The sequence below is a fragment of the Kribbella sp. DT2 genome, from assembly GCF_049844575.1.
GTDB lineage: Bacteria > Actinomycetota > Actinomycetes > Propionibacteriales > Kribbellaceae > Kribbella.
In genome coordinates this window covers 203,165-260,603 of the sequence record NZ_JBNCLH010000007.1, presented here as the reverse complement: position 1 = coordinate 260,603, position 57,439 = coordinate 203,165, and the positions used below count along the sequence as shown (strand labels likewise).

Here is a 57,439-nt window from a genome sequence, read left to right as displayed (position 1 = left end):
GGCGGCCGGCAGCTACAACTGGCCGAACCTGAAGATGGACGGCAACCCGGTCTTCCGCTGGGCGGCGTTCGAGATGGCCAAGGCCGCGCAGCAGGCGCTCGACGTGGCCGGCGTGACCGCCGACGACCTCGACCTGTTCGTGCCGCACCAGGCGAACATGCGGATCACCGACGCGATGCACCGCACCCTCAAGCTGCCCGACCACGTCAAGGTCGCCCGCGACATCGAGCGGCAGGGCAACACGTCGGCCGCGTCGATCCCGCTCGCGATCAGTGCGATGCGGGAGAGTGGCGAGGCCAAGAGCGGCGACCTCGCGCTCGTGATCGGGTTCGGGGCCGGACTGGTGTACGCCGGTCAGGTCATCCGCATCCCGTAGTACCAACCCCTCAGATGTCCGGGGCCCTGCCCCGGCGTACCAGAGCAGTAGAACTCCGAAAGGGAAACCACACAGATGGCCAGCACCGAAGAGATCCGCAGCAACCTCGCCGAGATCGTCAACGAGATCGCGGGGATCCCGGTCGAGGACGTCCAGCTGGACAAGTCCTTCACCGACGACCTCGACGTCGACTCGCTCTCCATGGTGGAGGTCGTGGTGGCCGCCGAGGAGAAGTTCAGCGTGAAGATCCCCGACGACGAGGTCAAGAACCTGAAGACCGTCGGCGACGCGGTCGCGTTCATCGAGCGCGCCCAGAACGGCTGACCGAGCCGATCGTGCTGGCAGCGGTTGCTCACCGGGCCTGAGGGCCCGGTGAGCACGCCGCCGGTACGCCGTACCAGCAGTACCCCCATCGCACCAGTTCTCTCGCCGAAGGATGAGGTAACCATGTCGAAGACCCGAGTCGTGATCACCGGGCTCGGAGCGACGACCCCGGTCGGGGGCGACGTCGCCAGTACCTGGGAAGGCCTGCTGGCCGGCCGGTCCGGCGCCAAGCTGCTGACCGCCGACTGGGTCGAGGAACTGCCGGTGAAGATCGCGGCGCCCGCCGCGGTCGAGCCGACCGAGATCATCGAGCGGGTCAAGGCCCGCCGCCTGGACCGCAACGCGCAGTTCGCCGTGGTCGCCGCCCGCGAGGCCTGGGCCGACTCCGGCCTGGCCGACGTCGAGCTGGACAAGACCCGCCTGGGCGTCGCGATCGCCACCGGCATCGGCGGCCTGCTCACCACGCTGACCAACTACGACGCGCTGCGCAACGGCCCGCGCCGGGTCTCGCCGCTGGCGATCCCGATGCTGATGCCGAACTCCGCGGCCGCGAACGTCGGCCTCGAGCTCGGCGCGCTGGCCGGTGTCCAGACCCCGGTCTCGGCGTGCGCCTCCAGCAACGAGGCGATCTCGCTGGCCGCCGACCAGATCCGGCTCGGCCGTGCCGACATCGTCGTCGCCGGTGGCGCCGAGGGGTCGATCGCCGGGCTGCCGCTGGCCGCGTTCGGCCAGATGATGGCGCTCAGCAAGCGCAACGACGACCCGGAGCGCGCGTCGCGTCCGTGGGACGTCGACCGCGACGGCTTCCTGCTCGGTGAGGGCGCGGGCGTCCTGGTCCTGGAGACCTACGAGCACGCGGTCGCCCGTGGCGCGAAGATCTACGCCGAGTTCGCGGGCGCCGGCATCACCGCCGACGGCCACGACATCGTGCAGCCCGACCCGACCGGTTCCGGTGCCGAGCGCGCGATGCTGCAGGCGCTGCGCGAGGGCGACCTGGCCGCCGGCGACATCGTGCACATCAACGCACACGCCACCTCCACGCCGACTGGTGACGTCGCCGAGGCGATCGCGATCCGCAAGGCCCTGGGCAGCGCCGCCGACCACGCGATCGCCACCGCGCCGAAGTCGATGGTCGGTCACCTGCTGGGTGCGGCCGGAGCGGTCGAGTCGATCGCCACGGTGCTCGCCCTGCACCACCGCGTCGTCCCGCCGACGATCAACGTGGACAAGGTGGACGACGGCGTCGACCTCGACATCGCCACCGAGCAGCGCAAGCTGCCCGACGGTGACATCGCGGCGCTGAACAACTCGTTCGGCTTCGGCGGGCACAACGTCGCCTTGGCGTTCAAGTCGGTCTGACTGTGCTTTTTGCCGCGCCTCCGGCACGGCGGGTCATGGGGCTTGATCTCCCGGTCTTCCCTCGTCGTTCAGTCGCTTCGCTCCTTCTCTCCTCAGTCCAGACCGGGAGGCCCCATGACCTTTGTGGTGCTCCTCAATTAGGCCGGGAGGCCCCATGACCACCAGCGCTCCGAATCGGCCGGCCAAGCTCCCGCGTGAGCAGGACCCCCGCAACCCCTTCACCCGGTTGACGAACCTGCTCGACGACGGCTCGCTGGAGCTGATCACGCCCGACGACCTGTCCGGCATGCTCGCCGTCCGCGGCACGATCGCCGGCGCACCCGTCGTCGCCTTCTGCTCCGACGCGACCGTGATGGGCGGGGCGATGGGCGACGAGGGCTGCGAGGTCGTCTGTACGGCGTACGAGGTGGCCCGCCGCGAGGAGCTGCCGATCATCGGCCTGTGGCACTCCGGCGGCGCCCGGCTGGCCGAGGGCGTGCTCAGCCTGCACGCGGTCGGCAAGATCTTCTACGCGATGACGCAGGCCTCGGGCAAGATCCCGCAGATCTCCGTCGTGCTCGGCCCGGCCGCGGGCGGTGCGGCGTACGGGCCGGCCCTGACCGACGTGGTGATCCTCGGGCCGGAGGGGCGGATCTTCGTCACCGGTCCGGACGTCGTCCGCTCGGTCACCGGCGAGGACGTCGACATGCTGCGCCTCGGTGGTCCCGAGCCGCACGGCCGGCGCTCCGGCGTCGTCCACATCACCACCGACACCGAGGCCGACGCGCTCGACAAGGCGCGTCAGCTGGCCGACCTGTTCGCGAACCAGGGCGAGGTTTCCGGCGACGTCTCCGACACCGACCTGTCCGGCCTGCTGCCGGAGTCGGCCAAGCGCGCCTACGACGTGCACCCGTTGGTCGGCGGCGTGCTCGACGACGAGTCGGGCGTCGAGCTGCACCAGCGCTGGGCGCCGAACATCGTCACCACGCTCGGCCGCCTCGGCGGGCGCACGGTCGGCGTGATCGCGAACAACCCGCTGCGCCTCGGCGGCTGCCTGGACGCGCTGTCGGCGGAGAAGGCGTCGCGGTTCGTGCGGATGTGCGACGCGTTCGGCGTGCCGATGGTGGTGCTGGTCGACGTACCGGGCTATCTGCCGGGTGTCGGGCAGGAGTGGGACGGTGTCGTACGACGGGGAGCCAAGCTGCTGCACGCCTTCGCCGAGGCGGTCGTGCCACGGGTCACGCTGGTGACGCGCAAGACGTACGGCGGCGCGTACATCGCGATGAACGCGCGCTCGCTCGGGGCGACCCGGGTGTTCGCGTGGCCGCGGGCCGAGGTCGCGGTGATGGGCGCGGTGGCCGCGATCCGGATCCTGCACCGGCGCAAGCTCGCCGACGTGGCGCCGGAGCTGCGCGCGCAGGTCGAGGCCGAGCTGGCCGCGGAGCACGAGAAGATCGCCGGCGGGATCGAGCGGGCGCGGGAGATCGGGGTCGTGGACGAGGTCGTCGAGCCGGCCAAGACGCGGTCGGCGCTGGCGGCCGCGATCGCGACGGCCGAGGAGAGCGGCAAGGTCCGCGGACGGCACGGAAACATTCCTCTGTAGTCCTTGTGGACAAGGAAAAGGGCGCGAACCCGGCGGGGGTTCGCGCCCTTTCCACGTGGTGCGGCCGCTGTTGGTGACAACCGGGGGTGTCCCGACACCCGGTGGCCCAGCGGCCACGGCCTGGTCCCCGGATGATCCGGGGAAGCTGTGGGTTTCCAGCATCCTCGACAATCGGCCGAAAAGCTCCTGCCTTCACTGCTTTCTTCAGAACTTCTCAGGTTTGCTGTCGAGCGGTTGATTCAATGCCTACACAACCTGGTGCAGCCAGCGAACGGGAGCACCGTCACCCGCGTAGCGAAACGGTTCGAGCTCGTCGTCCCACGGCCTTCCCAGCAACCGTTCGACTTCCTCCGTCAGGTCGGCCTCACCGCTGGCGGCCTTGAGCATCGCTGCCTTCAGCCGGTCCTCGGGCACCATGATGTCGCCGTGCACCCCGGTGGTCGCGTGGAACACCCCGAGCGCCGGGGTGAACGAGTACCGCTCGCCTTCGACGCCGTTGCTGGGCTCCTCGGTGACCTCGAAGCGCAGCTTCTGCCATCCGCGCAACGCGGACGCCAGCTTGGCCGCCGTACCGGCTTCCGCCTGCCACGACAGCTCGGCCCGGTACTGACCCTGGGCCGCAGGCTGCGGGGTCCAGTCCAGTTTCACGGGCACGCCAAGGATGCCGCCCGCTGCCCACTCGACATGCGGGCACAGCGCTGACGGCACCGTGTGGACGTACAGAACGCCACGAGTCGTCGCCACCAGGGCCTCCTTATGTGCTCGAGCTGCGCCTTCCCCAGCGTTCTCGATCACGGCCAGACGGTCCTGACGGCGAGACCCATCTTGCACCACAGATCCCTTTGACACCAGCTACCTCGCCGTGTCAACTACATCACCGTCGTGTCGCGATCCGGCACCGGCCAGTCCGAAAGGCTCAGCTCGACGCGCGCACCACCAGTCGCGTCGGCAGGATCAGTGGACTAGGTTGCTCCCCCGCCAGCAGCGCGAGCAGCATCCGGGCCATCTCCCGGCCGAGCGCCTGGATCGGCTGGTGCACGGTGGTCAGCGGCGGAACCGTGTGCCGGGCGCCGGAGATGTCGTTGAAGCCCACCACCCCGACGTCGTCCGGTACCGACTTCCCAGCCTCGCGCAGGACCCGCAGCGCACCGACCGCCATCTGGTCCGAGGCGACGAACACCCCGTCCAGGTCCGGCCAGCGACTCAGCAGCTCGACCATCGCCTTCGCCCCACCGTCCTCGGCGAACTCGCCGTGCGCGGCCCGGCTCGCCTCCAGCCCGGCGATCGCCAGCGCGTCCTGGAACCCCTGGTGCCGCGCCGTACCGGCTCCTTCGTCGAGGCGTCCGGTGATCGTCGCGATCCTCGTGCGGCCCCCAGCGATCAGGTGCTCGGTCGCGGCGCGCGCACCACCACGGTTGTCCGCATCCACGTAGTACGACGGCTCGAAGCCGAGCGGCCGCCCACCGAACACCACCGGTACGTCGGCCTGCTGCGCGAGCGCGGCCAGCGGGTCGTTCTCGTGCAAGGACATCAGCATCACGCCGTCCGCCTGACGGGTCCGCAGCAGCTGCTCCAGCCGGGCCTGGCCGCGCCGGGACGTCGCCAGCGACAGGACCAGCTCGAGATCGGTCTCCTCCAGCACCGACGAGATCCCGACCACCACCTCGGCGAAGAACGGGTCGGCGAACAGCGCCGGGTCCTCCCCCGAGATCGCCAGCACGACCGAACCGGCCTGTTGCGTGGCCAAGGCGCGCGCTGTTGCGTTCGGCACGTATCCGAGCGCGTCGACGGCCCGCTGCACCGCCTCCCGCTTGGCCCGGCTGACGTGCGGGGCGTTGTTGATCACCCGCGACGCGGCCGACCGCGAGACTCCCGCCCGCTCGGCCACCTCGTCGAGCGTCACCTGCCGCTTCGGCATCCCGCTCCTTCTGTGGTGAATGAATAGAGGTTAGTTCAGGAACGGACGGCGCCGTCCATGATCCCGCTGACGATCTGCCGGCCGAACAGGACGAACACGACGGCCAGCGGCACGGTCGCGATCAACGTGCCGGAGAACATCAGCGTGTAGTCGGTGTAGTACTGCGTGGCCAACTGGCTGAGCGAGAACTGGACGGTCGGGTTGTCGGCCTCGAGGATCGCCAGCGGCCAGAGGAACTCGTTCCAGGTGCTCATGAACGTGAACAGTCCCAGTACGGCGGCGCCCGGCCGCAGCGCGGGTGACACCACGCGGACGAACAGGCCGAACGTGCTGCACCCGTCGAGCCGCGCGGCCTCGATCAGCTCGTCGGGAACCGCGCGTTCGGCGTACTGGCGCATCAGGAAGACACCGAAGGCCGACACCAGGAACGGCACGATGACGGCCTGCAGCTGGTTCTGCCAGCCGAGCTTCACCATCACCATGTAGAGCGGTACGATGCCCATCTGGACCGGGACCATCATGGTCGCCAGGACGACGAGCAGCAGGGCGTTGCGGCCGCGGAAGCGCAGCTTGGCGAAGGCGAAGCCGGCCAGCGACGAGAAGAACACCACCGACACCGTGACCGCGATGGATGCAACCATCGAGTTCACCAGACCGAGCGCGAAGTGCGCGTCCTCGGCGCCGAACAGGCGAGCGACGTTGGCGCCGAGATTGCCGCCGGGGACCAGCGGTGGTGGCAGCTGGCCGATCACGTCGTTCGACCGGGTGGCGACGACGAACAGCCAGTACAGCGGGAAGACCGACAGCACGAGACTGACCAGCAGGGTCAGGTAGACCAGGGTATTGCCGCGGGTTCTCATCAGGTGCCACCTTTCAGCCGGCGGGCGATCAGGGCGTTGGCGACGCCGGCCAACACGGTGAGCAGGAAGATCATCCAGGCGATCGCCGACCCGTAGCCGTAGTCGAAGTTCTGGAAGCTCTGCTCGAACATGTACATCGCAACGGTCTGGAACTGGCGCAGGCTGCCGCCGGAGATGTCGCCCTGGCCGAACAGCAGCGGCTCGGTGAACAACTGCATGCCGCCGATCGTCGACATCACCACGGTGAAGATCAGCGCCGGCCGGATCAGCGGCACGGTGATCGAGCGGAACTGCCGGACCGCGCCGGCACCGTCCAGCTGCGCCGCCTCGTACAGGTCGCGGGAAATCGCCTGGATCGCGGCGAGGTAGATCAGTGCGTTGTAGCCGGTCCACCGCCAGTTGACCATGCTGGCCACCGCGATCCACGACGCTCCCTTGCTCGCCTGCCAGTCGATCGGGCCGATGTCGATCAGCCCGAGCACCCCGTTGACCAGGCCGGCGTCGCGTCCGTACAGCTGTCCGAACACGATGGCCACGGCCGCCACCGACGTGACGATCGGGGCCAGGACGCCGAGCCGGAACAGCATCAGCGCGCGGATCGGGCGGTTCAGCAGCCCGGCGATGATCAGCGCGAAGCACAGCTGCGGGACCGTCGACAGGAGGAACAGTCCGAGCGTGTTCAGCATCGAGTTCCAGAAGTCGGGATCGGTGAGCAGGCGCTGGTAGTTCGCCGTACCGACGAAGCCCGCGTCGCCGGTCAGGTCCCAGGAGCGCAACGAGACCCACGCGGTGTAGACGAGCGGGAAGAACCCGAAGACGGTGAAGAGCAGGAAGAACGGCGCGATGAAGAAGTACGGCGCGCCGTGCAGGTCCAGGCGGCTGCGGTTCACTTGCCGACGGCCCGCTCTGCGTCGTTCATCGCCTTCGTCCACGCCTGGTCGGGACCGAGCTTGCCCTGCTCGATCGCGGTCAGCGCGTCACCGATGCCGTCGCCGACGACCTGGTTGTCCGGGCCGAGGTAGACCGGCTTCAGGCTCTTGGCGGACTGGCCGAAGATCTTGCCGACCGGCGCGTTGCTGAAGTACTCGTTCACCGCGCTCGCCACGGCCGGGTCGTCGATCGCCTGCGGGGAGGACGGGAAGTTGTTCTTCGCCGTGAACGCCGCGGTCTGCCCCTGCGGGCTGGTCAGGAACTTCGCCAGCTCGGCGGCCTCCTTCGGGTGCTTGCTCTGCGCCGGTACGGCGAGGAACGACCCACCGCGGACCGCGCCCTGACCCGGCACCCGCGCCACGTCCCACTTGCCGGCGTTCTCCGGGCCGGCCTGGTCCTTGATCTGGCCGAGCATCCAGGCCGGGCACGGGATGGTCGCGAAGCTGCCCTGCTTGAAGCCGGCGTTCCACTGCGGGCTCCACATCTGCAGCTTGCCCGACAGGCCGGCGCCGATCATCGCGACGGTCTGGTCCCAAGCCGAGCGGACGCCGGGGTTGGTGGCGGCGATCAGCTTGTTCTCGCGGTCGAAGTAGGTCTGGTCGCCCTGCTGCATCAGGATGTTCTGGTAGACCGTGCCCGCGGTGTCGAAGAAGGTCGCGCCGGTGTTCGCCTGGGCGAACTTCTTGCCGGTGGCAAGGTAACCGTCCCAGGTCGGCCAGAGCGCGCCGACCTTCGCGCGGTCGGTCGGCAGTCCGGCCTTGGCGAACAGGTCCGTGCGGTAACACATGCCCTGGGCCCCGATGTCGGTGCCGAGGCCGATCAGCGTGCCGCCGTCGGGCGTGAGGGCCTGCTGCCACTTCCAGTCCAGGAAGTTGCCCTTCAACGAGGCGGCGCCGTGGTCGAGCAGGTTGACGAACTGGTCGGGCTTGGCCATCAGCTTGATCAGGATGCCCTCCTCCAGCGCGACGACGTCGCCGGCACCGCTGCCCGCGGTCAGCCACTGCTGCAGCTTGGGCGTGTAGTCGGCCAGTTTGGCGATGTTGTCCTGCTTGACCTTGACGCCCGGGTGGGACGCCTCGTACTGCGCGACCAGGTCGTCGTAGCCGAACTGACCGAAGGTCTTCACGGTCAGCGTGATCGTGCCGTCGGCCGCTTGGTCGTCGCCTCCACCTCCGCCACAGCCGGCCAGGAGCAGGGTGGTCGCCGCCGCTACGGCAAGCGCTTTCCTCGTCGTCGTACGCATCGGGCTCTCCTTCGGGGGATTTTGGGAGAAACTGGTAGCGCTCCCAGCCGGACCTTAGAGCAGTTTGCGCCGAAGGTGAAGTCTTGACAGCCAACCAGCGGCTGGGCACCATGCAGGAAATTGAAAGCGCTCCCAGCCCCAAAACCCCCGGAGGCAGCGCCATGTCCACGCTCCGATGGCGGTCCGGCCTTGTGCTGACCGCTCTGGTCTTCTCCTTCGTCAGTCCACCCGTCGCGCAGGCCGCGGACCCCGAGTACGAGCGGATTCTGAACGGGACCTTCGACACCGACAGCAAGAGTCCGTGGTGGAGCAGCGGCAGTACGCCGTCCGCCGTCGAGGGCGGCCGGCTGTGTGCGCAGGTCCCGGCCGGAACGGTCAACGTGTGGGACTCGATGATCGGGCAGGACGACATCCCGGTGGAGGCGGGGCAGCCGTACCGGCTGCGGGTGACCGCCTCCGCCAGTCGTGCGGTCGAGATCCGTGCGGTGGTGCAGCTGGCGGGAGCGCCGCGGACGACGGTGCTCAACAAACCGGTGGCCGTGGGAACCACACCGAAGACCTTCGAGTTCACCGCGACGTCGACGGTGACCAACGACCACGCGCAGGTCAGCTTCCAGGCCGGCGGTGCCGGTGCGGCGTTCACGCTGTGCCTGGACGAGATCTCACTGGTCGGAGGTGTCGTGCCACCTGGTGGGGTACGGGACTTCGGCTCGCCGGTGCGCGTCAACCAGCTGGGCTACCTGGGCAACGGTCCGCGGCGGGCGACGTACGTGACGGATGCCCTGGACCCGCAAGAGTGGCGGTTGCTCGACGCCGCGCAGCGCGTGGTCAGCTCGGGGCGGACGACGCCGTACGGGCTGGACGCGGCGGCCGGGACTCGGGTGCAGACGATCGACTTCGACCGGTATCGCGGTTCGGGACAGGGCTATCGGCTTGCCGTTGGCAACGAGTTGAGCGAGCCCTTCGACATCGGCAACGGTCTCTACCAGCCGCTGCGCCGGGACTCGCTCGCGTACTTCTACAACAACCGCAGCGGGATCCCGATCGAGGCCCAGTACGTCGGTGAGGACTACGCGCGCCCGGCCGGCCACGTCGGTGTCCTGCCCAACCGCGGCGACACCTCGGTGCCTTGTCTGCCGGGGACATGCGGCTACATTCTCGACGTACGAGGTGGTTGGTACGACGCGGGTGATCATGGCAAGTACGTCGTGAACGGCGCCCTGGCGGCGTGGCAACTGCTGGACCTGTACGAGCGGTCGGCGCAGCATCTCGATCGTGGAGTCGCGGACAGGACGCTGCGGATCCCGGAGGCGGGCAACGGGGATCCCGACGTACTGGACGAGGCGCGGTGGGAGATCGACTTCCTGCTGCGGATGCAGGTGCCGGCCGGGCAGCCGTTGGCCGGGATGGTGCATCACAAGATCCACGACGTCGCGTGGACGGGACTGCCGTTGCTGCCGTCGGCGGATCCGCAGCAGCGGTATCTCTACCCGCCGTCGACCGCCGCGACGCTGAACGTGGCGGCTGTCGGGGCTCGGTGCGCTCGGATCTATGCCGTGTGGGACAAGGCGCTCGCGACTCGGTGTCTGAGCGCGGCGGAGAAGGCGTGGAAGGCGGCTTCTGCGCATCCATCGATCTATGCGCCCGACGGTGGGGTCGGGGGTGGGGCGTACGACGACACGAAGGTGAGCGACGAGTTCTCCTGGGCCGCGGCCGAGCTGTTCGTCACCACCGGCAAGGCGTCGTACCGGCGTTCCATCACCACCCAGCTCAAGGCCGCCGACGGGTTCTCGTGGCAGGAGACCGGTGGGCTGGCCGATCTCGCGCTCGCACGGGCGCCGTGGCGGTTGCCGCTGCTCGACCAGTGGAAGCTGCGGCAGCGGATCGCTTCGGTGGCCGACACGTACGTCGCTGCTACTCGCGGGCAGGGCTATGCAAACCCCTATCTCCCAGCGGACGGCAAGTACGTCTGGGGGTCGAACAGCGCCGTCGCCAACAGCGCGATGATTCTGGCCGTCGCGTACGACCTGACCTGGAAGAGTTCCTACCGCTCGGCGGCGCTCGAGTCGCTCGACTACCTGCTGGGGCGGAACGCGATCAACCAGTCGTACGTCACCGGGTACGGCGAACGCGCCAGCCGGAACCAGCACCACCGCTTCTGGGCCAAGTCCCTCGATCCGGCGCTGCCGTCGCCGTACCCCGGTTCCCTTGCCGGCGGCCCCAACTCGGGTCTCCAGGACCCGGTGGCCCAACGCAACCTCCAGGGCTGCGCTCCGGCGACCTGCTACACCGACAACATCGGCTCGTACTCCACCAACGAGGTGGCGGTGAACTGGAACTCGGCGCTGGCGTGGATCACGGCGTTCGCCGATTCAGAGAGCAGGTCTCTGGGGAGCTCCAAGGTTCTTGCCAGTCCCGTCGATCTCACCAGTGGGTTCTACGTCGATCCGAACTCCACGCCCAAGACCTGGGTGAACTCGCACGGGTCGGACTCCCGGGCGGCGTCGATCAACAGCGGCATCGCGAGCAAGCCGATGGCTCGGTGGTTCGGGAATCCGCCGTCCGGCACCACCATCGGCGCGATGGTCGGTAGCTTCGTCGGAGCGGCGGACAACGCGGACAAGTTGCCGGTGCTCGTCGCCTACAACCTGCCGGGGCGCGACGCCTGCGGCGGGCACTCGGGCGGCGGCGCGGGCTCGCCTGCGGCGTACCGGACCTGGGTCTCGGCGTTCGCCGACTCGATCGGCACCCGGCCCGCGGTGGTGATCGTCGAGCCGGACGCGCTCGGTGACTTCGAGTGCATGACCGCCGCGCAGATCACCGAGCGGAACGGGATGCTGTCGTTCGCGCTGCAGCAGTTCCGCGACAAGGCGCCGAACACGTGGGCCTACCTGGACGCCGGCAACGCCGGGTGGGTGCCCGCGGCAACCATGGCCCAGCGCCTGGCGGGCGCCGGGGTCGGCGCCGCGCGAGGTTTCGCCGTCAACGTCTCGAACTACTACACGACGTCGGCGTCCACGACGTACGCGAACAACGTCCGCGCCGCCATGCCGGCCCCGAAGCCGTTCGTCGTCGACACCAGCCGCAACGGCAACGGCTCCAACGGCAACTGGTGCAACCCCGCCGGCCGCAAGCTCGGCACGCCGACCCAGCTGGGCGGCGGCGCCGAGATGCTGCTCTGGATCAAGGTCCCCGGCAACTCCGACGGCCCCTGCGGAACAGCACCCAGCACCCCGGCAGGCCAGTTCAACCCCGACCTCGCCACCCGCCTGATCAACGGCACCTGATCGCCGAGCGGGGACCTCGGACAGGAAACGGGGACCTCGGACAGATTATTTCCTGTCCGGGGTCCCCGTTTGGTGTTCAAGGCACCCGTACGAAGCCGCCCGGCGTGCGGGGTGCGGCTACGGGAAGCGGGTCGCCATCGCGATACAGGCTCCCGCGGCGGCCAGCGTGAAGAGCATCGCGATCCCGGCGAACCGTGAGGTGACTTCCTTGTCGACCTTGTCGTAGCCGACCGAGGAGCCGATGTCCTTGTAGACGTCCTCCAGCTCGCCCGCGGACTCCGCCGTGTACGCCTCGCCGCCGGTGATCTCGGCGACGCTGCGCAGCTCGGCGCGGTCCGGGGGAACGCGCTGCCGGATCCCGTCCATCTCGATGAAGCCGGAGTCGGTGCCGAAGGTGATCGTGTAGACGGGCGTGTTCTTCGCCTTCGCCGCCTGCGCGCCTTCCTGCGCCGTCCGGCCGACCGTGCGCTTGCCGTCGGACAGCAGCACGATCCGCGCCGGGGCCGGGTCGTTCGGGTGCTCGGGGTCCGGCGGGACCTGGGTCAGCGACTGCAGCGAGGTGAAGATCCCCTCACCGGTCGCCGTCGACTCGGCCAGCTCGAGGCCGTCGATCGACCGCTGCACGGTCGCCCGGTCGGTCGTCGGCGGCACGATGATGGACGCCGTACCGGCGAAGTTGACCAGCGACACGTTGAACTTCGACGGCAGCTGGTTGACGAAGTTCTTCGCCGACTTCTTCGCCGCCTCGAGCCGGTTCGGGTCGACGTCGGTGGCCATCATCGACAGCGAGACGTCGATCGCGACCACGATCGTGGCCCGCTCGCGCGGCACCTTGACCTCGTCCTTGGGCTGGGCGAACGCGACCACGCAGGTCGCGGCGGCCAGCAGCGCCAGCCCGACGGCGAGGTGCCGGCGCCACTGCGGACGGCGCGGCGCGACCCGGTCGAGCAGGGCGATGTTGGTGAAGCGCAGCGCGTACTGGGCGCGCCGGTGCTGCAGGTAGATGTACGCCGCGATCACCAGCGGGATCAGCAGCAGGAACCAGAGTCGGGCCGGAGACAGGAACTCCATCAGCGAGCCACTCCCTTCGGCGGTTGGTGCAGGCGCGGCGCGACTCGCTTGTAGGCGAGCACGAACCGCACGGTGTCGGCGACCCAGTCCCGGTCGGTCCGCAGAACCAGGTGCCCGGCTCCTACCCTACGCAGGGCGGTCCTGGTTCGTTCCCGCTGCGCGAGCGCCGCGGCGGCGTACTCGTCGCGAACCCGGCGCTTGCGGGTGTCGATCTCGCGCACCGCGCCGGTCTCGGGGTCACCGATCATCACGACCCCGATGTTCGGCAGCTCGAGCTCGCGCGGGTCGACGATCTCGACCGCGAGCACCTGGTGCTGCGCGGTCAGCTTGCGCATCGCGCGCTCCCAGGACGGCTCCATCCGGCTGTCGATCTCGCCGTCCTCAGGCGTCAGGAAGTCGGACACGACCACCCGCAGGCCGCGCTTGCGCTGCGTCCGGGCCATCGAGTCGAGCGCACCGGCCAGGTCGCTGCGCGCCTTGTGCTCGCCGTGGTCCTTCTCGGCGAGCAGTGCGCGGAGCAGCCCGTACAGCGCGAGGCGGCCGGAGCGCGCCGGCCAGCGGCGCAGCGTCGCGTCGCGCAGCATCAGCCCGCCGAACCGGTCGCCGAGGCGGTGGGTGAGGAAGCCGACGGTGGCCACGGCGGCGACCGCGAGCTCACGCTTCTCCAGCTGCGACGTCCCGAAGTCCATCGAGGCGGACAGGTCGACCAGCGCCCAGGTCTCCAGCTCGCGGTCCGCGATCAGGTCGCGGACGTGCGGCATCGTCGTCCGGGCCGTGACGGCCCAGTCCATCCGGCGGACGTCGTCGCCGACCTGGTACTCGCGGGCCTCGGCCAGCTCGGTCCCCGGCCCCGGCAGCAGCCCGAGGTGCTCGCCGTGCAGGTAGCCCTCGAGCCGCCGTACGACGGTCAGCTCGAGCCGCCGGAGCGCGCGCTCGGGTGCGAGCTGCGAGATCGTCATCGCAACCCTCGGGTCGGGTCGGTTGGCCATCCTCTAGACGAACTCGGGGCGGCCGGACTGGTCGTTGCCGTCGCGCCAAACCGGCTGCGGCGGCGGGACGGTGGCCAGGATCCGCTCGATCACGGCGCGGGCGTCGATGTTGTCCGCGATCGCGTCGAAGGTCAGGCCGAGCCGGTGGCCCATCACGTCGAGCGCGACGGTCTGCACGTCGCTCGGCAGCAGGTAGTCGCGGCCGTGGATCAGGGCCAGCGCCCGGCCGGCCGAGATCAGGCCGAGCGTCGCGCGGGGGCTGACGCCGAGCTCGATGATCGGCTCCAGGTCGGGCAGGTGGAAGTCGGTCGGCGTCCGGGTCGCCATCACCAGGCGGACGGCGTACTCGGCGACCAGGTTGTGCACGAAGACCTGCTCGGCGGAACGCTGCAGCTCCATGATCGTCTCCGGCTGCAGCACCTGACGCGGCTGCGGCGGGTCGACGCTCATCCGGCGGAGGATCTCGAACTCCTCGTGACCGCGCGGGTGGGGGACGTCGATCTTGACCAGGAACCGGTCGCGCTGCGCCTCGGGCAGCGGGTACACGCCCTCGGACTCGATCGGGTTCTGGGTGGCGATCACGATGAACGGTTTCGGCATCGGGAAGGTCTGCCCGCCGATCGACACCTGCCGCTCGGCCATCAGCTCCAGCATCGCCGACTGCACCTTCGCCGGCGCCCGGTTGACCTCGTCGGCGAGCACGAAGTTCACGAACGTCGGGCCGAGCTCGATGTCGAACGCCTCGCGGGTCTGCCGGTAGATCCGGGTCCCGACGATGTCGGAGGGCACCAGGTCGGGGGTGAACTGGATCCGCGCGAACGACCCGCCGACCACGGACGCGAAGGTCCGTACGGCGAGCGTCTTGGCCACGCCCGGCACGCCTTCGAGCAGGCAGTGGCCCTTCGCCAGCAGCGACACCATCAGCGTCTCGACCATGTGCTCCTGGCCGACGATCACGCGTTTGACCTCGGTGATCGCCTCGCCCACCAGACGAGACTGCTGGGCCACTGACCCTGCCGGGACGGTGGTTTCGGTCATGCCTGTCCTTCCGGGGCCCGCACGGGCCTGGTGCTCGGGAACAACGGCCATTCCATCAGATCCAGGGGCAAACCCACACCACGCCCCACCCCGGCCACTCACCATCCTCCCCACCCACTCAAATCGGTACTCCCTCTGACGGCCTGTACCCAGCGTCGTTGGTCCCCCACCGACGCCCTCCAGCAGCACGCAACGAGACACCGTCACCACCGATATGGTGGGATTGACCCCAACATGACCGCGACCGAGTCCCGAACCGCTGCACCGCCGGACGCTCCCCGAGCGAGCGTCCCCGCGCAGCCGGGCCCGGACGCGCTCCCGCTGCTTCCCGAGGACCCGCCCCGCGTCGGCGAGTTCTGGCTCCGCGGCCGCCTCGGCGCGAACGCCGCCGGCTACCTGTACGCCGCCGCCGACGAGACCGGGCGCGGCGCCGTCGTCGCGATGATGACCGAAGGCTCCGCCGACGACGCCTCCGCGCGGGACCGCTTCGTACGCGCCGTCGACGAGCTCCCCGAGGAGTCCGTCCTCGCCCACAACGACTCGGACGACGACGACCTGGCCCTCTGGGTCGCGCTGGGCCCGCTCCGCGAGGACGACGGGTCCAGCTCCGCCGCCGACGAGCGCCAGATCGCCGAGCGCCGCGGCGAGGACGTGCTGTCCGCCGTACTGATGGACCGTGTGCCCCAGATCGGCCGGGTCCGCGGGCCCGACTTCCGGCACTACTGGGAGAACCGCCGCCGCCCGGGCCTGTTCCGCATCTGGCCGCTCCCCTGGCCCGCGGTCCTGCGTCCCGCGTCGAGGCTCGCGCTGATCCTCTCGCTGCTGACGATGGCCATCATCATGGCACTGGCCGTACTGATCGCCTGGCTGCTGTTCCGCAACGCCCCCGAGGTCGACCCCGGCCCGATCATCCCCGACCCGAGCGGCACCGCCACGGTCACGATCACCCCGACCACCCCGCCCCCCGGCAGCACCGGCCCCGGCAGCCCGGCCCCGAGCGGCAGCCCCACCTCGGGCACCCCCACGACAACGGGCCCGGGCCCCGGCCCCGGCACGCCGAACTCCCCCGGCACCCCGGTGGACCCCGCCGACCGCTTCTAGCAGCCCGCGGGAGCCCGATGCCCCGGCGCCACCTTGTAGCTCACACCCGGCCGCCGCCAACCTCAGCCCGCGCCGACCTACCCGGCCGCATTACCGCCAACCCCCGCCGTACGCCTGGATCTCAACAACGCGATCAGCCCGATCAGGCTGACCACTGCCCAGGTCCCCTCCAGCAGCAGGAAGCCCCAGGACCGCTCGACCCCCGCGATCACCGCGAGGATCCCCGAGCCCACCAGGTTCAGCACCTGGTAGCGAAGGGTCTTCTGCTCCAACCGTCCCGCCTGGGACGCCGCGAAGGCGATCAAGATCGTGATCGCGCCGGCAATTTCGAGGACGTCGACTGCATGCATGACACTGCCCCTCCCAGGGGCTGGCGTCGTCTTTGCGTCGACCGGGTACGGCGCCGTCTCGTCCGGGGGCCCGCGGCAACGGGTCCTCCCGCCAGACTACCGGCGGGAGGACCCGAGCAGCGTCACAGCGAGTTCTTGACCGCCGTCGCCTTCGCCACCAGCTGCCCGGCGGCCGCCGCCGGCACGACCTTCTTCGCCGCGAGCACCTTCACCTCGATCACGAACGCCGTCAGCGCCGCCTTCGCGACCAGGTTCTGGCCCTTCTGCACCGCCGACCGGGCCGTCCCCAGCTTGAGCACCAGGCTCGCCTCGACCGCCTTCGGCAGGTGCAGTCCCTTCACGTCCGCGGTCAACGTCGTCAGCGCCGCGTCCGCGCCCGGCGCCTCCACGATCTCGACCGACCCGGCCTCGCAGTTCGCCCCCGAGGGCCGGAACGTCATCCGCTGATCGTCCTCGACCAGGCAGTTCGCGACCGGGACCCGCCCACCCAGCGGACTAGTCGCCGCCGGCACCCGGACCCGGGCGAATCCGAGCCCACCCAGCGCCCCGAGCTGCGGGTCGGCCGCCGTCACCAGGTCGGACGCGATGCTGCCGCAGCTGGCGTCCCGCCGTACCGAGAAGCCGAGCGACGTCCCGGCGAACGCCCCGCCGATCCCCGCGCACGACGTACCGACCTTCGGCAGCACGATCGCGCTCTTCTCGCTCCGCACCTGAGCAGCCGGTACGGCGGCGATGTGCGCGCCGGTCGTCGCCTGGTCGTCGGCCATCGTCACGTGGGTCAGTGTGGTCACCGCGGCGTTGGTCACGGCGAGCCCACCACCGGTCGCGGCCGTGTTGCCGTTGAACGTGCTGTTGAGGAAGCTCGCCGAGACGGCCGCCATCCGCGCGCCACCACCGGTCCCGGTCGCGACGTTCCCGGCGAAGGTCAGCTTCTCGCCGGTGAGGCCCTCGGTCGCCACGTCCAGACCGGCGCCGTTGACCGCCTTGTTGTTGTCGACCGCCATGTCGGAGAGGTAGACGGACATGCTGTTGTCGACCTTCGCGCCTCCGCCGTTGCCACCGGCGGTGTTGTCGCTCAGCCCGGTCCGGTCCACGAACAGCTGGGTGATCTGCTGGGCGTACAGGCCTCCGCCGTCGCCGGTCGCGCTGTTGTGGTCGATCGGCGTCTCGTCGAACGACATGTCGAACGGCCCCGTCGTGTCGACCGTGCCCGCACCACCGCCGTTGCCGCCGGTCGTGCTGTTGCCGATCAGGGAGCCCTTGTACATGTGCAGCGCGCCGAACCCGAGCCAGACGCCACCACCGCCGCCGACGGACTGGTTGTCCTCCACCAGAACGCGGTCGAGGCCGACGTCCGGCGTCACGCCCTGGTCCTCGATCAGCACCGGCGTCAGCGAGATCCCGCCGCCGGGCTGGGTGCTCCTGTTCCCGGTGACGCTGGACAGCAGGCCGTAGATCCCGGTCGACCCGTTGCCGCGCTTGAACGCGGTGAACGAGATACCGCCGCGCGCGTCGGCCGCCGTCAGCCCGTTGCCGCTGACGCCGGTGGAGTACATCCGCAGGTCGCCGCAGTTGCTGCACAGGATGCCCGCCCGGCCGTTGCCGGAGATGTTGCTCTGGTCGATCTCCATCGTGTTCGCCGCGAAGCCCTGGCCGGAGTTGCTGATCCCGGTCCGGGTGTTGTTCGTGATCGTCGTGCTCTCCAGCGAGACCGGGTACCCGTCGACGAGCGACAGTCCGGAGCCGGTGTTGTCCGAGATGCTCGTGCCGTTGATCGACAGCGAGCAGTTGTCGCAACTGATCACGCTGCCGGTGTTGTCGTGCAGGCTGCCGGCGAGCAACGTCATCCGGTACGGCGTGGTGCCGTGCCCGAAGCTGCTCCAGACGACGCTGCCGCCGGGCGACAGCACGTTGCGGACCTCGACGTAGTTGAGCATCAGCTCACTGTCGGAACGGACCGCGGCGCCTTCCAGCGCGGTGTTCGTGGTGTTCGGGCCACCGTCGATGACCAGGTCCCGCAGCTCGAGCCGGCCGTCGTGACTGGTGCTGTTGACCACACCCTTCGCGTCACAGGTCTGCTCGATCGTCGAGTTGTTGCCCTGGACAACCAGTTCGTGGTTGTCGGCGTGCGTCAACGGACCGGAGCAGACCGACAACGGGTAGGTCAGGCCGGCGCCGAGCGTGATCACGTCGTCGGCGCCGTTGCCGGAGGCGGTGGTGAAGGCCTCCCGCAACGAGGTCAGGCCGTCACCGCCGTCGACCACGTCGGCGGTCGTGGTGACCGTGATGGCGGCGGCCGAGGCCGGTGCGGTCGTGACGACGACCAGGCACGATCCGAGTAGTCCGGCCAGCGCGGCGGCGCGCAGGCAGGACACAGTGATTCTGGACATGACATCCCCCCACAGGAAGCGAAGGCACCAGAATTCACCAGCGATCCGTCACTGACAAGACCTCACCAGGACTTCTGCAGGAACTGTCAATCGTTTTCCGACCGCTCAGTCGGTGAGCAGCCGCGCCAGCTCCGGATCGCGCCAGAACCGCTCGGGAACAGGCTGCCGGACCAACGTCGCGTCGGCCCTGATCTCGGCCGGCGTCGCCGCACCGATCAGCACCGACGTCACCGCCGGATGCCTGCCAGGGAAGGCCAAAGCGGCCTGCGGAAGCGAGACGCCGTACGGTTCGCAGACCGCGGAGATCCGGCGCGCGCGGATCGTCAGTGGGTCAGTCGTTTGCTTGGACCGATCGGTCAGCAGGACCTCTTGGGTGAGTACGCCGGAAACGATCGCGGCGACTCCCCTTGCCTGGCAGCGATCCAGCAGCGGCTCGCTCGACCGGTCGAGCAACGAGTACTGCCCGGCCAGCAGCACCACGTCCAGCTCGACGTCCCGAACGAGCCGGTCGAGCTGCTCCCACTCCCGCCCCGCGACACCGATCGCGCCGATCACACCCCGCTCCCTCAGTTCGGCCAGTACGGCGTACGCGGCATCGATCGGCTCGCCGCCCGGATCCTGCACGAAGACCAGGTCGAGCGACGTCACGCCGAGCCGTTCGAGGCTGCCGGCGACCGACTCGCGGACCCCGTCGAGGCCGACCTTCGTGGACAGCAGGAACCCCGAGCGCGGGTGTGCGGCCAGCGCCGTACCGAGGCGTCGTTCGGAGTCGCCGTACGCCGGTGAGGTGTCGAAGAAGCGGATCCCCGCCGTGTACGCCGCCTCGATCGTGGCCGCCGCCACGTCGGCTCCGGCGGCGCCGAGCCGCGACCCGCCGAGCCCGAAGCGCGGCGGGCGGAAACGCGGCGTCGTCGACGGAGCGAGCACACGGCTGGGAGCGGTCATCGGCCACACCTCCCTGGTCGGCACTACCAGGATCGGCCCTGTGCGACGGTTTCGCATCTCGAGCCCCGCGCGTACTCCGCGGGGCCCGAGACAACGATCAGCGGCCGGAGTCGTACAGCGCCTTCACCTCCGTCGCCTCGAGCGCGCGGTCGAACACGTGCACCTGGTCGACGACCCCGTCGAGGTAGTCGACCGGGTTGCCGCCGAACTTGCCGCGCCCGATCACCGTGTTGCCGGTCGACGTCGCGTCGAGCGTGCAGGCCGACTTGGTCGCAACCAGTGCGCCGTCGACGTACAGCCGCAGCTCGCCCTTGGCAGCGTCCCGTACGCCGGTCAGGTGGTACCACTGGCCCGGGTTCGGCTTCGTCGGCGCGAGCGCGCGCTGCCCCGGGAAGCTCATCGCGAACCGCTGGTCCTGGCCGGAGTACTGCAGGAAGAACGCGCTGTCCCGGTCGCCGTCCTGGCTGACCACGGTCTGGAACCCGCCGTCGGCCTTGTTCAGCTTCACCCAGGCGGTCGTCGTGTAGTTGCCGTTGGTGTCGATCAACTGGGCGCCGGTGTCGACGAACTGGCTCGTCCCGTTCGTCGCGACGCCCTGGCCGTTCTTGCCGGGGGCAAAGGTCGCACCGCCCTGCAACGTCGCGTCGTTGTCGCCGGCAACGTCCTCGCCCGAACCGTCGAGCGGGTAGAAGTGGATGCCGTCGGCACCCGGCGTACCGGGTGGTGGGGTGGGTCCGCCGCTGCCGGTTCCGTCCGCTCCCGCGATGATCTGCTCGTTCATCGCGCGGACCTGGGCGAAGTCCATCTTCGGGACCTGGCGGTCGTAGGTGAAGAAGCCGTTCACCTCGCCCTCGACGTCGGTGATCTGGGTGTAGACCGACCCGCTGATCCCGCAGGTGTTCGCCGACCGGAGGACGTCACGCTGGTTCTCGACGTACCGGCGGGTGAGCGTCGCCGAGTCCGGCGTCATCTCGTACGCGAAACCGTCGCCGAACCACATGTGGTCCTCGGTCTTGAGCCCGAAGCCGCCGTGCTCGCCGTCGACCGCTACGCGATCGCCGGACGGTGTGGCGGTCGCCGGCCCGAGGTAGGCGTGATGGTCGATCATGTCGCCGCGACCGGAGTCGCCGAGTGAGTCGCAGCAGTTCATTCCGCTGTGCGCGTTGACCAGCCGGGACGGATCCTGCGCCTTGACGCTGTCGGCGATCCGCCCGGTCTCGGCCAGGTCCCACTCGCCCCAGCCCTCGTTGAACGGCACCCAGGTGGTGATCGAGGTGAAGCTCTTGTGCTCCTCGACCATCTCGTGCAGCTCGGCCTTGTACTGCGCCTGCCAGGCCGGCGGGATCGGGTCGGTCTTGGAGGCCGGCATGTCCTGCCAGACCATCAGCCCGAGTTTGTCGGCCCAGTAGTACCAGCGGTCCGGCTCGACCTTGATGTGCTTGCGGACGGTGTTGAAGCCGAGCTCCTTGTGCTGCTCCAGGTCGAACCTGAGCGCCTCGTCGGTCGGTGCGGTGTTCAGCCCGTCCGGCCAGAAGCCCTGGTCCAGCGTCGACAGGTTGAACAGGATCTTGCCGTTCAGCGCGAGCCGAAGCTTGCCGTCGGCCCCTTTCAGCTTGCCGACCTCGCGCAGTCCGGCGTACGAACCGACCTGGTCGACGACCTTGCCGCGATCGATCAGCTTGACCTTCAGCGTGTAGAGGAAGGGGTTGTCGGGCGACCAGAGCTTCGGGTTGGGGATCTTGATCTCGAGTTCTTGGTTGGCTTTGCCTCTGAGGGCTGTGACTTTGCGGCGGCCGTCGTACACGGTCGTCTCGACGTCGAGGTTGGCCGGGCCGGTCGTGTCGGCCGTGACCTTGAGGGCCTTGCCCGGTACGTCAGGCGTCAGCTGGAGGCGCTCGATCGAGGACCGGGCGACCGGCTCCATCCAGACCGTGCGCCAGATGCCGGAGCTGCCCTGGTAGAAGATGCCGTGGTCGCCGACCTCGCGCTGCTTGCCGATCGGCTGGAACGTCTCGTCGGTGAGGTCCTCGGCCCAGACGATGATCTCCTGCGGGCCTTTTTGGTGCAGGGCGTTGGTCACGTCGACCGAGAACCCGTCGTACCCGCCGCGGTGGGTGGCGACCTCGCGGCCGTTGACCCAGACCCTGGCGTCGTAGTCGACCGCGCCGAAGTGCAGCAGGAGCTGCTGGCCCTTCCACGCGCTCGGGACGGTGAAGGTGCGGCGGTACCACATGCGGTCCTCGTGGCGCTGGACGCCGGAGAGAGCGCTTTCGATCGGGTACGGGACGAGGACCTTCTCGGCCAGCGTGCGCCCGAACGGCGGTTGGTCTCCTGGGGCCGCGGCGGCGAACTCCCACAGGCCGTTGAGGTTCTGCCAGCGGTCGCGGGTCAGCTGCGGCCGCGGATACTCCGGAAGCGCGTTGGTGGGTGAGACGTCGTCGGTCCAGGGCGTGCTGAGCGGTGGAGTCCCTGGCTGCCAGGCCGGAGCGGCCTGTGAGGTGGGGACCACGATCGCGGTCGCGGCCAGGAGGCCGGCCACGACCGCGGCGAGGCGTCGTTTCATGCGACTGTTTCCTTCCGGGGCGGGGAAAGGACAGCTCGATGGAAACGCTCCCACGACAGAATTGCAAGAGCTCACTCAGGTTCGAACATCACACCAGCGTGCAGACCGGGCTTGGAGTGCTGAAGCTGCCGGCCGGCGCCAGGGTTCCAGTCTGTTCGTTTCTGTGGAAGGTGGTGATCGTGTTGGAGCGCTGGTTGGAGACCAGGAGCAGGGTGCCGGTCGGGTCGATCGCGCAGTGCCGCGGCCAGTCGCCGCCTGCGGACGGCGTCGCGAGGCGGTTGAGCGCCGCTCCCCCGTCCTCGACGGCGAACACGGCGATGCTGTTGTGGCCGCGGTTGGTAACGTAGACGAAGTTGCCGTCGGGCGAGACGACCACCTCGCCGGGGTAGTTCTGCGGCGTGTTCGTGGGCGCGGCCTGGACCGGCGTCCCTGGCGTCAGCCGACCGTCGGCGTACCCGCACGGGACGACGGTGCTGTCGAGCTCGTTCGCGACGTACGCGTACCGGCCGTTCGGGTGGAAGGCCAGGTGGCGTGGTCCGGCGCCGGCCTTCAGCTTGGCCTGGGCGACTTCGGTCAGCTTGCCGGGCGCGGCGATCGTGTACGTGTAGACCGTGTCGGTGCCGAGATCGACCGACAGGATGTAATCGCCGGTCGGGTCCTCGACGACCTGGTGCGCGTGCGGCGCGGCGCCGACGTGCTTGACCAGATCGGTCCGGGCGTCGAGGCTGCCGTCGGCCTTGACCGGGTGCACGGCGACGTCACCCGAGCCGTAGTTGGCGCTCAGCAGGTACTTGCCGTCCGCAACGAGCGCGAGATGGCACGGGGCAGATCCACCGGTGGACTGGCGGTTCAGGACCCGGAGCTTGCCGGGGGCATCGATCGCGACGGCGGTCACGCCGCCGTCGGTCTGCTCGTTGACGGCGTACAGGAAGTTTTTGGAGGGCGCCATGATCAAGAAGGACGGCTCCTGGACACCGGTCAGCACGCCGGTCGACGTGATCGCGCCGCTCGCTGCGTCGTACGAGGCAAGGCCGATGCCGGGCCCGCCCGCGGACGTGTAGGTGCCGATGTAGAGGGTCTGCTGGTCGCGGCGGCCGGCGAAGGCCGGAGTGATGCCGGTGAGAGCTGCCGCGGCGGTGAGACCGAGGAAGGTGCGTCGGGTCGTAGTCATCTGGGGACCTCCGTGGGGCGGACGAGGACTATCGAAGGGTAGCTTCGAAATCACCTCTCTGTCACTCGCCGCGCACGGTGGGTGGTCAGAACGCGTCGACCCCGGTCGCCTCGACGGACCAGGCCCACAGTCGCTTCGCGAGCTCGGGGTCCCGGGCGGTGCTGGTCGGGGTCGCTGGCTTCGGAGCGCCGCGGTAGCCGAGGAAGCCGGGCCCGACGAACGAGCCGGACCGCAGATCGGGCTGCGTCGCGGCGTACAGGCTGGGCCAGGCGCCGGCAGCGGCCGACTGAGCGACCAACCTGGTGGCGGCGCCGAAGACGCGGGCCTGGAGCTGGCGCCCGGCGAGCTCGGCACCGGCGGCCTGCAGGTGCGTCGAGGCGTACCCGGGGTGCGAGCCCGCGCTGACCAGGGTGTCGCCGGCCCGGCGGCTCAGCTCCAGCATGAAGAGCAGGTTGGCGAGCTTGGACTTCCCGTACGACTCCCACTTGCGGTAGCCGCTCTCGGCGGTGAAGTCGGCCTTGCTGATCCCGCGGACCGTCTTGTGCATGAACGAGCTGACCGTGACGACCCGCGGCTGGTCCGCCTGGCGGAGCAGCGGCATCAGCCGGGCGGTGAGCGCGAAGTGTCCGAGGTGGTTGGTTCCGACCTGCAGCTCGAAGCCCTCCAGGGTCTGCCGGTACGGCGTCGCCATCACGCCGGCGTTGTTGACCAACAGGTCGAGCCGGTCGTACGTCTTGGCGAGCTGCTCGGCGGCGTGCTGAACGCTGGTGAGATCGGCGAGGTCGAGCTCCACCGTCTGCGGCGCCCTGCCCGCTCTGGCGGTCAGCTCGGCAGCGGCCTGGGCGGTCTTGTCCGGGTTGCGTGCCGCGATCACGACGTCGGCGTTGCGCCTGAGCAGCTCCAGGGCGGTGGCGAAGCCGATTCCGCTGGTGGCGCCGGTGACGAGGGCGTGCCGACCGGTCTGGTCAGGGATGTCCGCGGTGCTCCAGCTCATGCGCCCACAGTAGCGGTGGGCGCACGAGCCGGCGTCGTACGGCGTACGTCGTACGTCGTACTAGAGGATCTTGCGGGCCTTGAAGGCCGTGGTGACCTGGTCCGCGGTCGCCTTGCCGTACAGCAGGCGGGCCGCCTGGACCGTGACGCGTGCGGCGTCGGCGAAGCTGGTGTCGGGCGCGTAGAAGAACGTGCCCTGCAGGATCACCTTGTTGGCCTTGGTACGGCCGAGCGCCTTCTGAATGTCCCAGAGCGCGTTCGACCAGATCTCACCGTCGTCGTGCACCTCGCCGACGATGTCGTCGGTGGTCTTGCCGGTGTCGGTGCGCCGCAGGCAGTGCTTGGGACCGTCGGTGTACGACGTCGCGTCCCAGTCCATCACGCACGGGATGTCGTAGTTCTTGCTCACCGGCATCGACTGCTGCACGGCCCAGTAGTCGCCGAAGCCCTCACCGATCGAACCGGCCTGGAGCGACTCACCGAAGCCCGGAACGACGTCGTCCTGGATCGCGTGACCGTACTCGTGCCAGATCACCTCGGCGTCCTCGGCGTCGTCGACGCCCCCCTCGCCCATCGTGATCACGTCGACCGACGGGTCGTAGAAGCTGTTGTCGCCGTCGAAGGTGTTGATCGAGAAGTCCTGCGACTCGTTGTTCACCTCGGTGAAGCCGAGCGAGTGGATGTACTCCTGGGTCTGGTTGACCTGGTAGTACGCCATCACCTGCTCGAACTTGTCGTTGGCGCGCTGGTACACGAACGTGTTGTTCTTGTTCTGCGCCACCCCGCCCTTGGCCTCGGCGATGTTGACGTAGGCACCGTTGAGCTTGCCCGAACCGTCCAGGTTGCGCAGGATCACGTTCTTCTGTGCGAGGAACAGGTCGTTCTGGTTCTTGTCGTTCTGGTCGGTCAGGTTCTCGTTCTTCAGCGTGACCACCGGGTTGGGGTCGAACACCGAACCCTTGCCGTCGACGTTGTCGCTGATCACCTTCGACTCGACGACCGCGCCGTTCTTCGCGTCGACCAGCGACCGCGTCACCCCTTCGGCCGACCGGGACGTCACGTTCCACACCAGACGGGCGTTCGGCCCACCGACCACCGCGAGCTGCGCCGCACCCTGCGTCGCCGCCGGCGTCGGCGCCACACTCTTGTTCGGCTGCGCGATCCGGTTCCGCGCCGCCCGAGCCGTCACCGCGGCGTTCGCCGACTTCGTCGCCGTTGCCGACGGCACCTTCGCACTGACGTCCAGCGACGCCGGTACGGCGTCCCGCCCGTCCGCGACCTGCACCACCTTGCCCGACTTGTCCAGGTGCTTCGCGTAGTACCCGTTCACCACCGGCAACCCCTTGAAGGTCTGCTGGTACCACACGTGCTGCCCGAGCAACGAGTTCTTCGTCTTCACCAACTTCAAGTTCGCCGGCACCGCCTCCGCCGGCGCCGCCCCCGCGGACCCCGTGGCCGACAACCCCAACCCAGCAGCAAGCACCCCCGCAGCCACCGCCGCGACCGCCTTACGCTTCGTCATCTTCTTCCCTCCCATGAACTTACGTGGTGACCCGACTACGATCCGTCGCGACCCTAGTTCGCCCACCACCACCTTGGGAAGCAAAACCTCCGGTCCTCCCACCTCAACAAGGGAAAACCTGGTCCCCTCCCCTGGCCGACCGCCATCCCCTGCCCCTGACGCACATCAGCCCGACCCCCGAAGGGATCGAGCTGGTGTGTCCCGCGCTTACGGCTGACGAACCTGCAACAGCAGAGCCGACAACGTAGCCACGAGCGGCAAAAGCCCCGGTGAGAACACCGCGATCACAGCAACCACAATCAGCACAATCCGAACAGCCTGCCGAAGCAGCCCGGTCAAACTGACCATCAAGGTAGTCAACGCAACCAAGTTGGCATTCCAACGCTCAACCTTCTTGTCGAAAGATGTGCGCTTGGTACGGGTGTTAGCGGCAACCATAGGATCTGACTCCTGAGGACAGGTGAAAGATCGCCAAGGTTGCGCGAACAACCACACGGCGAATCGATCACAAGTGAGCGAAAGCACCATGTGGTACTTCTGTTTAGAAGGTCAGGTTATCAATCTGGCCTTCCTGGCGCCATCGCCCCCGGCCAATCAGAGTATGATTGTCCGCATCAGCCGAGGTGCGCGAACACCGTTGACAGCTGATGAGACCGCGGCGCATTTCTGGATCTGACTCCGTGCGCCGCGGTCTGCTACGTCGGGCGCCGCCCCAGTCTGGATCGTGGCCGGGTGTCAGAAGCGCTGGATGTAGTTCTCCAGCGCTCGGATGCGCTCTGAAACCGATGACTGCCCGCCGAGCCAGTCCGGCTGGGTCATTGCCATCCGCCTGGAAACCTCCTGGTGCTGCCCCTGCCAGCCGTAAAGCACTTCCAGCAGCTTCCTGCCGTGTCCCATGTCCGCCACCGCACGATCAGCCATCCGCTGATTCCAGTGCGCCAGGCCTCCGAACAGGAAAGGAAGCAGCACCGGCGACAGGTAGAGAAGTGGAACCATGAGGCTGTCGTAGAACACCAAGGCGAAGAGCAGGATCCCGATGTACGCCATCAGAAGGAACCCGACAATGGTGCAGCCGATGGCCGGGATGGTCCGGCTCAGCTTCAGAAGCTGTCTGACGCCGAGCGCAACGAGTCTGGCCGGGACTGAATACCAGAGCGCCAATCTGCTGATCCAGGTCCGGCTGTGCAGGTGACTGGCCAGATCAAACGCCAAGACAGCCTCGAGATGACTGGGCGGGAGGGTGTACATGGCCCAGCCTGTCACCGTGACGGTGTTTCCAGCAGCGACGCCTGCCGTGGCGCCGTCTGCGTTCTGGATCCACAAACTGTAGTCGTTCATGTCGAGCCCGGACCGTGTGGCCACCGCATGCCAACTCGGCATCAGCCTTTGCCCCTCGACCATGGTCGGCTGGCGTAGCCCGAACAGGAAGCGCGAGAGCAGAAAGTCCATTCCTCGCCAGAACACGATGATTCCGGACACCAGCCAGACGACGATCAGGATCCAGGTTGCGTCCTCCGCGCCGAACAACTGGCAGAACCAATAGATGATGAAGAAACTGGCCACCGCCCAGATCGCACTGCCGACGATTTCGGACAGCAGTAGTCCACCGCCGCCAGGACCGTGGGAGCGCATCGGCTGCGGTTGCCCCGGTCCCCGGATCGGCAACCGCGGATTGACGCCGCCCGTCCCGTCGACCGGACGCCGTGGCTCACCGCCCATCGGCCCCTCTGGTCGTTCGGCCCCGCCCTCAACACCACTCATTCAAACGCCTCTGCCATCAGTAGAGCGACACATGAACATGGTCGAAGTGCCCACCAGTCGCATTACTCGGATCATAGATTCCGCCGCCGTTGTACGGCTTCCACTGCCCAGTGCGGGCGCTCCAGATTTTGCCGTACCAGATGAGGTACCTGACTCCGGTCGTTCCAGCGGTTTGAATGGTCCAGTTCGCAATCCGGTCGCCCTTCGCGCGCACCGCGGGCGCACGTCTTCCGTCACCGCCGACAAAGACGTCGCATGCTCTGCCCTTGGGGTGGTCGCTCGTCGGGTTCCAGACGTGGGCGTCCCAGCAGCTCATCGACGGGTTTGCCAGATTCGTGCGTGCCGCCGAGATCCATGCTGCCGTCCGGGCGGTCACCATGCCTCCGGTCCCGGTGGGATCCGAAACGGTCGCTTCCTCAGGCGGCCAGACGCCGTTCACGGGCCGTCCGGAGATCAGCCCACCACCGTCGTCACAGTCTTCCAGGGCTGACACGGTCTCATTTCCGGTGGGCGCACCGGGGGTCGCAATCTTGCCGCCGCCGTAGGGATCGCCGGCTCTCTCGAGATCAATGCCGGCCGCGGCCGCGATCCTCCGAGCGGCGTGCTCGTGCCGCGCGTAGGCATTCGGGAATGCCGAGACCTGAACTGCCTGCGCCGCCTCGGTGTAGGACATCGACGGCCAACCATTGATGTCGACCAGTCCGGGCGGACTCGGAGGCTTCGGGCCACCGAAGAATGCCTCGGCGGCGTAGGTCGGGTTGAGGATCTGGGCGACCGTGCCCCATCCCGCAGAAGGACGCTGCTGGAACAGACCCACAGAGTCCCGGTCGCCGTAACCGATGTTCTCCAGCTGCGATTCCTGCAGGGCCGTCATCAGTGCGACCAAGGTCGCCCGTCCGGGCAGACCTCGGCTGACCGCCACGTTGTCGATGATCTTGGCGAAACCCACCTGGCGTTGTTGCGTGGATGCGTCAACCGGTGGATCGTCGGCTCGACCGGTGTCGCCCAAGGGACAGCCGGCCACGAATCGGTCGCCAGCAGCGCCGAACGGCAAAATAGTGATTACGCCCAGCAGCGCCACCAAGGCGACTGCTCCGGCAGCCTTGAGCGCAACCGACCGCGCACCGGCCAGTCCACTGGATCCTCCAGCCATGAACATGGAAATCACCCGTCCCCGTTGCTCATGGCCCGGCGCCGCCGTTTACATCGCTGATGACCCAGGTCGCGCCCTCTGGAATCGTGGTGATCACTAGTGGGAGCTGAATGCGGCTGGGTCGCTTGCCGGTGATGTCGATCGTTATGGTGACCAGCCTGCTGATCCGTGTCGGGGTGTCGACCGGGGCTGAATCAGGCCGTGGAGGAGTCACGACAACGTCTGCGACGGTGGACTTGCCTCCGTCGGTCCTCAATGCCTCGTAGGTGCTGTCACCCGCCTCCGTCAGACTTTCGCCGACCTCATCGGTGATGTACGGCTCGGTCCGCGTCACCAGATCCGCGTATGCCTCAGCGGATGGATCCCGGGTGTAGAACGTTCGGGCCCAGCTCGTGACCACATCGGTCGCAGCAGCGGTCGCGACTGCAGAGGGGCGTTCGGTCAGGACAGGCGGCGTCGAGACCGAGTTAGATGGAGTCAGCACCTCTGATGGAGTGCCCGGGCTCGGACTTCCCGTCGCAGCAGGTCTTTCCGGCTGAGGCGACGGCGCCAGCATGCCGACGTCCTGTCCTTCCTGCGGGTCGTCCCTGCCCAACAACCGGGACAGGCCACCACCGAAGCCCAGCACGATGATGGCAAGGATGACAATGGCAACGACCACAGTGACGGGGCTGGTCGGTTCCGCCCGGCGTTGGTCGCGCAGCCAGGCCATGCGTTGTGCATGGTCATCTCGCCGCCAGGAACGCTTGGCCTTGCGCCGCTCATGCCTCCCGAGGTCGTCGAGCTCGTCCGGGTACGAGTAGTCCGTGCTCATGACGTCCCGCCAACCGGACGGCTCGTCTGGACGCAAGTCGTCCGGCCGGGTGGAATCATCTGCGGCATCCCGGTCGGTGCCGGCCAGCCTCCGGTCGCGATCCCGTTTCGTCATGGTCGATTCACCTACGCGTTGGCACCATGACGGTCACTCCGTCTTTGGTCACGCTCGAGTACTCGCGGAAACGCCGGGGCCCACCGCTCGCCGGCTTGCGCCGTTCGCGAAGGGTCTTCGGTGGCCCATCTCGCAGACTCGCCGAAGGGGTGTGGATCCGAGGCTCGAACCGGCTGCTGGAAGCAGCAGTTGTCTTCGGTTCACGCGAGTGCCGAGCACGCCGACTCTCCGTGGACGCGCTAGTACCCCCGCCTGTGCTCGACGTTGTGGCGCTACCGCCTCCGCCACCGCTGGGCGCCATCCCCACCGCAATGGCCCGACGTCGTCCCGAACCGGAATCCGACTTCATCGGGGTCGCCGAGATCGAGGTGGCCTGGACGACCCGCGGCTGATCCTTCAGCCGTCCCAGCAAGCTCTCCTTCCGGCTTCCTGCACCGGCCCCACCGGACGCACCGCTCCCCTCGATCGCTCGACGATCGTGTGTCGCGCCGAGTTCGTGCGCTTGGCGCTGTCCTGCCACCATCGGCGAGCCACCCGATGCGTTGACGGCAGGTGCCTGGCGGAAGACGCGGACCGCGGTCGCGCGCTCGACGGACGGATCGCCGCCTCCGCCGCTCTTCCCCGCGCCCCTCTCGGCAACAGCAGGGCTTGCCGCCCTGCTGCCTACTGCGCCCATCAGTCTCCGGACCGCTGTCACGGCACCGCGGCGCGCCAATCCGCCCATCAACAGACTGCCCGAACCTGGTCGCATCATCGTGCTCATGCTCTCGAAGAGACGCCGAAGCCGGAATCCCGCGATCAGGACCGCGATCGCCAAACCGCTGACCGGCAACCATCCGATCGTGTCGGTCAGGCCGAAGACGGCGGTCACCAGCGCAAGCGTCGTGGAGAACACCAGCAACGCCAAGATGGACTGTAAGACCAGCCCTAGCAGGGCTTCGAACCAGTTCATTGCCCACTGCCGCGGTCTTCCCGGTATCGCCCACAAACACGCGAAGAGGACGCCCACCACGAGCAGGAGCATGCAGCCGACAAACGCCATCAACGCAGTGAAAGCCAGCGACACCGTCAGGAAGGCGAACAGCGACGCGGCGATTGCTCCAAGGGTCAGGACACCGACCCGGCCGAACGGGTTCTTACCTTTCGCCCACTCGACTGTCGGGGCACTGCCGCCACCTTCGGCCTTGCTGATCTCGTTGTCGATGTACTCGTTGCGAGCGTCGCCATCGGTTCCCTTGTCGAGGATCGCCTTCCCGTAGCGCTCACACGCCGCTAACGATCCGAACTCGGCCACGCACCATGGAGTGGCGGCAAACGCACGCCACGTCGCATCGCCGGACTTCCTCAGCAGGGTGTCCTGCTTGGTCCCGGCGAAGCTGGGCTGAGGCCAGTCGATCGGTGTCTTGATCGTTCCGCCGAGGACCTCGGTGGATGTGCCCACGACAGCGTCGGCGCCGACCTGCCTGGCGCCGTCCACACCGTTGAGCCAGGTGTTCGGAGCGACGGCGAAACTCGTTGCGATGAGACCTGCGGCGAACACCCAAACCAGCTGACCCATTGCGCTACCACTGGCGCGACGTTGGGCGTAAGCGGCGATTGCGCCGAAGGCGAGTGCTGATGGCAGGAGCCAGCCGACCAATTCGGTGTTGACATTGCCGATCGCCGACGAGGCGGTGTCAGTCAGCGACTTGATGTCGGTAAAGGAGAACAGCCACCAACCGACCGAGATCGCGCCTCGGGTGATCGCGATGATGTACATCATCACCATGTGGGCATAGCCGTTGAAGACACCCTGAAACGGGTCACGAAGGCTGGACTCGAAGTCCAACCCGTAGACCATCGGGCTGTACTGCTCGAAGAGGGTTCGGGTGTCGCCGTGGGTGAGGTCTGGGGTGGGGAGGAGGTCGCCGAAGCCGGTGGGGTTGGTGGGGCCGGTGTCCGGGTCGGCTGCCAGGGCTACCTGGGCTGTGACGATGAAGGAGACGGCTGTGACGGTGAGCGCCGTTCGGAGACGGCGCGTCCACCTCATCCGACGTGCTCCTTTTTGGTGGGGGCGTCGTCGGGGGTGTACATGGCCTTGTTGTAGCCGGGGTCGTCGGCTTCTTGGTCGTAGACCTCGTCGGGGCCGATCGGGGAGTCGTGGTGGGTGGGGTGGGGGGTGTGGCCGTTGCCGTTGGGGGAGAGGGGGGCGGGGGCGGACTGCTGGGCTACCGGGGGGTGGGTTGCGGGCTGGGCCACCGGGGTGCCGTTGGGGGTGGGGCTAGGAGCGGTGGCTGCGGGGGGTGCCGCGGAGGGCTGGGGGGCAGGGGTGTCCTGGGGGCCCGCTGGCTGAGCTGGGGGGCTCTGGGGCGGGATGGCTTGGGCAGGGGTGGTTTGGGTGTGGGCGGCCTGGGCTGGGGTGTCCTTGTAGCGGGGCGGCTGGGCCTGGGTCGCCTGGGCTGGGGTGTCCTCGTAGCGGGCGGCCGGGGCTGGGGTTTCCTCGTAGAGAGGGGGCTCCGCGGGGAGGTCCTGTACGGGGGCGTCCTGGAGGGGGTCGGGGTCGACGGTGGTGTGGGCCTCGGCCTGGGCTGTGGCGGTGGCGGCTGGTTCGGGGAGGAGGGCGTCCTCTTCCTCGTCGTCCGCGAAGGGGTCGATGTCTTCGGGGAGGGTGGGGATGGGCTGGGTGGGTTCGAGGGCGTGCTCGGACTCCGGGGTGGTGCGGAGGAGGTCTGCTACGCGCTGGCTGGGGATGTCGATCTGGACGGTGGCGACCTCGTCCCAGCGGTCTCGCATGATGCAGTGGCCGTGGCGGATGGACTTGCCGTTGGCGGCGGTGTTGATGCCTCGGACGAGGGTTTGGTACGGCGCGGTCTGCGGGCGGCCGAGGAGCTCCAGCAGGGAGTCGACCTGTTCGCGGGAGCGCAGCGAGAAGGCGAACAGGGTGGTGATCTGCTCGACCAGGCCGGGGAGCTTGAGGATGGAGGCGGGGTCCTGGGTGTCCAGGACCAGCGAGGCTCCCAGGGCTCGGCCTACTCGGGCGATGTAGTCGAGGAAGCTGGCGCCGTCGGGGGTCTTCGTCAGGAGGTGAACCTCGGGGACGATGACGACCTTGGAGCGGCCGCGGAACTCGCGGCGGCCCGTCGTACGGACCATCCAGGCCAGGCAGCCGCGCAGGCAGGCCATGCCGACGCGTTCGATCGGGGACCAGGACTCGGGGGCCGACTCGGGTGAGGGCAGGGTGAGGCCTGGCATCTGGACGACCCAGAGACCTGGGTTCGTGGTCAGCGACGAGAGGCCGGACGGTGGGCCGGCGACGACGGAGCCGAGGCCCGTCTCGACCAGGTCGCGGAGGGCGAAGCCGACCGTACGGGTGGTCTCGGACTCGGACGCGCAGAGGCGCTGGATGACGCCCCACGACGACGGGTCCGGGGACTGGATCTCGGCGCGGGTGGCCGCCATCACCGGTGCTTCGGCGGCGCCGCGCAGGTGCGGCGGGAGCAGGAGCATCAGCTGGGACGGCGCCTGCAGCAGCGCGTCGTCGACCGGGAGCACGCGGAGCAGGTCCGCGGCGCCGGAGAACTGCGCGGTGATCTCGATGACAGCAGTCGGTACGCCGTACTCGGCGGCGACAGCGGAGACACCCGCCGCGTCACCCTTCAGGTCGAGCAGCGGCACCCACGCCCCGGCGAACGCCGAGTCGAGGCCACCGAGCATCGCGGCCGTCGTCTTGCCTCGGCCGGATCGGCCGAGGAACAGCGTCGTGGTCGCGTCGCCGAGCGCCGAACCGGCGGCCGCGTCGAAGCGGACCAGGCCCGGCGTCGAACCGGTCAGGTAACCGATCGAGGGACCGGTGGCGTCACCGATCGACGCGCCGCCCCAGAACCAGGAACCGAAGAACGCCGTCGACTCCCGGACGTGCCCGAGGTCGGGCACCCGGAGCTGGTCGCCCGGCAACGATTCCAGCCACAGGTCGCGCTGCTCGTCGGCGCCGGCGGCGACGGTGATGCCGCGGTCGGCGTAGTGCGCGACGACGGCGTCGACGTACGCCTCGAGGTCCTCGCGGGTGTCCGCGCTGACCAGCAGGCGCGGGTGGTCCTCGACCAGCGTCAGGCCGGAGCGGTTGATGTCGCGCTTGACCTCGCGCATGATCCGCTCGGTCTCGACGATCTCGTCGGCGGTCTCCTCGGCGGTGCCCTTGGCGGCCGAACGGCGCTGCTCCTTGGCCGACTTGCGGGTCTCGTCGACCAGGTGCCGCGCGGTCTTCTTGGTCAGCACGCGGAAGCGCACCGACGCCTCGACGGTGACATCGATCTCGTCGCCGTCGTCGTCGATCGCCTTGATCTCCGACAGCGTCCGCAGCCACTCCCCCGCGCCCGGGGTCTCGAGCTCCTCGGGGAAGTCGGTCATCGCGAGCACGGTCGTGTACGCCGCGATCTGGCCGCGGGTGTCGTAGATGCGCAGGTGGTCGGTGTACGGGACGACTCGTCCGGCCGTGAGGCGGGCCAGCGAGGCGCCGGTGATCAGACCACGGCGAGGGGCGGCGACGGCGCCACGGTGCATCTCACGGCTGACCAGCCACGAGATCACCTCGGCCGGCGCGGTGTGCGCCCGCCAGACCGTCGAGCCGAGCTGGCGGGCCAGCTTGCGGACCCGCTCGTCCAGGTGCGCGAGCTCGCGCGCGCTCACGCGCCAGGACGTCGTACCGAGGGCGTCGCTGATCGAGCCGCGGACCTGCGCGGTCGCGCGCGGGTCGCGGTCGCTGAGGTGGACGCCGAGCGCGACGTACCGCTCCGGCATCCGCATCTCGTCGATCCGGTCGGCGCGGGTCTGCGCCCAGGCCTCGTGGTCGCCGAGGCGGTAGTGGCCGGAGATGCTGTCGATGTAGTCCTGGCCGGTCGAGCGGCCCCAGACCACCTTGAGGTGGCTGAGCCGGTCGCCGAGGATCGTCGCGGCCGCGCTCACCGCGGCGTCAAGGGCTGCGTCTTGCTCGCCCTCGGTCGCCAGGTCGGTGTTCGCGACGGAGATCAGGAACCACGCCTCCGCGCTGCGCTCGGTGACCAGCAGGCCGTCGGCGATCGCGACCAGGCGTGGCGGCGGGAGACCGCGTTCACGGCCGACGCCGACCAGGTTCAGGAGCTTGTCAGCGATCTTCATGAGTGCCCCTCGCTCTTGTGTCGGCCGAGACCCGACGACGACGTCCTGCGACTGACCCTCTGCACGTGGTCCGCACCGAGGAGGCGGGCCCGCTGGTTCACGGTGATGTCCGCACCGGCGCGGACCTGGGGGTCGAGCTCCTCCACGACCTCGCGCTCCCACTCCGGGGTCACCCTGGCCTTGGCCAGGCCGGCCACCTTCTGGGTCGCGACGCGCTCACGCCATGGCAGGTACTCCGTCTTGTCCGCGGCCCGGGCGCCGAGCCCGATGATCGGACGGTGCGCGCGCAGCGCGTAGCGAACGGCCAGCGCCCACTCGGTCACGCGCCGGCGGCGTTCGTGGTGCTTGCCCGCGCGCCAGCCGAACGCGGTGATCACGAACGGCGGTACGACGTACAGGCTGACGGTCGATTTCATCGGTACGCCGATGATCGGCACGAGCAGAGCGATCCAGACCAGGATGATCACCGCGCCGAAGATGATCATCCTGCGACGGGCGCCCTCTCCTAGGTCGATCCCGAGCAGGTCGTACTGCCGGGTCTCGATCTCGAAGTGGTGGGTCAGGGTCCGGCCGACGCGCATTCAGTTGCCCCCGGAGAGCAGTCCCCAAAAGCCCTTGAGCACGTTGATGGTCTGGTTGTTGGCGTAGATCAGCCCGCCGACCAGCACACCGGCCGCGATGTGCCCGAACAGCTCGCCCCACTCGCGCTTGAAGTAGTGCCCGATCGCCCGCAGCACGAGGATGGCGATGAAGATGTTCCCCGCGACGACCAGGACCCAGTCCTTGAAGTCCGCGCCGGTGGGGACGTTGGGGTCGGCCAGCGGCGCGGCGAGCTCCACGATGCTCGCTACCAGTTGAGTCGTGATCATTGCGGTGTCTCCCTTGGTGCTCCGGTCGTGCGACGGCGGTCAGCTGTGGTCATCCGACGGCAGCCACTTGCCATCGTTGGGCTCCGTCCGCGGCGACCGTGCGCCGGAGCGTGAGCGTGTAGGTCTGGTCGAGGGTGGTGTCCCCCGTACCGTTCCAGGTGACGGAGCCGGTCGCCCGGCGTTCGTCATCGTTTCCGGTGAAGACCTGCCAGTCCTTCAGCTTGCCGAGCTTCACCGCACCGTTCAGGCTGCGGATCGCGGCCCCGGGAGCGGCGACCGCCTCGACCTTCGCGTCGGACTCGGCGTAGGCGCTGAAGAAGGCCTCGGCGTCCCTGAGGGTGGCCGCGGCCAGATCGTCGTCCGGTACGCCGGCCTCCGGCATGTTGTCGGGCAGCGCCACCCGTTCGTCGGCGACGAACGTCGGCGGCCCGCTGGCGATGACCCGCGACGACGTACGAGCGACCGGCACCGAGACGCGCTGCCAGCTGTAGGCACCGCCGACGAAGGAACGCCCCTGCTTGGTGAACGGACGCACCTGCACCCGGACGTCGACGACCGCCGTGACACCGCTGGCGTCGACCTTGACCTCACCCGGGTACGCCGCGTTGGCGGTCTGCTTGCCGCGGCCGTTCCAGCCGGCCCGGGCGTCCAGACCGGCGGCCAGGTCGATGCCGACCTGGGCCGGACGGGCTTCCGGGTTGCCTTCGTCCCAGTTGAGGTAGGACACGGCGTACCGGGTCGCGACCGCGCGGGCCTCGTCGGCCGGGAAGCCGGACTGGTTGACCACGGCCCCGTCGTTGGTACCGGTGGTGGGCCGCACCCAGGAGCGGACGCCGCTGATCGCGGCGAGCAACAGGACGGCGACGACCAGGCCGCGGAAGAACCGCCGGGCCCAGGTCGAGAACGAGGACTCCGGCTCGGTCGCCCACGGTGTCTGGCCCGGCTCCTCGGGCCCACGTGGCGGCTGGGGTGCCGCGTGGGCGCCGTGCGGGGAGCGCTGGCGCAGGCGTTCGGGGGGTCGCTGGCCGGGAGCTGTGGCCTGCTGCGGCGGCTGGTTCGCCGTACGGGGTGTTTCCGGGCCCTGAGGGCGGCGCGGAGGCGCCATCACCCCGCCGGCGGCCGACGGCGGTGCGCTGTACTGCGCGGCGACGCCCTGTGCCTGGCGAGGGGTGGGTGACACCGGGCCGTCGGGGTGCTGCCACCACTCCGGTGCGGTGTTCTGCGGACGGCCCTTGGGCTTCTTCGTCCGCCGCTGGTCCGACCAGTGCTCACCTTTTGGCGGCAGATTCAGGACCGTTCGCCACCAACTCATCTCTCCCCGCCCCTCAGACAGCAGTTACGCGGACAGTAGCCGGGAGGATACGGCAAGCGACTGTCCATCGGGAGTCCTGGGACCAGGATCCGAATGCTCCATCGCTCCCCGCAGCCATACTGTTACCCCACTCGGGGGCAGATGCACACTTCCGATCGAAGCGTGACACCTTCGGTACCGTCGCCATAGCTCCTCTCTCATGCCCGACCGGCTCGATCAGGCAGCGCAAACCATGCCACACGCCGCGGACAGGTTCGAAAGTCCGTGCGAAGGACAGGGTAGAGAATCGATTCAACTGATCACGCAGTGTAGTCGATGCCCGTACCAGCCTGTGGAAAACTCTGTCGTGGCGCAGGGTCAAAGTAATAGGTTCTAAGTGACTTCGCTGACCCTTGTGGCAGCACCCTGAAGGACTGGTGGAAGGACTGGCATGGAGACTCGACGGCTGGGACGGCTGGAGCACCGCAGTTCGGTCCTCATCTACGGCGCCGCGGCGCTCGGAGGGGTCGATCAGGACACCGCCGACGCCTCGATCCAGGAGGCGCTGGAGGCCGGCGTCAACCACTTCGACGTCGCCGCCGACTACGGCGACGCGGAGCTGCGGCTCGGGCCGCGAATGGGCGAGATCCGGGACCGGATCTTCCTCGCGACCAAGACCGGACGACGCACGTACGACGAAGCCTGGGCGGAGATCAACCGTTCGCTGGAGCGGCTGCAGACCGACCGGGTCGACCTGATCCAGATGCACGCGGTCTGCGACTTCGAGAACCTCGACCTGGTGACCGGGAAGGGCGGGTCGCTGGAGGCCGCCGTACGGGCCAAGGAGGAGGGCATGGTCGGTGCGATCGGCATCACCGGGCACACCGCGCAGGCGCCGGCCGTGCACCGGGAGGGGCTGCGGCGGTTCGACTTCGACTCGGTGCTGACGCCGCTGAACTACCGGCTCTCGACCGACCCGCAGTACGCCGACGACTACGCGGCGCTGGTCGAGGCCGTGCAGGCCTCCGACGCGGCCCTGATGACGATCAAGATGATCGCCCGGCGGAACTGGCACGACGGCGAGGAGAAGACGTACGACACCTGGTACCGGCCGTTCGACGAGCAGCGCTACATCACGGCCGCGACGGCCTGGCTGCTCAACGGGCACCCGGAGATCACCGGACTGGCGACAGCCGGCGAGACCCGGCTGCTGCGGCAGATGGTGACCGCCGAGAAGGAACGGGCCGAGCTGACACCGCAAGCGGCTGCGGCGATCCTGGACGAGGTCCACGACTACGCGTCTCCGTTCGTCGACATCCCGATCTGATCCCCCTACCGAACACGGCCCGCGCCGGGCTGGGAAGGGCAGATCCCTCGGTGGGGCAGTGTGCCCCGGGACGATGCGTTCCAGTCCGGCGTCTCGCCGCACGTGAATCAGTTGTTCGGTTGAGGCAACTGATCGGATGGGTCGGTCGTCGTACCGGGCGGTCGGTGCGGAGGGTGTTCGAGGCAGTGCGAGGTGTGAGCGCGCGGTGGGATGTGTGAGGCTGGTACGGCGCTTGCCGGGGTACCGGGCCGGCCGTGGGAACACTGGCGGTGCCGTCGGTGTTGAACAGCGCGTATTCCCTATTCTTCGGAGGTCGAAGTGGCAACGGTCGAGCTGTCCCAGCAGAACTTCGACGAGGTCGTCGGTTCCGACGGGCTCGTCCTGGTGGACTTCTGGGCGGAGTGGTGCGGTCCGTGCAAGATGTTCGGACCGGTGTTCGAGAAGTCGTCGGAGGAGCACTCCGACATCACCTTCGGCAAGGTGGACACCGAGGCCCAGGTCGAGCTGGCGCAGGCGTTCGAGATCCGGTCGATCCCCACGCTTATGGCCGTCCGGGACGGCGTCGTCCTGTACTCGCAGCCGGGTGCGCTCCCGGCGCCGGCGCTGGAGGACCTGATCAGCCAGCTGCGTGCGGTGGACATGGAAGAGGTCCGCGCCCAGATCGCGGCCCACGAGGCCGAGCACGGCACTGAGCCGCACACGCACTAGTTTCTCGCAGCACAAAGGCCCTGGTCCCGTCGAAACCGACGGGACCAGGGCCTTGTTGTCGTACGACGAGAGCGTGGTTCCCAGGTGCTGGTGGGAACCACGCTCTCGGGACCGGTCTCGGGGTTGCCCGGTCGGGTGGTGCTACCGCCACAGGGGGCGGGTGGTGCGCTCCGTCCCGGAAGGGACGGGTTGCCGCTCAGGGTCGAGCGGGTGGTGCCGGGCCGGCTCAGGCGCAGCCGGGGCCCGTTGTTCTGGTCCGCCCCGCATGGCGGACTTGGTGCTGCCCACTCCAGGCGCGAGTGGGGTGGTGCTGCCGCCCGAAGGCGGGTGGTGCGCCGCTCGCAGGGAACGGGTGGTGCTTCCGCTCCAGGCGCGAGCGGTGGTCGTGCCCGTGCAGGGACGGGCTTGGTGCTGCCGCTCGTCAAGGGTGAACGGTGTTGTGACTGTCCACTGTTGAGTTGAGCGGTGGTGCGCCCGCTCGCTGCTGAACGGGTGGTGCCTCCCGCGCAGGGACGGGGAGTGGTGCGCCTCGCCGAGGGTCCGGCGGGGGTGGTGCGTCCCGCCGAGGGTCCGGCGGGTTCCTGCTCCGCCGACGGTCCGGCGGGGTGGTGCGTCCCGTTGAGGTGTTACGGGAGTGGTGCGCTCCGCCCAAGGCATGGCGGAGGTGGTGCGCCCCGTTTTGAGGTGGACGGGGGTCGTGCGCTCCGCCCAAGGCATGGCGGAGGTGGTGCGCCCCGTTTTGAGGTGGACGGGGGTCGTGCGCCGCTCGAGGAGAGAGCGGGTCGGGCGCCCGCGCTGGAGGCGGGTGGGGCCGGGGCAGAGATCTCTGGCCGGCCGGGGTGGGTCGTGGCGGTGAGGTGTCGCCACGGCCCGGGTCAGGGGCGGGTCGCTGGGTGCGATCCGCCGCGAAAGTCAGCGGAGTGGGTCGAAGGGCGCCAGCTCGGCGGGGCGGCGGCCGGTGGTGATGGTCTCGGCCAGGAGCTGACCGGTGACCGGGCCGAGGGTGATGCCCCACATCCCGTGCCCGCCGGCGGCAAAGACCCGCGGGGACGAGGTGGCACCGATCAGCGGCAGGCCGTCCGGCGTACAGGGGCGCGGTCCCACCCACTCGTCGGTGCGGGCGTCCAGGTCGGCGTCACGCAGCAGCGGACGGGCGGCCTCGACGATCGCGTCGATCCGGCGCGGGTCGAGCTTCGCGTCGGGCTTGCGGAACTCCATCATCCCGGCCACCCGGAGGCGGTCACCCAGCGGCGTGCAGGCGATCCGCTGCGCCGGGAAGTACACCGGTCCGGCCGGTACGTGCTCGATCGGGACACTGAACGAGTACCCCCGACCAGCCTGTACGACGGTCCTGACGCCGAACCGCCGCGCCAGGTCGCCGAGCCACGCGCCGGTCGCCATCACGACCGCGTCGTACTGCTCGCTCTCGCCGTCGGCGGTGACCACGCGGGTGTCGCGGATCCCGTCGACGATGTCGGCGACGTTCGCGCCGGTGAGGATCCGGCCGCCGCGGGCGACGACCGAGTCGGCGAGCAGCTTGACGTAGTCGCCGGGGTTGATGAAGCGCTGGCCGTGCAGCCGGATCGCCGCGCCGATCTCGTCCGACAGAGACGGCTCGATCTCCCGGGCGTCGTCGCCGGTGATGGCCTCGAACTCGATGCCCTGCCCGGCGGCGTGGATCTGCTCGATCTCCTCCAGCAGCACCGAACGTTCTTCAGCGGTCCGGTACGCCGCGAGGAACGACTTGGCCTCGTACGTCTCGGCCTCGACACCGGCCTTGGCCAGCAGGTCGAAGGCGCTCAGGGACTGCCGGTTGATCGGGACCAGCGACTCCATCGCCGTCTTCCAGCGCCCGGCGGTGCTGTTGCGAGCGAACCGGGTCAGGAAGGACAGCAGCCGCGGGCTCGCGGTCGGCGGTACGTAGACCGGCGAGGACGGGCTCAGCACGGCGCGTACGCCGTACTTGAGCACCGCGGGCTCCGGCAGCGGGGTCGCGAGACCCGGCGTGAGCCAGCCCGCGTTGCCCCAGGACGCTCCCGCGGCGACACCTTCACGGTCGTACACGGTGACCTCGATGTCGCGCTCCTGGAGGAACCAGGCGGTGGCGAGGCCCACCATGCCGGCGCCGACAACGGCGACCCGGTCGGGGACGATGTGTGTGGTTGAACCAGCAGCGACCATGTTTCGATGGTGCGCCGGTCCCGGAGCGCTGTCATGGTGCGATCGCACCACTGCTGGAGCAAATGACAGTGCGCAGAGCACAATAACCTTATGATCACCGCGCCTGACCTGGTCGTTGCCGTCGGCCCAGCCCTGTTCGAGACCGTCATCGCGGGTCAGGGCGACGGTGAGGTGCGGGACGTTTTCCTCGCCGATCCGCAGGAACCGGCGACCGGTGGCCCCGGTGACCTGGTCCTGGGGCTCGGTCTGCGCAACGCCGAGGAGGCGGTCGAGCTCCTGGAGCGCTGTGCGGCCGGCAACGCGTCCGGCGTCGTACTGCGGACCGGTCTGGCGCGGGAGCCGGAGGTAGTGGCTACGGCGGAGCGCTGGCTGCTCACGCTCATCGCACTCCAGCCGACCGTGACCTGGGCGCACGTGGTCTGGCTGCTCCGCGGAGTGATCGACCGGGCGGCCGCACCGGACTCCCCCGCCGCTGGGGACGCCGGAGTCCACCAGGAGCTGTTTGCCCTGGCTGACGCGGCCGCTGCGATCGTGGACGCGCCGGTGACCATCGAGGACAACCAGTCGCGGGTGCTGGCCTACTCCTCCCAGCAGGACCTGTCCGACACCGACCCGACCCGGGTGTCGACCATCGTCGGGCGCCGGGTGCCCGCTGAGGTCATCGCCCACTTCCGGGCGCGGGGCATCTTCCGGCGGCTGGCCCGGTCGAGTGAACCGTTCCTGGTGCCCGACGGGCCGAACGGTATCCGCCCGCGGCTCGTCGTACCGGTCAGGGCTGGTGGGGAGTGGCTGGGCTCGATCTGGGCGGTAGTAGACGGTCCCGTAAGTAAAGAGGTCACCGAGGAGCTCAGCAACGCCGCATCGGTGCTCGCACTCCACCTGCTGCGGCTGCGGGCACAGGCAGACGTCGCCAGGCGGTCAGCGATCGACCGTCTGCGCACTGTGCTCAGGCAGTTCTCCCCAGAGGCGCCGGTTGAGGTCAGACTCCCGTCGGCGCCCTGGCGGGTGGTCGCACTGAGTTCACCCGACGGGTACGACGTACCGCAGCAGCTGGACCTCTGGGAGTCGCTGGGCCGCCGCCACGGCTGGAGTGAGCCGCTGCTGGCCGACCTGGACAGCACGGTGTTCGCCGTGGTCTCCGACGGTGAGGCAGTCCCCGGCTCCTGGCGCTGGCTGCGCAAGCTGGTCGGCGACCAGGCCAAGGACACCCCCGGTACGGCGGCCGCCGCCGGAGGTCGCGCCCGCTACCCCGCTGACCTCCCGAGCTCGCGGGCCGAGGCGGTGGAGCTTCTCAACCTCGTACGGCGTGGTGTCGCGCGCGGTCCGGCGCTGCGGGTCGAGCAGGCCTGGCACGTGCTGACTGTTCACCGGGCGGTCACCTCGCTCGACACCACCAAGATGGACGGGCCGCTGGCCACGCTGCTGCGGCACGACATCGAGAACGACACCGCGTTCGTCGACACGCTGGAGGCGTGGCTGAACCATCCCGGACAGCCGCAACAGGCCGCGAAGGACCTGCACCTGCACACCAACACCCTGCGGCACCGGATGAAGCGGATCGGGGAGATCGCGCGGCTCGACCTGGCGGACCCGCGCGAACGGCTCGCGCTGCAGCTGCAGATCGCGTCGGTGCGCACCGAGCACTGAGACGTTCGCCACAGCGCTACGTAACAAGGCTTCACATTCCGGCAATCGATGGGCAACATCCGGGTGGAAAAGTACTGATCACGAAGACGTCCCAGCCTTTCACCAGGAGGCTGGGCCGACGGTTCGGACTCTTCACCAGGGAGCCCGAGCCTCTGGGCCCGGCGATTGTCTGAGCGATCGCCGGGCCCCTTCACGTCCGGCGGTTGCCGGGGCCTTTCACGTCAGGCGGTTGACGATCGCGCCGTAGACGCCCGGGAGCGCGGCCGCGGCCGGGACGATACGGGGAGCGAGCAACGACCTGTTGCGGGCCCAGAGCAACGATGCGGTGAGCGCGCGGCACTCCCAGGAGACGCGGCGCCAGGCGGCCTCGTAGTCCTCCGGGCGATCGGCGGCGACGCAGTCGACGAGCTCGGCCGAGGTGCGCAGCGCCACGGCGATCCCCTCGCCGGTGAGTGCGTCGACGTAGCCGGCGGAGTCACCGACCAGCAGGACACGTCCCGCGACGCGGCGTCGGACTCGCTGACGCAGTGGCCCAGCACCCAGTACGCCGGACGCGGGCGCCGCGTCGCCGAGGCGGGCGAGGAGGCGGGGGAAGGCGCGGAGGTGTTCGTCGAAGGAGCCGCGCGCCGAGGTGAGCACGGCGACACCGACGAGGTCGTCGGCGACGGGCGTCACGTAGGCCTCGCCGAGGGAGGACCAGTAGACCTCGACCAGGTCGGACCACGGGCGGACGAAGAAATGTTGCCGGAGGCCCCGCCGGACCAAACCCGGGCCGCCCGCCCCTGCGGGGCGGGCGGCCCGGGGGTAAGAGGAGGGGATACGGGCGGGGTCTGACGCGCCGAAGGCGCGGGCAGTGGCGTCGGCCCTGAGCATAAGCTGCCGGCGGATCGGTGAGTGCAAACCGTCGGCCGCGGCCAGATAGCGGGCGGTGTACCCGCCGGCAGTAACCGAGGACGCCGACTGCACAACCTCGCTGACCCGGGCGCGGACCACCGCAACACCCAGCTCATCCAAGCGGCCTCGCAACCCCCGCTGGAGCTCCGTACGGCGCACCCCAAGGCCCGGTCCCGCGCGGAAGCGGGCGTCGACCGAGTGCGAGGCATCGAGATACCGAATGCCATGGAACGGCCGGCCCTCGACCTCCACCCCCAAGCGCCGCAGGTACTCAGCAGCGCTGTGCGCGATCCCCTCCCCGCATGCCTTGTCGATCGGCCCCTCACGGGGCTCGACCACAACAACCTCGAGCCCGGCCAGCGCCGCCCGGATCGCCGTCGCGGCGCCCGCGGGGCCTGCGCCGGCGACGAGGAGATCGATCACGACGCCGGCGTACCGGCCGGTCCGCTGCGGGTCAGTGCGGTGTCCAGTGCCGTCTCCTCCGCCCGGATCCGGACCGCGAGCAACGGCAGGTTCAGCACAGTGAACACGACCGCCGTCACCCACGCCGTGTGCACCAGCGGCAGCGCGATCCCCTCCAGCACGACCGCCACGTAGTTCGGGTGCCGGATCAGCCGATAGGGGCCGCGAGCAACCAAAGACAACCCCGGTACGACGATCACCCGCGTGTTCCACTGCCGTCCGAGCGTCCCGATGCACCACCACCGCAGCCCCTGCGCCAGCACCACGACCGCGAGCATCGTCCACCCCAGCGCGGGTACGAACGGGCGGTCGGCAACGATCGCCTCGACCAGGCACCCGGCCAGCAGCCCGGTGTGCAGCACCACCATGAACGGGTAGTGCCCCTTCCCGGACTCCACCCCGCCCTGCCCGAAGCTCCACGCGGCGTTCCGCAACGACACGACCAGCTCGGCGACCCGTTCCAGGCCGACCAGGAGCACGAGTACGACGTACCACCACAACGACGTGTCCATCACCACTCCATCAGGACGAGCTCGGAACAGAATCCCGGGCCCATCGCGAGCAACACACCCGGACCTGCAGGATCCAGGCTCATGGTGTCACCGAGCACGTGCAGCACCGAGGACGACGACAGGTTGCCGACCGCATCGAGCGACTTCCACGTCAGGTCGAGCGCCCCTGGCCGCAAGGAAAGCGTCTCCGCGACCGCCTCCAGCACCTTCGGCCCACCCGGATGGCTCACCCACGTCCCGATCTCCGGCACGGTCAGCCCGTACGACGCCAAGAACTCCCGCACATCGCCGCCGAGGTACTGACGCACCACCTCCGGTACGTCGGCCCCGAGCACGATCCGGAACCCGCCCGACCCGACGTCCCACCCCATCACCCGCTCGGAGTCCGGGTAGAGCCGGCTCCGCGTCGCCACCACCGACGGCCCTGCACCCGGCCGCTCGGAACCAGTCATGACGACAGCCGCGGCACCATCACCGAACAGCGCCCCGCCCACCAGATTGGGCAACGACGAGTCGTCCCGCTGCAAGGTCAGCGAGCACAGCTCCACCGACAGCAGTACGGCGACGTGCCCGGGCCACGCGGTCAGGTAATCGTGCATGCGGGCGATCCCCGCCGCTCCCCCGACGCACCCGAGCCCGAACAGCGGCAGCCGCTTCACGTCCTCGCGCAGCCCGAGCCGCATCGCGACCCGCGCGTCGATCGACGGCGCCGCCACCCCGGTCACGGTGGTGAACATCAGCAGATCCACGTCCGACACCGACAACCCCGCCGCCGCCAGCGCCCCGCTCACCGCCTCGGCCCCGAGGTCGACCGCCGCCGCGATCCACGCGTCGTTGGCCGCGCCGAAGTCCTTCAACTCGCCGTACTGCTCGAGCGGGATCGCGAGGTGCCGTGACGAGACCCCCGCGTTCGCGTGCAGCCGGCGCAGCAGCGCGAGCCCCTTGCCGTCGGGCAGGCACAGCTCCGCGAACGCCTCCGTGAGCTCGGCCTGCTGGTACCGGTACGGCGGCAACGCGGCCTGTACCGCGGCGATCCGGCTCATCGTGGCATCGTTGCTTCGGTGAGCCGCGCCGGAACTGTCAAAGGACTGGCGCTGGCCTGCCATCCCGGCCCGACCGTTGCCGTCACCGCCCTGGTCACCGCTGTCGCCTGGTCCGCGGGCCGCGGCCTCGCCGGATCTCTCCTCGTTGCCGCAACCATCCTCACCGGCCACCTCTCGATCGGCTGGAGCAATGACGCGATAGATGCCGCCCGCGACTCCATTGTGAACCGGCGTGACAAGCCTGTCGTCCTGGGACTCGTCGGGCGCCGTACGTTGTGGATCGCCGCGGTCGTCGCGCTGGTCGTCACGATCCCGGTCTCGCTCGCGAACGGCGTCCTGGCCGGGCTGGCCCATCTGCTGTTCGTCGCCTGCGCCTGGGGGTACAACCTCGGGCTCAAGTCGACCCCCGTGTCCTGGCTTCCGTACGCCGTGGCGTTCGGCGCGCTGCCGTCGTTCGTCACGCTCGGCACCAGCGGGGACTGGGCTCCGTGGTGGGCGACAGCGGCGACCGCGTTGCTCGGGGTCGGCGCGCACCTCGCGAACGTCGTACCGGATCTCGCCGACGACCTGGCGACCGGCGTACGAGGATGGCCGCAGCGGCTCGGCCAGGCCGCGCGGCTCCTCGCACCTTTCCCCCTGGCCGTCGCCACCGTCCTGCTCACGGTCGCGCCGGCAGGCCCGGTCGGCGCGACCGGCTGGATCGCGCTCGGCGTCGTCGCCGTCCTGCTGGTCGTGATCGTGGCCTGGAAGCAGGCGCCGTTCCTGGTCACCATCGGCGTGGCGGTGGTCAGCGTCGTCGTCCTCGTCGTCCGCGGCGACGCACTCTGACGGACACGGCCGAAGGTCGTCCGCCGCGAGACGTTGTGAGGCTCACGGCCGGAGCTCCTGGAACTTCGTCTTCACGCCTTCCTTGAGCACGCCCCAGCGGTCCTCGTCGCCCTTCCACAGCGACTCGGTGATCTTGGTGATCTGGTCCCAGCTCGCGTGCGGCGGGATCGGCGGGACGTCCGGGTCGCAGTACACGTCGAGTACCGTCGGCCGGTCGGCGGCGAGCGCGTTGTCCCAGGCGGCGGCCAGCTCGTCAGGTTTCCTGACAGCGATCCCCAGCAGTCCGACCGACTGCGCGAAGCCGGCGTAGTCGACCTCGGGCAGCGTCTGCGAGTCGGGGAACTTCGGTGCGCCCTGCAACGACCGCATCTCCCAGGTGACCTGGTTGAGGTCGTTGTTGTGCAGTACGGCGATCACCAGGCGTGGGTCGGCCCACTCCTGCCAGTAGCGCTTGATCGTGATCAGCTCGGCCAGGCCGTTCATCTGCATCGCACCGTCGCCCGAGAACGCGACGACCGGCTTGCCGGGGTGGGCGAACTTCGCGCCGATACCGTACGGGACGGCCGAGCCCATCGTCGCGAGGGTGCCGGACAGCGAGCCGTGGGTCGTGTCGGTGAAGCGGAGCTGACGCGCGTACCAGTCGGCGGCCGACCCGGAGTCGGCGACGACGATGCAGTCGTCGGGCAGTCGTTCGGAGAACTCGTGGAACAGGCGCTGCGGGTTCACCGGGTCGGCATCCACGTGCGCCGCGCCCGCCATCACCTTCCACCAGCGCTCGACGCCCGCCTCGACGCCTTCCCGCCAGGACCGGTCCTCCTTGCCTTCCAGCAGCGGGATCAGCGCGCGCAGCGTGGTCGCGGCGTCGCCGACCACGTTCACGTCGTACGGGTACCGCATGCCGATCATCGACGCGTCGGCGTCGATCTGGACGGCCTTGGCCTTGCCGAACTCGGGCAGGAACTGGGAGTACGGGAAGCTCGAGCCGATCGTCAGCAGCGTGTCGCAGTTCGTCATCAGCTCGTACGACGGCCGCGTGCCGAGCAGGCCGATCGAGCCGGTCACGTACGGAAGGTGGTCGCTCAGCACGTCCTTGCCGAGCAGCGCCTTCGCGACGCCGGCGCCGAGGATCTCCGCCAGCTCCTCGACCTCGGCGCGTGCTCCACGGGCGCCCTGCCCGACCAGTACGGCGACGCGCTCGCCCGCGTTGATCAGCTCGGCGGCGCGTCGTACGGCGTCCGGGTCCGGCGCCTGGACCCCGGGGTCGAACCCGAGGCTCGACGGCACCATCTTGAAGGCATGCTCGGGCGGGGTGTACTCCAACTCCTGGACGTCGGCCGGGATGATGATCGCCGTCGGCGCGGACCGGCTCAGCGCCGTACGGATGGCGCGGTCGAGCACGTTCGGGAGCTGCTCCGGGACGGTGACCGTCTCCAGGAACTCGCCGGCCACGTCCTTGAAGAGGCTGTGCAGGTCGACTTCCTGCTGGTACGAGCCGCCCATCGCCGACCGGTTCGTCTGGCCGACGATCGCGACGACCGGGACGTGGTCGAGCTTGGCGTCGTACAGGCCGTTCAGGAGGTGAATCGCGCCCGGTCCGGAGGTCGCCACGCAGACGCCCACACGGCCGGTGAACTTCGCGTACCCGACGGCCTGGAACGCGGACATCTCCTCATGGCGCGACTGAATGAACCGCGGGCCCTCGGCCCGGGTCCAGGCGGCGAGCAGCCCGTTGATCCCGTCACCGGGGTAGCCGAAGACGGTGTCGACCTCCCACTCCCGAAGTCGTTCCAACAGGTAGTCGCCCACGGTGGTAGCCATGAGGTCCCTGTGCCCTTGGACGTGCGCAGTATTCAGTTGCTGGACGGCTTCAGCGGGGCGTTGCTGCCGAGGATTGCCGCGGTGAGGGCTTCGGCGGGCTCCTTCGCCGCTCGGGGGTTGGTGATCAGGACCAGGTCGATCGACGGCAGCTCCGGCAGGCCGGCGCTCGGCGGCGGTTCGACCAGGTCGGCGGGCATCAGCGAGTGGGCGAAGATCGCGATCCCCAGGCCCGCACGGACGGCGGCGAGGACTCCGTTGACGCCGCGGACGATGCAGGTCACCCGGTACGGCCGGCCGACGCTCTCCAGGGTCTGTACGCCGAGCATCCGGCTCAGGCTCGGCGCCTGGTAGGCGACCAGCGGGACGGGACCGTCCGGAGCGATGCGGGTCCCGGAGATGCCGGCCCAGACGAGCGGGTCGCGACGTACCAGCCGGCCGTTGGGCTCGGACGCGGCGCCGACCGAGTGCTTCACGTACGCCAGGTCGAGGTGACCCGACTCGACGCGGCGCAGCAGGTTCGGGCTCTGGGCGACGGTCAGCTCCAGGTCGATCCGCGGGTAGAGCTGCCGGAAGTCGCGCAGGATCCGCGGCAGCGGGGTCAGCGCGAGGTCGTCGGTGACGCCGAAGCGCAGCCGGCCGCGCAACTCCGAGCCGGTGAAGTAGCCGACGGCCTCCTCGTGCGCGGCCAGGATCGTCCGCGCGAAGCCGGCCATCGCCTCGCCGTCCGCGGTCAGCGTCACCGTCCGGGTGTCGCGCACGAACAGCGGCCGCCCGACCGCCGCCTCCAGCTTGCGGATGTGCTGACTCACCGTCGGCTGCCGGATGCCCAGCCGTTCGGCGGCCTGGGTGAAGCTCAGCGACTGCGCCACCGCGAGGAACGTGCGCAGCTGGTCCGGATCGTAGGCCATCGATTTCCCTCTCATCACGGGTCGTAATAAGACTAATAGGAGTAATTCGTTATGAGAATCCGGCCCGGACCGGTGAGGATGGGACAGACCTCCCCTGACACGTCCACTTCCAAAGGGTTGACTCTTGACCACCCGGGCCACCGGTTCTGTCCCTGCCCCCGATTTCCACACCCACCGTTCCACTCCGCGGACCACACCGGGCGAACTGCCGCCGACCCAGCGCCGCCCCGGTTTCCGGGAGACCTTCAGCGCTCTCGAGGTCCGCAACTTCCGGCTCCTCGTCAGCGGCCTGTTCGTCAGCTCGACCGGCGGCTGGGTCCAGCGCATCGCGCAGGACTGGCTGGTCCTGACCCTCACCGGCAGCGCCACCGCGGTCGGCATCACCACCGCACTGCAGTTCCTGCCCACCCTCCTGCTCGGCCTGTACGGCGGCGTGATCGCCGACCGTTTCCCCAAGCGCAAGATCCTGCTCGTCACCCAGTCGACGATGGGCGCGCTGGCCGGCGTACTGGCTGTGCTCGCCTTCACCGGCGAGGTGCGGGTCTGGCAGGTCTACACGCTCGCGCTGGTGCTCGGCCTGGCGACCGCCGTCGACAACCCCACCCGCCAGTCGTTCGTCAACGAACTGGTCGGCAAGGCGCGGCTGCGCAACGCGATCAGCATGGTCTCGTCCACGTTCCAGCTCGGCGGCCTGATCGGTCCCGCGCTGGGCGGCGCGATGCTCGGCACGATCGGCGCCGGCTGGGCGTTCGCGCTGAACTCGATCACGTTCTTCGGCTCGATCTCGGCGCTGCTGATGATGCGCGAGAGCGAGATGCCGGGACTCCAGGCCGCCCGGAAGGCCGGTCAGGGTCTGCGGATCCGCGACGGGCTGCGGGACGGTGTGCGGTACGCCTTCCACGAGCCGGCCGTGCGCTGGGCGATCGTGCTGGTCGGCATCTTCGGCATGTTCACGATCAGTCTGCCGGTCACGCTGACGGCGTTCGCTGACGTCGTCTGGCACACCGGCGCCACCGGGTACGGCGTACTGAACTCCGTCGTCGCGGTCGGTTCCCTGGCCGGAGCGCTGCTGTCGGCCCGGCGGATCCGGCCGACCCGGCTGCGCAACCTGGTCGGGATCGCGTCGATCCTGGCGGTGACGGAGATCCTGGCGGCGATCCAGCCGTCGCTCTGGACGTTCCTGCCGCTGCTGTGCGCACTCGGGATGGCGACGCTGATGTTCCTCACCGCGGCGCAGTCGATGGTGCAGCTCACCACTCCGGACGGGCTCCGCGGCCGGGTCGCCGGGATCTACAACCTGGTGTTCATCGGCGGCGGCGCGATCGGCGGACCGACCGTCGGCGCGATCGCCGAGCACTTCGGCGCGCGGACCAGCCTGCTGCTCGCCGGTCTGATCCCCGCGGTGGCGACTGTTGCCATCGGCATCAAGCTGGCGAGGGCGGGCCGCTTCCGGGTGGTCGTTGTCCGCGGCACCCGTTCGCCGTGGCGCCAACCGCCGGTCCGCCTCGGCCTGGAGCAGCTTCCCATCCAACTCATCCGCCCCGAGCCGCCCATCCCGTCCAAACCCCGCCCCTTCACGCTGGCCCGCCGCAGGTACCAGCGGACGGACCGCCACACCACCACCACAAGAACCCGCCGCAAGCCGCTGCACCGCTGAAGACAACCGCCGACCAGTCAGCTGCCGACTGGTCGGCGGTTCAGCGGTAGTAGGCCTCCAGCTCGGCAACCGACGTGAACGTCTGGGGCCCACCCGGCACGCCGATCAGCCGGACGCCGTCGCCCGAGGTCGGGGCGAAGCTGAAGGTGTAGGTCCGGTTGGTCCCCGCCGCCGCGCTCGTCGGGTACGCCGGGCTGGCGCTCAGCCCGGTCACGTCGGTCCACACCCCACCCCGCCGGACCTGCACCCGTGGCGCCGAGGCGAACCAGCCGCCGTCACCGAACATCTTCCCCGTCGTGTAGACGAGCTGGTTGACGTTGTAGCTCCGCGGCCAGGTCGACCCCCACCAGCTCAGCGGCTTGCGTTCGTCGTTCCAGTCGTCCTCGCTCTGCACCCGGTTGCCGTCGGCAAGGATCAGCTGACCGAAGTGGGTCGCCCGCTCGACCGGGACCGTACCGGCCTCACGCGAAAGGTTCCGGGCGGCATCGAGCCCGTTGCCCGGCGTCGACGGCACCGAGGGCGTCAGCCCGATCCGCCGCAGCGAGAACGTGTACGCCCACCGGTCGCTCACCCCGCCGCCGCACGGGCAGACGTTCGACTGCAGCCACAGGCTCAGGCCGTCCGCGCTGATGTACTTCGACGGGATCGTCGTCGCGTAGCCGCCGTGCTTGGCGTGCGTCCACGGATAGCCGCCGAAGTCCTTCGGGGTGAACCGCTGCCACGGCCCCCACGGCGTCGCCGACTCGTAGAACTCGAAGGTGTACTCGGTCCACGACGTGTAGATGTAGCGGTTGAGCGGCTTGTTGTAGACGACCCCGCCCTGGCTGAGCGTCGTCATGTCCCGCGCCCGGCCCGGCGTACCGACGTTCTGGTAGACGTGCCGATCGTCGTGCAGTACGGCGACCCGCGTGTCGAGGTCGGCGTTCCACCGCGGCACACCATTGCCGTCGGCCCCGGCGTAGAACTGCCAGGCCGCCCGGTGCTGCACGCTCGCGGCCGGCACCCGCGCGAGCCACAGGTCGACCGGATCCGGGACCCGGTTCGAGAACGAGTCGCGCCAGTTGTTGTCCAGCCCGTACGCGTAGACGTACCCGTCGGGGCTGTTCACGTTGTCCTTGCCGTAGTCGAGGAAGAAGATCGTCGTGAACTTCGACCCGCCGAACATCGGCGCGGCCCGGTCGAAGGTCCAGGTCCGGCCCTTGTCGACCGACTTCGCGATGGTCGCGGCGGGTGCGTCGTCGAAGTCGAAGGCGAGGTCCTGGACGGCGAGGTAGAGCGCGCCGCCGACGCAGGCCATGCCGGTCGGTTTGCGCGAGTGGTTGGCGGTCCACACCTTGCCGACCTGATCGCCACTGGCCAACTGCGCGCCGCTCAGGCTGCCGGGCAGGCCGGAGATCCGGGTGACGCCGATGTCGCTGCCCGTCGTACCGAAGCCGATGCCGTCGCCGTACGCCGCGTAGACCTGGTCGTCGTCGGACCAGCAGTTCGGCCACAGGTCGCCGTGGTCACGGTCGTCGCCGATCGCGGGTGCGCCGACGGTGGCGCCGGCGTCGACCTGGACGGTGGAGAAGAAAGTGCTCTCGGGCGGCGAGGCGGTCACGGCCGCCGGAGCCGGTGCGGAGAGCGTGGAAAGCAGCAGGACAGCAGCGAGCGCTAGGACGGGTTTTCTCACGATGACCTCCGGGGCGGCGGGAGAAATCGATTTCCCATGAAGCTAACCAGCGCGGCAACGGCGGTCAAGGGATGAAGTTCTGATGGAACAGCCAGGTCAGGTGAGCAGCTCGATCACCCGCTCGGGCTGTTCGCGCCAGAACAGATGCCCCGCGCCTTCGAGCAGCTCCAACCGCGCCCCCGGGATCAGCCCGGCCAGTCGCTCCCCCTCGGTCGGCAGGATCATCTGGTCGGCGGTCCCGTGGATCACCAGCGCCGGGACGTCGAGCAGCGGCAACCGGCCGACGGCGTTGTGCTGCAGCGCCGCCTGGAACTGCATCGCGACCACGGGCACCGGCACCCGCGCCGCGAGCGCGTCCTCCTGGTACGCCGCGAAGTGCGCCGGATCGGCGGCGAACCCGGCCGACAGGTTCACCTCGAAACCGGTCCGCAGCACCGTCGCCTCCCGCCCGGACCGCATCGCGGCCAGCATCCGCTCAGGCCCGGGGCCGATCCCCGGAGCGCCCCGCGCCGAGTCGTCACGGCGTTCACCGGACCCGACGCCCGGCGACGTGCACCCCAGCGTCAACCTCCGCACCCGCTCGCGATGGTTGAGCACCAGCTCCTGCGCGACCATCCCGCCCAGCGAGATCCCGAACACGTGCGCGTCCGCCCACCCGGCCTCGTCCATCACCCGGGCGGCATCGTCCGCGAGGTCCGCCGTACTGAACTGCCCGGGAGCGCGATCACTCGTCCCGATCCCGCGCTGATCGAACGTCAGTACCTCGAAGTGCCGGGCGAGCCCGGCGAGGAACGGCTCGCCCCAGATCCGGTGGTGGCCGGCCATGCCCATGATCAGCAGCAGGGACTCACCGGAGCCGCGGCGCTCGGCGTACAGATGCATACGGCGAACCCTACGCAGAGTTATCGGCGCTTGTTACTTGACCCCGTAAATTAACGATCCTAGGCTCGGCCGCACCCGCTCCCCGCCTCGAGACGGAGGAATCCCCGCATGCCAGTCCCCCCGCCCGGACGACATCGCCGGACCGCGATCGTGCTCACCGCGACTGCCGCCCTGGTGTCGGCAGCCGTCGCGATCGCCCCCGCCGACGCCGGCACCCCACCGATCTCCCAGCCGGGACCCAAGCCCGCGCTGGTCGCGCCGGACTCGGCCTTCCAGGGCGCTGTCCGGCCTGAAGCACCGAAGCCCGTCGTACCGGCCAAGCATCCGCAGGTCGCAGCCAAGCCGTACCTGGGCTGGAGCAGCTGGAGCCTGCAGTCGACCAACTACCCGGGCGTGAACCCCGACGGCCCGGGCAGCTTCATCAGCGAGAAGAACATCCTCGCCCAGGCCAACGCGATGGCCACCAAGCTCAAGCCGTACGGCTACGAGTACATCAACATCGACGCCGGCTGGCAGAACGGCGGCGACGAGTACGGCCGCCCGGTCGCGAACACCGCGCGCTTCCCGCGCGGCATGAAGGCGGTCGGCCAGGACATCCACAAGCTCGGACTCAAGTTCGGTATCTACACCGTGGTCGGCCTCGGCTTCGACGTCTACCGCGAAGGCAACACCCCGATCCACAACGCGCCGGGCTGCTTCACCCGCGACATCGTCTACCCCGACCTGCGCACCACGAACGGCTGGGACCAGGCGTACAAGATCAACTACGCGAGTCCGTGCGCCCAGAAGTACGCCGACTCGATCGCGAACCTGTTCGCCGACTGGGGCGTGGACTTCCTCAAGATGGACGGCGTCGGTCCCGGCTCCTGGAAGGGCGCGCCGGACGACCCGAACCACAACAACACCGAGGACGTCGAGGCCTGGTGGCGCGCGGTCCAGAACGCCGGCCGCCCGATGATGTACACGCTGTCGTGGTCGCTCAGCCACCGGTACGCCGAGACCTGGAAGGCGAACTCGAACGGCTGGCGGATCGACACCGACGTCGAGTGCTACTGCGACACGATCGTGCGCTGGAACGGTTCGCTGGTCGGCCGCTGGTGGGACCTGCCGCAGTGGGTCGACGACGCCGGACCGGGGCACTGGAACAACCTCGACGCGATCAACGTCGGCAACGGCGAGATGGACGGCATCACCGAGGTCGAGCGCCAGAGCTCCATGACCTTCTGGGCGATGAACGCCGCGCCGCTGTTCGTCGGTGACGACCTGACCAAGCTCGACCCGTACGGGCTGAAGCTGCTGACCAACCGCGAGGTGATCGCGATCAACCAGGCCGGCGTCCCGGCGCGGCCGCTGAACCAGAACCAGCTGCAGCAGACCTGGTACGCGAAGAACCCGGACGGCAGCGTCACGGTCGGCCTGTTCAACCTGGCCGACACCGCCGCGACCGTGACCGGCGACTTCGCCCAGCTCGGGCTGTCCGGCAAGGCGTCGGTCCGCGACGTGTGGGCCGGTCAGACCCAGCGCAACGTCTCCGGCAAGGTCAGCGCCGCGCTGCCCGCGCACGGCTCGAAGCTCTTCAAGATCACGCCGAACCAGTCGGCCTCACCGAGCCGTCCGGCCGATCTGACCGTGACCGACGTGAGCCGTACGACGGCCGCGCTGACCTGGCAGCCGAGCACCGGCGCCACGGCGTACCAGGTGTTTGCCAACGGCAAGCAGGTCGCGACCGCTTCGTCGCCGGGCGCAACGGTGCAGGGTTTGTTGCCGCAGACCTCCTACACCTTCACGGTGTTGGGTGTGAAGGGCAACAAGTCGTCCGAGGCGAGCGCTCCGGCCGGCGTCTTCACGGCGAAGTCCGGCAGCGGTCCGGTCCGGTACGAGGCGGAGGCGTCGACGAGCACGCTCACGGGGAACGCGGGCGCCGGTGACTGCACGCTGTGCTCCGGCGGCCAGAAGATCGGCAACCTCGGGTACGACGCGTCGGTGACGCTGAACGGCATCACCGTGCCGACGACCGGGACGTACCTGGTGAAGATCGCCTACACCGACGGCGACACCAGCCGGCAGAGCATGCTGACGGTGAACGACGCCGACTCGTACTGGGTGAACTACCACGGCCTCGGCGACAACGACTGGGGAACGCCGCAGGTCACCTACCTGCCGGTGAAGCTCAGCGCCGGGACCAACGCGCTGAAGATCAGCAACCCGAACGGCTACATCGCCGACATCGACTGGATCACGGTCTAGTCAGTGCGGGGCCGGCCTTTCCTCAGGCCGGCCCCGCGTCTTTACTGGCTGCATGAGCTACCCCGAATCGATCGTCCCGACCGGGCCCGTGCCGGTCCCCCGCCGGATCCGCGCGCTGCACCACGGCGAGGTCGTGCTCGACACCCTGAACGCGGTCTACGTCTGGGAGTTCCCGCCGTACCCGCAGTACTACGTCCCGGCCGCGGACGTCGCGGACGGCGTCCTGACCGACACCGGCGAGACGCGGACGTTCCACCACGGCGATGCGCGGGTGATGCAGGTCGGGTCGGGCACGGCCTGGCAGTACGACGAGGGCGAGCTCGCCGGCCTGGTCCGCTTCGAGTGGGACGCCGTCGACAGCTGGTTCGAGGAGGACGAGGAGGTCTTCGTCCACCCGCGCAACCCGTACTCCCGCGTCGACGCCCTCAAGTCCTGCCGCCACGTCCAGGTCTCGCTCGACGGCGTCGTACTGGCCGATTCGACCTCGACGGTGATCGTCTACGAGACCGGTCTCCCGCCGCGCTACTACTTCCCTCGTACGGCGGTCGCCTTCGACCACCTGACGCCCAGCGAGACCCGCACCGCCTGCCCGTACAAGGGCCGCACGACCGGGTACTGGTCAGCCGGCGAGGCCGCCGACGTCGCCTGGTCCTACGACTTCCCGACCGCTCCGCTCCTCCCGGTCTCCGGCCACGTCGCCTTCCTCAACGAGAAGGTCGACCTCACCATCGACGGCGTCCCCGTGGAGCGACCGGTCACGCACTTCTCCTAGCCACCCGGAACCCGACGTCGTCGATCCGGAACGTCGGGTGACTGCGCCGCCGTACCGACGCGCGGCAGCTCCACGCCTGATCGAACCACCCGCCACCGCGCAGCACCCGGTACTCGCCGTAGACCTCGGGGTCGTAGAAGTCCCAGCACCACTCCCAGACGTTGCCCAGCATGTCGTGCAGCCCCCAGGCATTCGGCGCCTTCCCGCCCACCTCGTGTGGCCGGCCGTCGGACGTCCCGCGGTACCAGGCGATCTCGTCCAAGTGCCCGTACTGCGGCCCGGTGCTGCCCGCCCGGCAGGCGTACTCCCACTCCGCCTCACTCGGCAGCCGGTACCCGTCAGCCGCCGGATCCCACCGCGCCGCCTCCTCCGCCAGCAGCTCGTACGCCGGCGCCAGGCCCTCCCGCTCCGACAACACGTTGCAGAACCGCACCGCGTCCCACCAAGCCACGTTCTCCACCGGCAACTCGTCACCGGCCGACGTGCTCGGTCGCTCCCCGGTGACCTCCGCGTAAACCGCCTGCGTCACCACCACGTCCGCCAACCGGAAGTCGTCCACATCGACATACCACTTCCGCCCGGTCCGCCGATCGCTCAGCAGCACCCGCCCACCGGAGATCTCGACGAGCTTCACTGGAGCTCAGCGATCAGAGCGCGAAAGTGAGCACACTCCGTGAAGTCCGGGGACTCGCAGGCGAGCGCATGGTCGAGGAGCCGCTGGGACTCCCGCGCCT

General features: G+C 69.3%; 47 protein-coding genes and 1 riboswitch (2 of these 48 cut by a window edge). Of the genes, 13 read left to right on the top strand and 34 right to left on the bottom strand.

Going from position 1 to position 57,439, the window contains the following annotated elements:
• The 4 genes from ACLQ2O_RS28750 to ACLQ2O_RS28735 form a co-directional block, all read left to right on the top strand.
• Positions 1-376: the final stretch of a beta-ketoacyl-ACP synthase III gene (locus tag ACLQ2O_RS28750; RefSeq protein WP_425837171.1), read on the top strand. It extends 623 nt beyond the left edge of the window; only the last 376 of its 999 coding nucleotides appear in the window; the start codon falls outside the window, past its left edge; the stop codon is at positions 374-376.
• Positions 377-451: 75 nt separating this feature from the next.
• Positions 452-700, top strand: a complete 249-nt coding sequence (locus ACLQ2O_RS28745) for an acyl carrier protein (protein WP_077017127.1) — start codon at positions 452-454, stop codon at positions 698-700.
• A 123-nt stretch (positions 701-823) separates the two neighbouring features.
• A complete protein-coding gene (locus tag ACLQ2O_RS28740) occupies positions 824-2,059 on the top strand; it encodes a beta-ketoacyl-[acyl-carrier-protein] synthase family protein (protein ID WP_425837167.1) in 1,236 nt (411 codons plus the stop codon).
• 154 nt (positions 2,060-2,213) lie between these two features.
• Complete coding sequence (locus tag ACLQ2O_RS28735; protein ID WP_425837164.1) at positions 2,214-3,641, top strand: acyl-CoA carboxylase subunit beta; 1,428 nt, start codon at positions 2,214-2,216, stop codon at positions 3,639-3,641.
• Between the two features lie 246 nt (positions 3,642-3,887).
• On the opposite strand, the gene ACLQ2O_RS28730 is transcribed toward ACLQ2O_RS28735, so the two are convergent.
• The 5 genes from ACLQ2O_RS28730 to ACLQ2O_RS28710 all read right to left on the bottom strand — a co-directional run bounded on the left by ACLQ2O_RS28730 (position 3,888) and on the right by ACLQ2O_RS28710 (position 8,592).
• Positions 3,888-4,385 carry a DUF3145 family protein gene (locus ACLQ2O_RS28730; RefSeq protein WP_184793743.1) on the bottom strand — a complete coding sequence of 166 codons (498 nt, stop codon included), beginning with the start codon at positions 4,383-4,385 and terminating at the stop codon, positions 3,888-3,890.
• Between the two features lie 172 nt (positions 4,386-4,557).
• Positions 4,558-5,559, bottom strand: coding sequence for a LacI family DNA-binding transcriptional regulator (locus ACLQ2O_RS28725; RefSeq protein WP_425837160.1), 1,002 nt, complete (start codon positions 5,557-5,559; stop codon positions 4,558-4,560).
• Positions 5,560-5,594: 35 nt separating this feature from the next.
• Entirely contained in the window at positions 5,595-6,419 is an 825-nt protein-coding gene (locus ACLQ2O_RS28720) for a carbohydrate ABC transporter permease (protein ID WP_425837157.1), read from the bottom strand.
• A complete protein-coding gene (locus ACLQ2O_RS28715) occupies positions 6,419-7,309 on the bottom strand; it encodes a carbohydrate ABC transporter permease (protein ID WP_425837154.1) in 891 nt (296 codons plus the stop codon). The genes ACLQ2O_RS28720 and ACLQ2O_RS28715 overlap by 1 nt, the downstream gene beginning before the upstream one ends.
• Positions 7,306-8,592 (bottom strand): extracellular solute-binding protein, encoded by a 1,287-nt coding sequence (locus ACLQ2O_RS28710; protein ID WP_425837151.1) that lies wholly within the window; start codon positions 8,590-8,592, stop codon positions 7,306-7,308. Before ACLQ2O_RS28710 ends, ACLQ2O_RS28715 begins: the two co-directional genes overlap by 4 nt.
• 161 nt (positions 8,593-8,753) lie before the next feature.
• On the opposite strand from ACLQ2O_RS28710, the gene ACLQ2O_RS28705 reads away from it, so the two are divergent.
• Positions 8,754-11,879 (top strand): glycoside hydrolase family 9 protein, encoded by a 3,126-nt coding sequence (locus tag ACLQ2O_RS28705; protein WP_425837148.1) that lies wholly within the window; start codon positions 8,754-8,756, stop codon positions 11,877-11,879.
• 117 nt (positions 11,880-11,996) lie between these two features.
• On the opposite strand, the gene ACLQ2O_RS28700 is transcribed toward ACLQ2O_RS28705, so the two are convergent.
• From ACLQ2O_RS28700 to ACLQ2O_RS28690, 3 genes are read right to left on the bottom strand one after another with little or no spacing between them, the layout of a single operon-like run.
• A complete protein-coding gene (locus ACLQ2O_RS28700; protein WP_425837145.1) occupies positions 11,997-12,950 on the bottom strand; it encodes a VWA domain-containing protein in 954 nt (317 codons plus the stop codon).
• A complete protein-coding gene (locus ACLQ2O_RS28695; RefSeq protein ID WP_425837143.1) occupies positions 12,950-13,909 on the bottom strand; it encodes a DUF58 domain-containing protein in 960 nt (319 codons plus the stop codon). Before ACLQ2O_RS28695 ends, ACLQ2O_RS28700 begins: the two co-directional genes overlap by 1 nt.
• A gap of 33 nt (positions 13,910-13,942) precedes the next feature.
• Entirely contained in the window at positions 13,943-14,977 is a 1,035-nt protein-coding gene (locus tag ACLQ2O_RS28690) for an AAA family ATPase (RefSeq protein ID WP_425837140.1), read from the bottom strand.
• A gap of 234 nt (positions 14,978-15,211) precedes the next feature.
• On the opposite strand from ACLQ2O_RS28690, the gene ACLQ2O_RS28685 reads away from it, so the two are divergent.
• A complete protein-coding gene (locus ACLQ2O_RS28685) occupies positions 15,212-16,078 on the top strand; it encodes a hypothetical protein (RefSeq protein WP_425837137.1) in 867 nt (288 codons plus the stop codon).
• Between the two features lie 77 nt (positions 16,079-16,155).
• Here ACLQ2O_RS28685 and ACLQ2O_RS28680 read toward each other — a convergent pair whose 3' ends face one another.
• The 16 genes from ACLQ2O_RS28680 to ACLQ2O_RS28605 form a co-directional block, all read right to left on the bottom strand.
• On the bottom strand, positions 16,156-16,428 hold the full coding sequence (locus ACLQ2O_RS28680; RefSeq protein ID WP_425837134.1) for a CBU_0592 family membrane protein: 273 nt from the start codon (positions 16,426-16,428) through the stop codon (positions 16,156-16,158).
• A 20-nt stretch (positions 16,429-16,448) separates the two neighbouring features.
• A riboswitch (guanidine-III (ykkC-III) riboswitch) is annotated at positions 16,449-16,516 on the bottom strand.
• A gap of 34 nt (positions 16,517-16,550) precedes the next feature.
• Positions 16,551-18,818, bottom strand: coding sequence for a right-handed parallel beta-helix repeat-containing protein (locus ACLQ2O_RS28675; RefSeq protein ID WP_425837132.1), 2,268 nt, complete (start codon positions 18,816-18,818; stop codon positions 16,551-16,553).
• 105 nt (positions 18,819-18,923) lie between these two features.
• A complete protein-coding gene (locus ACLQ2O_RS28670) occupies positions 18,924-19,763 on the bottom strand; it encodes an aldo/keto reductase (protein WP_425837129.1) in 840 nt (279 codons plus the stop codon).
• A 97-nt stretch (positions 19,764-19,860) separates the two neighbouring features.
• Positions 19,861-22,326: a LamG-like jellyroll fold domain-containing protein gene (locus ACLQ2O_RS28665; protein WP_425837126.1), complete on the bottom strand. Its 2,466-nt coding sequence runs from the start codon at positions 22,324-22,326 to the stop codon at positions 19,861-19,863.
• A gap of 88 nt (positions 22,327-22,414) precedes the next feature.
• Positions 22,415-23,497 (bottom strand): lactonase family protein, encoded by a 1,083-nt coding sequence (locus ACLQ2O_RS28660; RefSeq protein WP_425837123.1) that lies wholly within the window; start codon positions 23,495-23,497, stop codon positions 22,415-22,417.
• An 85-nt stretch (positions 23,498-23,582) separates the two neighbouring features.
• On the bottom strand, positions 23,583-24,491 hold the full coding sequence (locus tag ACLQ2O_RS28655; RefSeq protein WP_425837121.1) for an oxidoreductase: 909 nt from the start codon (positions 24,489-24,491) through the stop codon (positions 23,583-23,585).
• A 60-nt stretch (positions 24,492-24,551) separates the two neighbouring features.
• Entirely contained in the window at positions 24,552-26,012 is a 1,461-nt protein-coding gene (locus tag ACLQ2O_RS28650; RefSeq protein ID WP_425837118.1) for a M36 family metallopeptidase, read from the bottom strand.
• 207 nt (positions 26,013-26,219) lie between these two features.
• Positions 26,220-26,540, bottom strand: coding sequence for a hypothetical protein (locus ACLQ2O_RS28645; RefSeq protein WP_425837115.1), 321 nt, complete (start codon positions 26,538-26,540; stop codon positions 26,220-26,222).
• Between the two features lie 207 nt (positions 26,541-26,747).
• Positions 26,748-27,773, bottom strand: coding sequence for a hypothetical protein (locus ACLQ2O_RS28640; protein ID WP_425837112.1), 1,026 nt, complete (start codon positions 27,771-27,773; stop codon positions 26,748-26,750).
• 16 nt (positions 27,774-27,789) lie between these two features.
• Positions 27,790-28,932: a hypothetical protein gene (locus ACLQ2O_RS28635; RefSeq protein WP_425837109.1), complete on the bottom strand. Its 1,143-nt coding sequence runs from the start codon at positions 28,930-28,932 to the stop codon at positions 27,790-27,792.
• Positions 28,933-28,954: 22 nt separating this feature from the next.
• Positions 28,955-29,854 (bottom strand): hypothetical protein, encoded by a 900-nt coding sequence (locus ACLQ2O_RS28630; protein WP_425837107.1) that lies wholly within the window; start codon positions 29,852-29,854, stop codon positions 28,955-28,957.
• A gap of 7 nt (positions 29,855-29,861) precedes the next feature.
• On the bottom strand, positions 29,862-31,883 hold the full coding sequence (locus ACLQ2O_RS28625) for a hypothetical protein (protein WP_425837104.1): 2,022 nt from the start codon (positions 31,881-31,883) through the stop codon (positions 29,862-29,864).
• On the bottom strand, positions 31,880-34,987 hold the full coding sequence (locus tag ACLQ2O_RS28620; RefSeq protein WP_425837101.1) for an ATP-binding protein: 3,108 nt from the start codon (positions 34,985-34,987) through the stop codon (positions 31,880-31,882). The genes ACLQ2O_RS28625 and ACLQ2O_RS28620 overlap by 4 nt, the downstream gene beginning before the upstream one ends.
• Positions 34,984-35,568, bottom strand: a complete 585-nt coding sequence (locus ACLQ2O_RS28615) for a hypothetical protein (protein ID WP_425837098.1) — start codon at positions 35,566-35,568, stop codon at positions 34,984-34,986. Before ACLQ2O_RS28615 ends, ACLQ2O_RS28620 begins: the two co-directional genes overlap by 4 nt.
• On the bottom strand, positions 35,569-35,856 hold the full coding sequence (locus tag ACLQ2O_RS28610) for a hypothetical protein (protein ID WP_425837095.1): 288 nt from the start codon (positions 35,854-35,856) through the stop codon (positions 35,569-35,571).
• Positions 35,857-35,905: 49 nt separating this feature from the next.
• On the bottom strand, positions 35,906-37,168 hold the full coding sequence (locus tag ACLQ2O_RS28605; RefSeq protein WP_425837092.1) for a hypothetical protein: 1,263 nt from the start codon (positions 37,166-37,168) through the stop codon (positions 35,906-35,908).
• Positions 37,169-37,598: 430 nt separating this feature from the next.
• On the opposite strand from ACLQ2O_RS28605, the gene ACLQ2O_RS28600 reads away from it, so the two are divergent.
• Entirely contained in the window at positions 37,599-38,474 is an 876-nt protein-coding gene (locus ACLQ2O_RS28600; protein ID WP_425837089.1) for an aldo/keto reductase, read from the top strand.
• 318 nt (positions 38,475-38,792) lie between these two features.
• Entirely contained in the window at positions 38,793-39,182 is a 390-nt protein-coding gene (trxA, locus tag ACLQ2O_RS28595; RefSeq protein ID WP_425837087.1) for a thioredoxin, read from the top strand.
• A gap of 912 nt (positions 39,183-40,094) precedes the next feature.
• On the opposite strand, the gene ACLQ2O_RS28590 is transcribed toward trxA, so the two are convergent.
• A complete protein-coding gene (locus ACLQ2O_RS28590) occupies positions 40,095-41,363 on the bottom strand; it encodes an NAD(P)/FAD-dependent oxidoreductase (protein ID WP_425837084.1) in 1,269 nt (422 codons plus the stop codon).
• Between the two features lie 90 nt (positions 41,364-41,453).
• Between ACLQ2O_RS28590 and ACLQ2O_RS28585 the strand changes: the two genes are divergently transcribed.
• Complete coding sequence (locus tag ACLQ2O_RS28585; RefSeq protein WP_425837081.1) at positions 41,454-43,010, top strand: helix-turn-helix domain-containing protein; 1,557 nt, start codon at positions 41,454-41,456, stop codon at positions 43,008-43,010.
• 216 nt (positions 43,011-43,226) lie between these two features.
• Here the strand turns inward: ACLQ2O_RS28585 and ACLQ2O_RS28580 are convergent, their stop codons facing one another.
• The 3 genes from ACLQ2O_RS28580 to ACLQ2O_RS28570 are packed head-to-tail and all read right to left on the bottom strand — an operon-like array spanning position 43,227 to position 45,921.
• A complete protein-coding gene (locus tag ACLQ2O_RS28580; protein WP_425837078.1) occupies positions 43,227-44,327 on the bottom strand; it encodes an NAD(P)/FAD-dependent oxidoreductase in 1,101 nt (366 codons plus the stop codon).
• Positions 44,324-44,878 (bottom strand): isoprenylcysteine carboxyl methyltransferase family protein, encoded by a 555-nt coding sequence (locus ACLQ2O_RS28575; RefSeq protein WP_425837076.1) that lies wholly within the window; start codon positions 44,876-44,878, stop codon positions 44,324-44,326. Before ACLQ2O_RS28575 ends, ACLQ2O_RS28580 begins: the two co-directional genes overlap by 4 nt.
• Entirely contained in the window at positions 44,878-45,921 is a 1,044-nt protein-coding gene (locus tag ACLQ2O_RS28570; RefSeq protein ID WP_425837074.1) for a type III polyketide synthase, read from the bottom strand. Before ACLQ2O_RS28570 ends, ACLQ2O_RS28575 begins: the two co-directional genes overlap by 1 nt.
• An 18-nt stretch (positions 45,922-45,939) precedes the next feature.
• Here ACLQ2O_RS28570 and ACLQ2O_RS28565 point away from each other — a divergent pair, with 18 nt between their 5' ends.
• On the top strand, positions 45,940-46,749 hold the full coding sequence (locus ACLQ2O_RS28565; protein WP_425837071.1) for a UbiA family prenyltransferase: 810 nt from the start codon (positions 45,940-45,942) through the stop codon (positions 46,747-46,749).
• Positions 46,750-46,791: 42 nt separating this feature from the next.
• On the opposite strand, the gene ACLQ2O_RS28560 is transcribed toward ACLQ2O_RS28565, so the two are convergent.
• Together ACLQ2O_RS28560 and ACLQ2O_RS28555 are read right to left on the bottom strand one after the other, a co-directional pair.
• Positions 46,792-48,567, bottom strand: a complete 1,776-nt coding sequence (locus tag ACLQ2O_RS28560) for a thiamine pyrophosphate-requiring protein (protein ID WP_425837069.1) — start codon at positions 48,565-48,567, stop codon at positions 46,792-46,794.
• Positions 48,568-48,599: 32 nt separating this feature from the next.
• The gene (locus ACLQ2O_RS28555; protein WP_425837066.1) at positions 48,600-49,475 is read right to left on the bottom strand and encodes a LysR family transcriptional regulator; all 876 of its coding nucleotides are present in this window, start codon (positions 49,473-49,475) and stop codon (positions 48,600-48,602) included.
• A 124-nt stretch (positions 49,476-49,599) separates the two neighbouring features.
• On the opposite strand from ACLQ2O_RS28555, the gene ACLQ2O_RS28550 reads away from it, so the two are divergent.
• Positions 49,600-51,132, top strand: a complete 1,533-nt coding sequence (locus ACLQ2O_RS28550; protein WP_425837064.1) for an MFS transporter — start codon at positions 49,600-49,602, stop codon at positions 51,130-51,132.
• A 40-nt stretch (positions 51,133-51,172) separates the two neighbouring features.
• Here the strand turns inward: ACLQ2O_RS28550 and ACLQ2O_RS28545 are convergent, their stop codons facing one another.
• Both ACLQ2O_RS28545 and ACLQ2O_RS28540 read right to left on the bottom strand, forming a co-directional pair.
• A complete protein-coding gene (locus ACLQ2O_RS28545) occupies positions 51,173-52,804 on the bottom strand; it encodes a hypothetical protein (RefSeq protein WP_425837061.1) in 1,632 nt (543 codons plus the stop codon).
• A gap of 96 nt (positions 52,805-52,900) precedes the next feature.
• Complete coding sequence (locus tag ACLQ2O_RS28540; RefSeq protein WP_425837058.1) at positions 52,901-53,686, bottom strand: alpha/beta fold hydrolase; 786 nt, start codon at positions 53,684-53,686, stop codon at positions 52,901-52,903.
• 108 nt (positions 53,687-53,794) lie between these two features.
• Here ACLQ2O_RS28540 and ACLQ2O_RS28535 point away from each other — a divergent pair, with 108 nt between their 5' ends.
• On the top strand, positions 53,795-55,933 hold the full coding sequence (locus ACLQ2O_RS28535) for a fibronectin type III domain-containing protein (RefSeq protein WP_425837055.1): 2,139 nt from the start codon (positions 53,795-53,797) through the stop codon (positions 55,931-55,933).
• A gap of 52 nt (positions 55,934-55,985) precedes the next feature.
• A complete protein-coding gene (locus tag ACLQ2O_RS28530; RefSeq protein ID WP_425837052.1) occupies positions 55,986-56,705 on the top strand; it encodes a DUF427 domain-containing protein in 720 nt (239 codons plus the stop codon).
• Here the strand turns inward: ACLQ2O_RS28530 and ACLQ2O_RS28525 are convergent.
• The gene (locus tag ACLQ2O_RS28525) at positions 56,689-57,339 is read right to left on the bottom strand and encodes a formylglycine-generating enzyme family protein (protein ID WP_425837049.1); all 651 of its coding nucleotides are present in this window, start codon (positions 57,337-57,339) and stop codon (positions 56,689-56,691) included. The two genes, ACLQ2O_RS28530 and ACLQ2O_RS28525, sit on opposite strands and share 17 nt — an antisense overlap.
• Positions 57,336-57,439 carry the 3' portion of a MerR family transcriptional regulator gene (locus tag ACLQ2O_RS28520; RefSeq protein WP_425837822.1) on the bottom strand. The gene runs 256 nt beyond the window's last position, so 104 of the gene's 360 nt are visible here — the last part of the coding sequence; its start codon lies beyond the right edge, outside the window; the stop codon is at positions 57,336-57,338. Before ACLQ2O_RS28520 ends, ACLQ2O_RS28525 begins: the two co-directional genes overlap by 4 nt.

What these genes read in the sequence shown, in the direction of transcription:
- ACLQ2O_RS28685 (WP_425837137.1), top strand. Translation starts at nt 15,212, where the DNA reads ATGACCGCGACCGAGTCCCGAACCGCTGCACCGCCGGACGCTCCCCGA.
- ACLQ2O_RS28705 (WP_425837148.1), top strand. Translation starts at nt 8,754, where the DNA reads ATGTCCACGCTCCGATGGCGGTCCGGCCTTGTGCTGACCGCTCTGGTC.
- ACLQ2O_RS28605 (WP_425837092.1), bottom strand. Translation starts at nt 37,168, where the DNA reads ATGAGTTGGTGGCGAACGGTCCTGAATCTGCCGCCAAAAGGTGAGCAC.
- ACLQ2O_RS28620 (WP_425837101.1), bottom strand. Translation starts at nt 34,987, where the DNA reads ATGAAGATCGCTGACAAGCTCCTGAACCTGGTCGGCGTCGGCCGTGAA.
- ACLQ2O_RS28560 (WP_425837069.1), bottom strand. Translation starts at nt 48,567, where the DNA reads ATGGCTACCACCGTGGGCGACTACCTGTTGGAACGACTTCGGGAGTGG.
- ACLQ2O_RS28615 (WP_425837098.1), bottom strand. Translation starts at nt 35,568, where the DNA reads ATGCGCGTCGGCCGGACCCTGACCCACCACTTCGAGATCGAGACCCGG.
- ACLQ2O_RS28670 (WP_425837129.1), bottom strand. Translation starts at nt 19,763, where the DNA reads ATGACCGCTCCCAGCCGTGTGCTCGCTCCGTCGACGACGCCGCGTTTC.
- ACLQ2O_RS28690 (WP_425837140.1), bottom strand. Translation starts at nt 14,977, where the DNA reads ATGACCGAAACCACCGTCCCGGCAGGGTCAGTGGCCCAGCAGTCTCGT.
- ACLQ2O_RS28710 (WP_425837151.1), bottom strand. Translation starts at nt 8,592, where the DNA reads ATGCGTACGACGACGAGGAAAGCGCTTGCCGTAGCGGCGGCGACCACC.
- ACLQ2O_RS28635 (WP_425837109.1), bottom strand. Translation starts at nt 28,932, where the DNA reads ATGTTCATGGCTGGAGGATCCAGTGGACTGGCCGGTGCGCGGTCGGTT.
- ACLQ2O_RS28650 (WP_425837118.1), bottom strand. Translation starts at nt 26,012, where the DNA reads ATGACGAAGCGTAAGGCGGTCGCGGCGGTGGCTGCGGGGGTGCTTGCT.
- ACLQ2O_RS28645 (WP_425837115.1), bottom strand. Translation starts at nt 26,540, where the DNA reads ATGGTGCTTTCGCTCACTTGTGATCGATTCGCCGTGTGGTTGTTCGCG.
- ACLQ2O_RS28700 (WP_425837145.1), bottom strand. Translation starts at nt 12,950, where the DNA reads ATGGAGTTCCTGTCTCCGGCCCGACTCTGGTTCCTGCTGCTGATCCCG.
- ACLQ2O_RS28600 (WP_425837089.1), top strand. Translation starts at nt 37,599, where the DNA reads ATGGAGACTCGACGGCTGGGACGGCTGGAGCACCGCAGTTCGGTCCTC.
- ACLQ2O_RS28660 (WP_425837123.1), bottom strand. Translation starts at nt 23,497, where the DNA reads ATGACTACGACCCGACGCACCTTCCTCGGTCTCACCGCCGCGGCAGCT.
- ACLQ2O_RS28735 (WP_425837164.1), top strand. Translation starts at nt 2,214, where the DNA reads ATGACCACCAGCGCTCCGAATCGGCCGGCCAAGCTCCCGCGTGAGCAG.
- ACLQ2O_RS28575 (WP_425837076.1), bottom strand. Translation starts at nt 44,878, where the DNA reads ATGGACACGTCGTTGTGGTGGTACGTCGTACTCGTGCTCCTGGTCGGC.
- ACLQ2O_RS28725 (WP_425837160.1), bottom strand. Translation starts at nt 5,559, where the DNA reads ATGCCGAAGCGGCAGGTGACGCTCGACGAGGTGGCCGAGCGGGCGGGA.
- ACLQ2O_RS28640 (WP_425837112.1), bottom strand. Translation starts at nt 27,773, where the DNA reads ATGAGTGGTGTTGAGGGCGGGGCCGAACGACCAGAGGGGCCGATGGGC.
- ACLQ2O_RS28675 (WP_425837132.1), bottom strand. Translation starts at nt 18,818, where the DNA reads ATGTCCAGAATCACTGTGTCCTGCCTGCGCGCCGCCGCGCTGGCCGGA.
- ACLQ2O_RS28680 (WP_425837134.1), bottom strand. Translation starts at nt 16,428, where the DNA reads ATGCATGCAGTCGACGTCCTCGAAATTGCCGGCGCGATCACGATCTTG.
- ACLQ2O_RS28740 (WP_425837167.1), top strand. Translation starts at nt 824, where the DNA reads ATGTCGAAGACCCGAGTCGTGATCACCGGGCTCGGAGCGACGACCCCG.
- ACLQ2O_RS28630 (WP_425837107.1), bottom strand. Translation starts at nt 29,854, where the DNA reads ATGACGAAACGGGATCGCGACCGGAGGCTGGCCGGCACCGACCGGGAT.
- ACLQ2O_RS28610 (WP_425837095.1), bottom strand. Translation starts at nt 35,856, where the DNA reads ATGATCACGACTCAACTGGTAGCGAGCATCGTGGAGCTCGCCGCGCCG.
- ACLQ2O_RS28745 (WP_077017127.1), top strand. Translation starts at nt 452, where the DNA reads ATGGCCAGCACCGAAGAGATCCGCAGCAACCTCGCCGAGATCGTCAAC.
- ACLQ2O_RS28585 (WP_425837081.1), top strand. Translation starts at nt 41,454, where the DNA reads ATGATCACCGCGCCTGACCTGGTCGTTGCCGTCGGCCCAGCCCTGTTC.
- ACLQ2O_RS28535 (WP_425837055.1), top strand. Translation starts at nt 53,795, where the DNA reads ATGCCAGTCCCCCCGCCCGGACGACATCGCCGGACCGCGATCGTGCTC.
- ACLQ2O_RS28720 (WP_425837157.1), bottom strand. Translation starts at nt 6,419, where the DNA reads ATGAGAACCCGCGGCAATACCCTGGTCTACCTGACCCTGCTGGTCAGT.
- ACLQ2O_RS28625 (WP_425837104.1), bottom strand. Translation starts at nt 31,883, where the DNA reads ATGAGGTGGACGCGCCGTCTCCGAACGGCGCTCACCGTCACAGCCGTC.
- ACLQ2O_RS28555 (WP_425837066.1), bottom strand. Translation starts at nt 49,475, where the DNA reads ATGGCCTACGATCCGGACCAGCTGCGCACGTTCCTCGCGGTGGCGCAG.
- ACLQ2O_RS28530 (WP_425837052.1), top strand. Translation starts at nt 55,986, where the DNA reads ATGAGCTACCCCGAATCGATCGTCCCGACCGGGCCCGTGCCGGTCCCC.
- ACLQ2O_RS28695 (WP_425837143.1), bottom strand. Translation starts at nt 13,909, where the DNA reads ATGACGATCTCGCAGCTCGCACCCGAGCGCGCGCTCCGGCGGCTCGAG.
- ACLQ2O_RS28590 (WP_425837084.1), bottom strand. Translation starts at nt 41,363, where the DNA reads ATGGTCGCTGCTGGTTCAACCACACACATCGTCCCCGACCGGGTCGCC.
- ACLQ2O_RS28540 (WP_425837058.1), bottom strand. Translation starts at nt 53,686, where the DNA reads ATGCATCTGTACGCCGAGCGCCGCGGCTCCGGTGAGTCCCTGCTGCTG.
- ACLQ2O_RS28570 (WP_425837074.1), bottom strand. Translation starts at nt 45,921, where the DNA reads ATGAGCCGGATCGCCGCGGTACAGGCCGCGTTGCCGCCGTACCGGTAC.
- ACLQ2O_RS28655 (WP_425837121.1), bottom strand. Translation starts at nt 24,491, where the DNA reads ATGAGCTGGAGCACCGCGGACATCCCTGACCAGACCGGTCGGCACGCC.
- ACLQ2O_RS28665 (WP_425837126.1), bottom strand. Translation starts at nt 22,326, where the DNA reads ATGAAACGACGCCTCGCCGCGGTCGTGGCCGGCCTCCTGGCCGCGACC.